General features: G+C 57.6%; 49 protein-coding genes and 2 rRNA genes (1 of these 51 running past the window's edge). 15 read left to right on the top strand and 36 right to left on the bottom strand.

The genetic code is table 11. The features are described 5' to 3' along the window. Positions 1-99: 99 nt before the first annotated feature. Positions 100-1,407 carry a guanine deaminase gene (guaD, locus tag QCD60_RS16235; protein ID WP_279787076.1) on the bottom strand — a complete coding sequence of 436 codons (1,308 nt, stop codon included), beginning with the start codon at positions 1,405-1,407 and terminating at the stop codon, positions 100-102. Positions 1,408-1,745: 338 nt separating this feature from the next. Between guaD and QCD60_RS16230 the strand changes: the two genes are divergently transcribed. Then, entirely contained in the window at positions 1,746-2,729 is a 984-nt protein-coding gene (locus QCD60_RS16230) for a CHAD domain-containing protein (protein WP_279787074.1), read from the top strand. On the opposite strand, the gene QCD60_RS16225 is transcribed toward QCD60_RS16230, so the two are convergent. Then, positions 2,726-3,910, bottom strand: coding sequence for an N-acetylmuramoyl-L-alanine amidase (locus QCD60_RS16225; protein ID WP_279787071.1), 1,185 nt, complete (start codon positions 3,908-3,910; stop codon positions 2,726-2,728). The two genes, QCD60_RS16230 and QCD60_RS16225, sit on opposite strands and share 4 nt — an antisense overlap. Before the next feature lie 266 nt (positions 3,911-4,176). On the opposite strand from QCD60_RS16225, the gene QCD60_RS16220 reads away from it, so the two are divergent. Together QCD60_RS16220 and QCD60_RS16215 are read left to right on the top strand one after the other, a co-directional pair. Next, the gene (locus QCD60_RS16220; RefSeq protein ID WP_279787069.1) at positions 4,177-5,451 is read left to right on the top strand and encodes an ATP-binding protein; all 1,275 of its coding nucleotides are present in this window, start codon (positions 4,177-4,179) and stop codon (positions 5,449-5,451) included. Continuing rightward, the gene (locus QCD60_RS16215) at positions 5,448-5,975 is read left to right on the top strand and encodes a response regulator (RefSeq protein WP_279787067.1); all 528 of its coding nucleotides are present in this window, start codon (positions 5,448-5,450) and stop codon (positions 5,973-5,975) included. The genes QCD60_RS16220 and QCD60_RS16215 overlap by 4 nt, the downstream gene beginning before the upstream one ends. Positions 5,976-6,026: 51 nt before the next feature. Here the strand turns inward: QCD60_RS16215 and QCD60_RS16210 are convergent, their stop codons facing one another. From QCD60_RS16210 to QCD60_RS16190, 5 genes are all read right to left on the bottom strand, one after another. Continuing rightward, positions 6,027-6,371 carry a multidrug efflux SMR transporter gene (locus tag QCD60_RS16210; protein ID WP_279787065.1) on the bottom strand — a complete coding sequence of 115 codons (345 nt, stop codon included), beginning with the start codon at positions 6,369-6,371 and terminating at the stop codon, positions 6,027-6,029. 119 nt (positions 6,372-6,490) lie between these two features. Further along, complete coding sequence (locus QCD60_RS16205) at positions 6,491-7,621, bottom strand: aminomethyltransferase family protein (RefSeq protein ID WP_279787063.1); 1,131 nt, start codon at positions 7,619-7,621, stop codon at positions 6,491-6,493. Between the two features lie 77 nt (positions 7,622-7,698). Then, positions 7,699-8,787, bottom strand: a complete 1,089-nt coding sequence (locus QCD60_RS16200; RefSeq protein WP_279787061.1) for a DUF3445 domain-containing protein — start codon at positions 8,785-8,787, stop codon at positions 7,699-7,701. Between the two features lie 55 nt (positions 8,788-8,842). Next, positions 8,843-9,784, bottom strand: a complete 942-nt coding sequence (locus tag QCD60_RS16195) for a PDR/VanB family oxidoreductase (RefSeq protein ID WP_279787059.1) — start codon at positions 9,782-9,784, stop codon at positions 8,843-8,845. Next, positions 9,781-10,326, bottom strand: coding sequence for a dimethylamine monooxygenase subunit DmmA family protein (locus QCD60_RS16190; RefSeq protein ID WP_279787057.1), 546 nt, complete (start codon positions 10,324-10,326; stop codon positions 9,781-9,783). The genes QCD60_RS16195 and QCD60_RS16190 overlap by 4 nt, the downstream gene beginning before the upstream one ends. Before the next feature lie 438 nt (positions 10,327-10,764). On the opposite strand from QCD60_RS16190, the gene QCD60_RS16185 reads away from it, so the two are divergent. Genes QCD60_RS16185 through QCD60_RS16175 form a run of 3 tightly spaced genes read left to right on the top strand, consistent with a single transcriptional unit; the run spans position 10,765 to position 14,431 of the window. Continuing rightward, positions 10,765-11,220, top strand: a complete 456-nt coding sequence (locus QCD60_RS16185) for a pyridoxamine 5'-phosphate oxidase family protein (RefSeq protein ID WP_279787054.1) — start codon at positions 10,765-10,767, stop codon at positions 11,218-11,220. A 23-nt stretch (positions 11,221-11,243) separates the two neighbouring features. After that, complete coding sequence (locus QCD60_RS16180) at positions 11,244-11,861, top strand: LysE family translocator (protein WP_279787052.1); 618 nt, start codon at positions 11,244-11,246, stop codon at positions 11,859-11,861. A 50-nt stretch (positions 11,862-11,911) separates the two neighbouring features. Then, positions 11,912-14,431 carry an NB-ARC domain-containing protein gene (locus tag QCD60_RS16175; protein WP_279787050.1) on the top strand — a complete coding sequence of 840 codons (2,520 nt, stop codon included), beginning with the start codon at positions 11,912-11,914 and terminating at the stop codon, positions 14,429-14,431. 64 nt (positions 14,432-14,495) lie between these two features. Here the strand turns inward: QCD60_RS16175 and QCD60_RS16170 are convergent, their stop codons facing one another. The 4 genes from QCD60_RS16170 to glnT all read right to left on the bottom strand — a co-directional run bounded on the left by QCD60_RS16170 (position 14,496) and on the right by glnT (position 18,869). Further along, positions 14,496-15,818, bottom strand: a complete 1,323-nt coding sequence (locus tag QCD60_RS16170; RefSeq protein ID WP_279787048.1) for an FMN-binding glutamate synthase family protein — start codon at positions 15,816-15,818, stop codon at positions 14,496-14,498. Positions 15,819-15,834: 16 nt separating this feature from the next. After that, complete coding sequence (locus QCD60_RS16165) at positions 15,835-16,518, bottom strand: protein glxC (protein WP_279787046.1); 684 nt, start codon at positions 16,516-16,518, stop codon at positions 15,835-15,837. 12 nt (positions 16,519-16,530) lie between these two features. Beyond that, complete coding sequence (locus QCD60_RS16160) at positions 16,531-17,436, bottom strand: glutamine amidotransferase family protein (RefSeq protein ID WP_279787044.1); 906 nt, start codon at positions 17,434-17,436, stop codon at positions 16,531-16,533. Between the two features lie 98 nt (positions 17,437-17,534). Continuing rightward, positions 17,535-18,869, bottom strand: a complete 1,335-nt coding sequence (gene glnT, locus QCD60_RS16155; RefSeq protein ID WP_279787042.1) for a type III glutamate--ammonia ligase — start codon at positions 18,867-18,869, stop codon at positions 17,535-17,537. Positions 18,870-19,171: 302 nt separating this feature from the next. Here glnT and QCD60_RS16150 point away from each other — a divergent pair, with 302 nt between their 5' ends. Beyond that, positions 19,172-19,771 (top strand): XRE family transcriptional regulator, encoded by a 600-nt coding sequence (locus QCD60_RS16150; RefSeq protein WP_279787039.1) that lies wholly within the window; start codon positions 19,172-19,174, stop codon positions 19,769-19,771. Between the two features lie 130 nt (positions 19,772-19,901). Here the strand turns inward: QCD60_RS16150 and catA are convergent, their stop codons facing one another. The 3 genes from catA to QCD60_RS16135 all read right to left on the bottom strand — a co-directional run bounded on the left by catA (position 19,902) and on the right by QCD60_RS16135 (position 22,416). Further along, on the bottom strand, positions 19,902-20,834 hold the full coding sequence (gene catA / locus QCD60_RS16145) for a catechol 1,2-dioxygenase (RefSeq protein ID WP_279787037.1): 933 nt from the start codon (positions 20,832-20,834) through the stop codon (positions 19,902-19,904). 94 nt (positions 20,835-20,928) lie between these two features. Further along, positions 20,929-21,219 (bottom strand): muconolactone Delta-isomerase, encoded by a 291-nt coding sequence (catC, locus tag QCD60_RS16140; protein ID WP_104151838.1) that lies wholly within the window; start codon positions 21,217-21,219, stop codon positions 20,929-20,931. A gap of 69 nt (positions 21,220-21,288) precedes the next feature. Next, entirely contained in the window at positions 21,289-22,416 is a 1,128-nt protein-coding gene (locus tag QCD60_RS16135) for a muconate cycloisomerase family protein (protein ID WP_279787034.1), read from the bottom strand. Positions 22,417-22,517: 101 nt separating this feature from the next. On the opposite strand from QCD60_RS16135, the gene QCD60_RS16130 reads away from it, so the two are divergent. Beyond that, positions 22,518-23,408, top strand: coding sequence for a LysR family transcriptional regulator (locus QCD60_RS16130; RefSeq protein ID WP_279787033.1), 891 nt, complete (start codon positions 22,518-22,520; stop codon positions 23,406-23,408). A gap of 24 nt (positions 23,409-23,432) precedes the next feature. Here the strand turns inward: QCD60_RS16130 and dsbG are convergent, their stop codons facing one another. From dsbG to QCD60_RS16110, 4 genes are all read right to left on the bottom strand, one after another. After that, a complete protein-coding gene (gene dsbG, locus QCD60_RS16125; protein ID WP_279787031.1) occupies positions 23,433-24,218 on the bottom strand; it encodes a thiol:disulfide interchange protein DsbG in 786 nt (261 codons plus the stop codon). Between the two features lie 145 nt (positions 24,219-24,363). Continuing rightward, a complete protein-coding gene (arsJ, locus tag QCD60_RS16120) occupies positions 24,364-25,602 on the bottom strand; it encodes an organoarsenical effux MFS transporter ArsJ (protein ID WP_279787029.1) in 1,239 nt (412 codons plus the stop codon). Between the two features lies 1 nt (position 25,603). Continuing rightward, positions 25,604-26,626 (bottom strand): ArsJ-associated glyceraldehyde-3-phosphate dehydrogenase, encoded by a 1,023-nt coding sequence (locus QCD60_RS16115; RefSeq protein ID WP_279787026.1) that lies wholly within the window; start codon positions 26,624-26,626, stop codon positions 25,604-25,606. Between the two features lie 60 nt (positions 26,627-26,686). Continuing rightward, the gene (locus QCD60_RS16110) at positions 26,687-27,034 is read right to left on the bottom strand and encodes a metalloregulator ArsR/SmtB family transcription factor (RefSeq protein WP_279787024.1); all 348 of its coding nucleotides are present in this window, start codon (positions 27,032-27,034) and stop codon (positions 26,687-26,689) included. A gap of 332 nt (positions 27,035-27,366) precedes the next feature. Here QCD60_RS16110 and QCD60_RS16105 point away from each other — a divergent pair, with 332 nt between their 5' ends. Next, positions 27,367-27,990 (top strand): TetR/AcrR family transcriptional regulator, encoded by a 624-nt coding sequence (locus tag QCD60_RS16105; protein WP_279787022.1) that lies wholly within the window; start codon positions 27,367-27,369, stop codon positions 27,988-27,990. Beyond that, positions 27,983-29,200: a YbfB/YjiJ family MFS transporter gene (locus QCD60_RS16100; RefSeq protein WP_279787020.1), complete on the top strand. Its 1,218-nt coding sequence runs from the start codon at positions 27,983-27,985 to the stop codon at positions 29,198-29,200. Before QCD60_RS16105 ends, QCD60_RS16100 begins: the two co-directional genes overlap by 8 nt. Positions 29,201-29,302: 102 nt before the next feature. Here the strand turns inward: QCD60_RS16100 and QCD60_RS16095 are convergent, their stop codons facing one another. The 14 genes from QCD60_RS16095 to QCD60_RS16030 form a co-directional block, all read right to left on the bottom strand. Continuing rightward, entirely contained in the window at positions 29,303-30,250 is a 948-nt protein-coding gene (locus QCD60_RS16095) for a 2-hydroxyacid dehydrogenase (RefSeq protein ID WP_279787018.1), read from the bottom strand. 278 nt (positions 30,251-30,528) lie between these two features. Continuing rightward, the gene (locus QCD60_RS16090; protein WP_279787016.1) at positions 30,529-32,058 is read right to left on the bottom strand and encodes an EAL domain-containing protein; all 1,530 of its coding nucleotides are present in this window, start codon (positions 32,056-32,058) and stop codon (positions 30,529-30,531) included. A gap of 213 nt (positions 32,059-32,271) precedes the next feature. Then, a complete protein-coding gene (locus QCD60_RS16085; RefSeq protein ID WP_279787014.1) occupies positions 32,272-33,630 on the bottom strand; it encodes a glycosyl hydrolase family 28 protein in 1,359 nt (452 codons plus the stop codon). Between the two features lie 281 nt (positions 33,631-33,911). After that, a complete protein-coding gene (locus QCD60_RS16080) occupies positions 33,912-35,348 on the bottom strand; it encodes a catalase (protein WP_279787012.1) in 1,437 nt (478 codons plus the stop codon). A gap of 78 nt (positions 35,349-35,426) precedes the next feature. Then, the gene (gene ycaC / locus QCD60_RS16075) at positions 35,427-36,050 is read right to left on the bottom strand and encodes an isochorismate family cysteine hydrolase YcaC (RefSeq protein WP_279787010.1); all 624 of its coding nucleotides are present in this window, start codon (positions 36,048-36,050) and stop codon (positions 35,427-35,429) included. Between the two features lie 88 nt (positions 36,051-36,138). Beyond that, on the bottom strand, positions 36,139-37,749 hold the full coding sequence (locus QCD60_RS16070) for an MFS transporter (RefSeq protein ID WP_279787008.1): 1,611 nt from the start codon (positions 37,747-37,749) through the stop codon (positions 36,139-36,141). A 2-nt stretch (positions 37,750-37,751) separates the two neighbouring features. Then, positions 37,752-39,074: an OprD family outer membrane porin gene (locus QCD60_RS16065; protein ID WP_279787006.1), complete on the bottom strand. Its 1,323-nt coding sequence runs from the start codon at positions 39,072-39,074 to the stop codon at positions 37,752-37,754. A 122-nt stretch (positions 39,075-39,196) separates the two neighbouring features. Beyond that, a complete protein-coding gene (locus QCD60_RS16060; protein WP_279787004.1) occupies positions 39,197-41,035 on the bottom strand; it encodes an amidohydrolase in 1,839 nt (612 codons plus the stop codon). Positions 41,036-41,109: 74 nt separating this feature from the next. Beyond that, positions 41,110-41,655: an antibiotic biosynthesis monooxygenase gene (locus tag QCD60_RS16055; RefSeq protein WP_279787002.1), complete on the bottom strand. Its 546-nt coding sequence runs from the start codon at positions 41,653-41,655 to the stop codon at positions 41,110-41,112. A gap of 22 nt (positions 41,656-41,677) precedes the next feature. Continuing rightward, positions 41,678-42,091 (bottom strand): DoxX family protein, encoded by a 414-nt coding sequence (locus QCD60_RS16050; RefSeq protein ID WP_279787000.1) that lies wholly within the window; start codon positions 42,089-42,091, stop codon positions 41,678-41,680. A gap of 82 nt (positions 42,092-42,173) precedes the next feature. Next, positions 42,174-42,827, bottom strand: a complete 654-nt coding sequence (locus QCD60_RS16045) for a hydrolase (protein WP_279786998.1) — start codon at positions 42,825-42,827, stop codon at positions 42,174-42,176. Between the two features lie 138 nt (positions 42,828-42,965). Beyond that, positions 42,966-43,790, bottom strand: coding sequence for an alpha/beta hydrolase (locus QCD60_RS16040; protein ID WP_279786996.1), 825 nt, complete (start codon positions 43,788-43,790; stop codon positions 42,966-42,968). Positions 43,791-43,836: 46 nt separating this feature from the next. After that, positions 43,837-44,874, bottom strand: a complete 1,038-nt coding sequence (locus QCD60_RS16035; RefSeq protein ID WP_279786994.1) for an alpha/beta hydrolase — start codon at positions 44,872-44,874, stop codon at positions 43,837-43,839. A gap of 21 nt (positions 44,875-44,895) precedes the next feature. Next, positions 44,896-45,492, bottom strand: a complete 597-nt coding sequence (locus tag QCD60_RS16030) for a flavodoxin family protein (protein ID WP_279786992.1) — start codon at positions 45,490-45,492, stop codon at positions 44,896-44,898. Positions 45,493-45,826: 334 nt separating this feature from the next. Between QCD60_RS16030 and QCD60_RS16025 the strand changes: the two genes are divergently transcribed. Further along, a complete protein-coding gene (locus QCD60_RS16025; protein ID WP_279786990.1) occupies positions 45,827-48,673 on the top strand; it encodes a winged helix-turn-helix domain-containing protein in 2,847 nt (948 codons plus the stop codon). A gap of 57 nt (positions 48,674-48,730) precedes the next feature. On the opposite strand, the gene QCD60_RS16020 is transcribed toward QCD60_RS16025, so the two are convergent. Beyond that, positions 48,731-50,254: a winged helix-turn-helix domain-containing protein gene (locus QCD60_RS16020; RefSeq protein WP_279786987.1), complete on the bottom strand. Its 1,524-nt coding sequence runs from the start codon at positions 50,252-50,254 to the stop codon at positions 48,731-48,733. A gap of 284 nt (positions 50,255-50,538) precedes the next feature. After that, the gene (locus tag QCD60_RS16015; RefSeq protein WP_279786985.1) at positions 50,539-51,498 is read right to left on the bottom strand and encodes a GlxA family transcriptional regulator; all 960 of its coding nucleotides are present in this window, start codon (positions 51,496-51,498) and stop codon (positions 50,539-50,541) included. Between the two features lie 450 nt (positions 51,499-51,948). Between QCD60_RS16015 and QCD60_RS16010 the strand changes: the two genes are divergently transcribed. The 4 genes from QCD60_RS16010 (at position 51,949) to QCD60_RS15995 (ending at position 56,268) form a co-directional block, all read left to right on the top strand. Continuing rightward, a complete protein-coding gene (locus tag QCD60_RS16010; RefSeq protein ID WP_279786983.1) occupies positions 51,949-52,875 on the top strand; it encodes a TIM barrel protein in 927 nt (308 codons plus the stop codon). A 111-nt stretch (positions 52,876-52,986) separates the two neighbouring features. Beyond that, positions 52,987-54,159 carry a Gfo/Idh/MocA family oxidoreductase gene (locus QCD60_RS16005; protein ID WP_279786981.1) on the top strand — a complete coding sequence of 391 codons (1,173 nt, stop codon included), beginning with the start codon at positions 52,987-52,989 and terminating at the stop codon, positions 54,157-54,159. A 112-nt stretch (positions 54,160-54,271) separates the two neighbouring features. Further along, positions 54,272-55,297, top strand: coding sequence for a LacI family DNA-binding transcriptional regulator (locus tag QCD60_RS16000; RefSeq protein ID WP_279786979.1), 1,026 nt, complete (start codon positions 54,272-54,274; stop codon positions 55,295-55,297). A gap of 74 nt (positions 55,298-55,371) precedes the next feature. After that, the gene (locus QCD60_RS15995; protein WP_279786977.1) at positions 55,372-56,268 is read left to right on the top strand and encodes a sugar phosphate isomerase/epimerase; all 897 of its coding nucleotides are present in this window, start codon (positions 55,372-55,374) and stop codon (positions 56,266-56,268) included. Positions 56,269-56,419: 151 nt separating this feature from the next. Here QCD60_RS15995 and rrf read toward each other — a convergent pair. Next, positions 56,420-56,535: ribosomal RNA gene (gene rrf / locus QCD60_RS15990) — 5S ribosomal RNA — on the bottom strand. A gap of 178 nt (positions 56,536-56,713) precedes the next feature. After that, positions 56,714-57,671: ribosomal RNA gene (locus QCD60_RS15985) — 23S ribosomal RNA — on the bottom strand (it continues 1,920 nt past the right edge of the window).

Genomic DNA, 57,671 nt, shown 5'->3' with positions numbered 1-57,671 from the left:
GGACGATCTGGCAGAAAAATTGACCATCCGGAAGAGAAACAGGCTCGCAGCCACGGGAGGCGTAGCTGCGATCACTCAGAGCACATCGCAGAAGGGTGGTCAGGCATCGCGCTGATGAACGCACTGCCCTGCGGCATAGGTGGCACGGATGGCACGGTCATCACCCAGGATGGTCAGTACAAACAGCTGTTCTTCAATACTGCGGGTCTGCGCCATGCGGTATTTCATCAACGGGGTGGCATGCAGATCCAGCACGACAAAATCGGCTTCGTTACCCACTTTGAAGCTGCCAATGCGGTCATCCAGCTGCAGCGCCCGGGCACCGCCGAGCGTGGCCAGATACAGCGACTTGTAAGGGTGAACCTTGTGGCCACGCAGCTGCTGCACCTTGTAGCCCTCGTTGAGAGTCTGCAGCATGGAGAAACTGGTGCCGCCACCAACATCAGTACCCATGCCTACCCGCACGCCGTGGCGCTCGGCTTCTGTCAGATTGAACAGGCCGCTGCCGAGGAAAAGATTGGACGTCGGGCAGAACGAAATCGCCGAATCCGTTTCCGCCAGCCGTTTGAACTCCGCTTCCTGTAAATGAATGCCATGGGCAAAAACCGCCCTTGGGCGCAGCAGGCCAAAGTGATCATAGACATCCAGATAGCCCGAACACTGTGGAAACAACTCCTGCACCCAGGCGCATTCGGCATGATTTTCTGACAGATGGGTATGCAGGTAGACATCAGGGTATTCGCGCAGCAAACGGCCAGCTTCGCTCAACTGTTCATCGCTGCTGGTAGGCGCAAAACGTGGGGTGACGGCATAGAGCAGGCGGCCTCGCTGATGCCAGCGTTCGATCAGCTCCTTGCTGTCGGCATAGCTGGACTCCGGGGTGTCCGTCAGGAAGTCAGGGGCATGGCGATCCATCATCACCTTACCGGCAATCATGCGCAGGTTATATTTCTCAGCCTGCTCGAAGAAAGCCTCCACCGACACCTTGTGCACTGTGCCAAACACCAGCGCCGTGGTGGTGCCGTTACGCAGCAGTTCCTGCAGAAACAGTTCAGCCATGTCGCTGGCATGCTGCTTGTCGTGGAAATGGCCTTCAGCGGGGAAGGTGTAATTGTTCAGCCAGTCCAGCAGCTGTTCGCCGTAGGAGGCAATCACCCCGACTTGCGGGAAATGAATATGGGTATCGATAAAGCCCGGCGTCAGCAGGCTATTGGGCAGCTCCTGCACCTCGACACCGTCGGCCAGATCGGCCAGCAATGCACTGGCTTCGCCACAGGCAACCACATGGCCGTCTTCCACCACCAGCAGACCATCGGCGAAATACTCCACCGCTGCGTCAACGCCCACTTCCGCCGGGTCGGCTATGCAGTGAAGAATGGCACTTCGATACGCCTGAATATGTGACATGGTAGCCCCGTTGTCTGCCTGCTGATGCGATAAGCAAAAATGCTGGCAGCCTGCTGAGTCAACGTAGCGAGGAAGAACCCGACAGACTGCCAACCACAAAAAAGGCGGTGACTATACCGCCTGTAACGTCATTGCGCATTTGCCCTGCAGGCAAACAACCGGCTATTAAAAAGCCATGTCTGCCTGAGGTCAACAAAAACAAACCCAATGGTTTATTTCGTCTATTTTTTAACCCAAGACATCCCAGCAATTAGCTGGTCAAACCCTGGCAGCAGGTAACGATTTGCCTGCTGCGTCAGCCAGTGCCATGGTTATGCATCCGTTTGGGGAAAAGCACGATGACTGAGCCGCAACACCCTGACATCGCACTCTGGTGCCAGCCGTTCTGCCAGCAGCAATGGCAGCGTGCATGCCAGTTTGAGCCTGACATCCTGCAAGGCAGTGACAGTGAAGCCCTGCATCAGTATCGGGTCAGTCTACGCAAAACCCGCGCCATTCTTGGTCTTTACCGTGCGCATTTACCCGCCAGCCTGAACCAGCTGCGCCGTCCACTCAGCCAGATCATGGCGAAAACCAATCGGCTGCGTGATCTGGATGTGTTCCTCGCCAGCCACAGCCAGTGCATGGCGACGCTGGATACCACCCATCATGCCGGAATAAATGCCTTCTTTACGCTGCTGGGTGCGGACCGCGACCACGCTCATCAGCAGCTGGTTCACTGGCTGACCGGTAAACGTTACGCCCGACAACGACAGCAACTGCAATACACGCTGAGCAGTACCGCCGCACCAGCACCGTTCAGCGCCACGCTGCTTAACGTCGGCAAGGCGCTTATCTGGCAGCATTATCAGCAGGTTTGTATCCAGACTTTGCAGGTCAGTGAGCACAGTGCTGATCATGCGATTCATCAGTTGCGTATCGACTGCAAGAAGCTGCGCTACGCTCTGGATATGCTGCCAGTACAGACAGACGCCCGTGCTGAACAGCACAGCACAACACCACCCGGCACAAATCGCGAGCGCAAACGTAAAAGCAGGCTGCTTGCAGGTCTCAAGGGATTGCAGGAGGATCTGGGTCAGTTCAATGATCTCAGCGTACAGCAGCTGTTTATTAACGAGCGCGTGCAGCACTATCAGCAACAGGGAGAGATAAGCAGTGAAATACAGGAGGCCGTTGATGGGTTACTGGCAGCGCTGGCCAGTCAGCTGCGGCAAAAACGCCAGCTTATCCTGACGCAGCTGGCGGGCATTGGCAGCGCGACGACGTACACTGCCTTTGCCGTTTTCTGTCAGCAACGTCCATCAAGCCACGCAGTGGATTAGCCGATAAAACGTTTGATACCACCGCTGATGGCGACCGCCAGTTTGTTCTGGAAGGCATCACTGGTCAGCAGTCGCTCTTCATCGAGGTTGGTAATAAAAGAGGTTTCCACCAGTACCGAAGGAACGTCCGGCGACTTCAGCACGGCAAAACCGGCCTCTTCCACATGACGGCTGTGCATACGGTGCACCTTGCGCAGCGCCTGCTGCATGATCGAGCCCAGCTGATCACTTTCCTTGCGGGTATTGGTGTGCACCAGATCCAGCAGAGTGCGGGCCAGCGCATCGTTATCCTTGGAGTACTTGATCCCGGCGATCTCGTCCACGGCGTTTTCCTTATCCGCCAGAAACTGCGCCATGGTACTGGTGGCGCCACGTTCGGAGAGAGTGAAGACGGACGCACCGTTGGCACTGGGGTCGGTAAAACCATCAGCGTGCAGCGACATGAACATGTAGGCATTGCGGTCGCGGGCAAAATCGCGGCGGTCAAACAGCGGGATGAAAATATCGCGATCACGGGTGAAAACCACCTCCAGATCATTGCGTCCGCCCAGCTGCTCCCGGACCCGCTGGGCGATTTCCAGCACCACGTGTTTTTCTTTGGTGCCATTACGGCCAATGGCACCGGGGTCGACACCACCGTGGCCCGGATCAATCACGATCACCTTCCGCTGCTGGCGGCGGACTTCACTGCTGGACTTGACTGGCTCCACGGGCTGACTGGCGGGTGCGGAAGCCGCCGCTGTCGCCACGACGGCGGCACCAGCGGGCGCCTGCACACTGACCAGCTGCTGATTACCTTCGGTCTGGGTGATCTTGTATTTCGGCGTACCGGTCAGCTCCAGCACAATGCGGAACTTGTCCTGATGGCTGGGGTTAAAGCGCGTGGTCCTGACCCAGCTCAGCGCTTTCATGCGCCGCAACTGCAGTTCCATGGCGCTGGCCGACATGCCTGCCGTGGGGCCATCAATCACCAGCCGCGGCGGATTGGCCAGCGTAAAGACCGAAAAATCTGACTTGTTGCCATTCAGACGCAGCGACAACTGGTCGCCATTAACCTCGACAGCGACGGGGTCGGCAAGCACGACACCACTGCTGACAGCCAGCGCTGTCGCAGCACTACCGAGCAAAAACTGACGACGACTGAGGGGAGCAAGAGAACGAAATGACTGCGGCTTTGACATGGCGGTACTTACTTGTAAATTCCTGCTTATGCGTAGGGATTCCAGCCTATGCGGACCCAGGAAGCAGCTCGGTGCCTATGATAAGCTGCGCGCGGCAACTGACCAGAGCTGATCGAAAATAAAACAGTAAAAAACGATACAACATAACAAAGAACAACAACAAGGCTGCTCACAACTCGAAACAACTATTATCCTAACCCGCACCAAATCCCCCGCTGGTTTGCCAATTGGGGGTCAATGTGCAACGCATCCCAGCGGCTACGATAATGAATGACCTGTTACCCGCCACCTCGGTCACACCACTGTTACTGCGCGACCTGTCGCGCATGCGGCTGGCCTTCTTCTGCGGCCAGACTCTGGTGTTGCTGTTTGCCGAGTTTTACCTCTATCTGCAGCTGCCCTGGCCCAGTCTGCTACTGACCCTGATCCTGCTTGCCACCCTGCACCTGCATACGGTCAAACGCCTGCGTGACCAAGCCAGTATCAGCGATCAGGAAATCTTCCTGCAGCTGCTGGCCGATGGCCTGCTCGCCAGCATGGTGTTCTACCAGAGTGGCGGAGCCAGTAATCCCTTCGTGTCCTACCTGCTGCTGCCCATCTGCTTTTCTGCACTGCTGCTGGACTGGCGCCAGACTGCCGTGCTGGTAGCCAGCTCAGCCCTGCTCTACACCTTTATCCTGTTGTTTCCCATGGAGTTGCCGCCCGACAGCCATACCCCGATCAATCTGATCAACGTCCACATCTGGGGGATGTGGCTGAACTTTCTGCTGATCAGCCTGTTCCTGCTGCTGTTTATCAGTCGTCTGGCAGGCACCTTGCGACAGCAGCAGGCGCTGCTGCACGGCGCACGGGAACAGGGGCTGCGCGATGCCCGCCTGCTCGCGCTGGCCAGTGAGGCGGCCGGGCTGGCCCATGAACTGGGTACGCCGCTGGGTAGCCTGCAGCTGCTGGTGGATGAACTGGCCGCCCGCCATGAGGATGACGATACCCGGGCCGACCTGCAGCTGATGACCCGCCAGCTGCAATTGTGTCGCCATAACCTGCAGGCCATGGTGCAACGCAGCCAGCAGGACAGCAGCGTGGCGCTGCCCTGTGATCAGTGGCTGCAGCAGACGCTCAGCCGCTGGCAGCTGATGCGCCCCGATGCACGTTTCGCCCTGCACAATGACTCGGCGCCCGGCATCCCCCTGCCGGTCCTGTCGCCGCCCAATACGCTGGCGCTGGCGCTGCTGAACGTGCTCAATAACGCTGCGGATGCGGCGCCCGGTCAGGCCGTGCAGGTCCACTGGCAGGTTGATCATGAGCAGCTGCGACTGCGCATCTGTGATCGGGGAATAACGACGGCCCGCCGTCTGCCACACCCGGCTGCAGCGGTCGGGCACAGCGACAAACCTCATGGCCTCGGTATCGGCCTGTTTCTGACCCTGACCATCATTGAACAGCTGGGGGGTGAATTGCTGCTGGAGGCACTGCCAGAGGGCGGCACCTGTTGTATGCTGCGCTGCCCGATAGCCTCCCTGCACAAGGAGATACCTGCATGAGCCGCTGGCTGGTGGTGGAAGATGATGAGGTGTTTGGCGCACTGCTGGTACGCGGCCTGGAGCGCAAAGGCTATGACGCCCGGCTGGCGGCCACGCCTTCGGAGGCATTGCAGCAGCTGGCGGAGCAGGAATTCGACTTCGCCACCCTTGATCTGCATCTGGACAACGAATCCGGTCTGGCGCTGTTACCGCAATTACTGGCGCAACAGCCCGAGCTGCAGGTACTGGTGCTGACCGGCTACGCCAGCATTGCCACCTGTGTTGATGCCATCAAGCTCGGTGCGGTGCAGTATCTGCCCAAACCCGCGCGGGTGGACGATATCATCGCCGCTCTGGATACGGTCGAGCCCGACCCGGAGCAGCCCCTGACCCAGCAACCCTTATCACCATCGCGGCTGGAATGGGAGCATATCCAGCAGGTGCTCAAGCAGCACGAAGGCAATGTGTCGGCAACTGCCCGGGCGCTGAATATGCATCGCCGCACCCTGCAGCGCAAACTGCAGAAAAAGCCGGTAGCCAAGTAAGAGCTGTTTGCGATCAGCTACGCGTCGGCTACTCAGCGCGGAGAGCCATACTCAGGCCAGTTCGGTTGAGAAAAACTTCAGCCCGACCACACCGGAAATAATCAGCATCAGGCACAGTACCCGTGCCACATTGACCGCCTCGCCGAGAAAGGCGATGCCGTAGATGGCCGTCCCCACCGCACCAATGCCCACCCATACGGCATAGGCGGTGCCTACCGGCAGGGTTTTCACCGCCAGCGACAGCAGATAGAGACTGAGCAGAATAAAGAAGCCGCAATACAGCGTCGGCCACAACCGGCTGAAACCATCGGTGCGAGGAATCACCGCGGCGTAGCAAATCTCACAGATACCCGCCAGCAGCAGATAGCCCCAGCCGGCTCCCAATGAACTGAACATCCTGAACTCCTTGTCTTCCCGGTCAGAGGTTGTGGATAAACCAACCGCCATAGCAAAACCGGGAGACATCCACCGATGTCTCCCGGTCTGTGGATAACACTCAACAGCCTGCCAAGCCGCTAACCTTTTGCAGTCCGCTTGCTCTTCTCCGGGTCATCGAACGGCATGGTATGGGCAATGGCCTTGACGTTGAGGCTGCCCTTCACTTCCAGCGGGCAACCCTGCTCGGCATAGGGTACGTCCATACGGGCAATGGCCATGGAGCGGTCGGTCAGGCGCGAATACATGGCACAGGTGATCATCCCCACCTGTTTGCCATCGGCCCACAGGGTGTCGCCAGCCTGTGCCGCCTGCTGGCCTTCCAGCAGCACGCCGAAGATTTTGAAGCGCTCCTTGCCCTGCAGGCGGCGATGCTCTGTCGCCCCGCGGAATTCGGTCTTGCCGGGTGATACGGTGAAATCCAGCCCCAGCTCCCACAGGGTGTCCCCCGCTGGCTGATCGGCGAAGGGATACATCTCGGAGTTGTCATAGGGGAAGAACAGCAGATAGCTTTCCACCCGCAGCCAGTCCAGGGCGGTAAAGGCGCAGGGGATAATGCCCATATCCTTGCCCTGCTGCAGAATGGTGTCCCAGATCAGCGGGGCATCGGCGGCCTTACAGAAGATTTCATAGCCCCGCTCGCCGGTATAACCGGTCCGGGAAATCATCACCGGACGGCCAAACAGTTTGGTCTGCAGATGATGGAAATACGGCAGATCGCGGATACCGGGCACATGCTCAGCGAGGAAGTCCACCGCCAGTGGCCCCTGCAGAGAGAGGTCATGCAAATCGTCGTCAAACAGCACCGCGACCTGACGACCGGTGGCCAGCCGCACCAGCATCTCGTGGCCACTGCCGGAACCGTGCACCACCATAAAAGCATTGGGGCCGGTGCGATAAACAATACAGTCATCCACAAACTTACCAGCTTCGTTGAGCAATGCCGCATAGACCGACTTGCCGGGATACAGCTTGGATATATCGCGCGTGGTGGCATAGTCCAGCAGGCTTTCAGCATGAGGGCCGACATAGTGCACCTTCTTCAGGCCGGAGACGTCCATCAGCCCTGCGCGGGTGCGGATCGCCTCATGCTCATCGGCCAGATCAGAGTCATAGGTCCAGGCGGTGCCCATACCACTCCAGTCTTCCAGTTTTGATCCCAGGGCACGGTGACGGTCGGCCAGGGCAGATATACGCCAGGAATTTGCCATGCGGTTTCTCCTTTTATCGTTCTCGCGGTAATGCAGCATCGTTCTCTGCCCTGTCATGACGGGCAGAGCGGCTGGCCTCAGGCTTCGGGATCAAACTGGCTCAGCCATTCAACAATGGTGCTGTGGTAGCGGCTCAACCCCTTGTATTCGATCAGCTGCGGTGGCAGATCACGCAGCACCCGATGCAGACGACAGGCCCAGCGCGGCTGGCTCACCAGCTCATCAAAACTGATCAGATAGGTGCGGATGCCAAACAGCAGCGCATTGCTGCGTGGCAGGCGTGGCATGAACTGCAGTTCCACCCGCAGATGGACCAGCTGACCGACGTTGTCAGCAGTCACCTGCCCCCGCTCATGGCCCCATTCGTGGAAGGTTTCCGGCGAGGTATCCATGCGAGGGTTAATGGTCAGGGTCCAGTTCAGACGGCGCACAGGTTTTCCCACCTGAATGTTCATCAGGTATTTCAGTGCCCGGTCAAACACCCCCATCTGGTGAGCCATGGGCACCGGCGCATGCCATTGCTTGAAGCTCATACCGGCATCAAAGGCCAGCGACCAGTCGGCCGGACAGGTCACAATGCCGGCATCCATGTACAGATCACCATCACGCTGGTCGAGCACGGCAAAGTCCCCCTGCGCCTGCCGGGTGATGTACTCCAGCGGCTCGCACGGCAGGGTGCTGGCATCACCGAAGGTAAAGTGCTGATCCAGCTCCAGTACCCGGTTCTGCCAGTGCCAGTGGTTGCCTTCACGGTGCAGGCTGAACAGTGCGGGGTAATCCGTGGCCAGATGCTCCATCAGCATTTCCAGGGTATCCCAGGCCGCCTCCTGCATATGCGGCATCACCATGCAGCGGCGCGGATCTCTGGCCAGTACCAGTGCCCGCTCGGCCATCTCCGAACGATAATGTTCATCAACATCAAACCAGTGCTCGAATATGGACCCGGCAGGCCCTACCGTCGCCGGTTCGATATTGACCGAGTACATGTAATTGTCCTCGGGGAAAGGAAAGGGAAAACGGGCGATGGCCCCGGCACTGTTGCGGTAGGTGAAGTCATCCCGATAGGTCTCGATGGGCTTGATGCTGTCGAGGCTCAGGGTACGGGGCTTGATCGCAGCCAGCGGCGGCAGATCGGCAGGCAGGGCCTGGGCAAGCATAGAACTCATGGTGCGCTGCTCCATGTTCTGAACAGGTTGATGGAGGTGTCAGAAAGAGGGCCGTTTACAGTGCCAGTTTGACCGTGCAGCCACCCTTGCCACGGGAAACACAGGGCATCAGATGGTCAGCACGCTCGCTGTCGCTGAGATACAGATCACGGTGATCGACCTCACCGGCGGAATACGGCGTCATGCACTGTCCGCAGACACCGCCGCGGCAGAGGTTGGGCACCGGCACTCCGGCCTGTTCCAGCGCCTCCAGCAGGGAATAGTCACCCGGCACCGCCAGCGTCCGCCCGTCAGCCAGCTCGGCCACAAAGGGTTCGCCCGGCTCCGGTGCGGCAAAGGCCTCCCAGTGAATACGTTCAGCGGGCCAGCCCAGCGCATCGGCGGTCTGGCACACGTCACTGATCAGGCTGTCGGGGCCACAAATGTAGACATGGGTGCCGAGGGGCTGGTCGCTCAGCACCTGATGGATATCCAGGCGCTGCCCGGCACGTCCGTCATAGGGATGCAGGGCAGCGCCGAGGCGTGCCGCCAGCTCTTCCAGATAGGTATCGGTCAGACCGCTGCGGTAGGCGTAATGCAGCTCCATGCTGCCGCCGCGCTGCTCCAGTGCGGCGATATAGGCCATAAAGGGCGTGATACCGATCCCCCCTGCAATCATCAGGTGATGACCGGCGCGGGAATGGGGAGCAAACAGATTGGCAGGCGGCGACAGCCTGAGCACATCGCCCTCCTTCACCTGCTCGTGCATGAAGCGCGAGCCACCACGACTTTGCTCCTGCAGGCGCACTGCGATGCGGTAATGCTGACGCTGCTGCGGATCGCTGAGCAGCGAGTAGGCATTGCACAGTGGCCGGCCAGTACCCGGCATATGTACCTGCACATGGCTGCCCGCCGAGAACCCCGGCAAGTCGCCACTGACGGCTTCAAAGGTGAATTCCCGCACCAGCGGGGTCAGCTGCCGTACGCTGGCCACCCGAACATCCAGCAGTTCACTCATGATGCCTGTTCCTCCAGCGATGCCGATGCTGTGGTGGTCGGGCCATAGGGCGCGAAGGGATCATTACACACCCCCATATAAGCGCCCAGCCGCTGGGAGAAATGCTCGCGGACCATCAGTTGCAGACCGCACTGGCGGCAATGCACCAGCGGCGCAGGCTCAATGGTCTGCAGGGTCGAGCAGTGCACGCAGTACAGTTCACGGCTGTCGGCAGTGCGAATCAGCTCGATCTCACCGTTGAGCAGCCCGCACTGGCGCGCCTGCTGATGCACCTTCCACAGAAAACTTTCATCGCCACAGATATACAAACGTGTCCCCACCCGGGCCTGACTCAGATGCTGCTGCAGGCTGCCGCACAGCTGCTCCATATCAGCATTCAGGCTGATCAGACTGACCGGCACCCCCTCTTCACCCAGTTGCTGTTGCCAGTACGCGGTCTCCGGCAAGGCCAGATGCTGAACCACCAGCAGGCGATGCTGTGCAGGGAGCGGAGGAAGCACCGGTCGGTAGACCGGCGTACTGAGCATGGCGGCGGTGGTCATTGTGCTGTCCTTACCTGAGCAGAACTGAAAGTGAAAAGAAGCTGATCCGGATGCTGCTGAAGACCTTAAAAAAAATTACTAAAGGGAACATTTTCTTCTTTTCAGGAAAGCATGAAATATGCCACCAAAAGCTAACTATCTGATTTCAAATAAGTTCGTTTTTGAGCACAGGAAAATGCAGGACGTGCAGGCAGCACTCCCCTAATACCCTGCACAAACACAGGTCATCCTGAATGGCAAACGGGCAAATTGAAGGCAATCGGGCGTAACTACCCAGGATGCAGAGGGGAAATTATTGACGGGTAAAAAGAGCCATTGACCGATCAGCAGATTCCGCTGAAACCGGCATGATCACAGTGGTTGTGGAACAACTTTATGCCTCAATTTCGATCAGTAGCATGCTAGGGTGTGAGACTCGCACCCTCTGGAGCCCTCACCATGGATCAACAGGTCAAACTCGCCATCGAGAAATCCGTCCTCTGCTGGCTCGCTACCGTCGATAGCGACGGCATGCCCAATGTCTCACCGAAGGAAATTTTTACCTATGCCGCTGACGACACCCTGCTGATTGCCCATATCGCCTCACCACAGAGCGTGGCCAACATTCGCCACCATGCTCAGGTCTGCGTCAGCTTCGTCGACGTGTTTGAGCAGCGCGGCTACAAGCTCAAGGGTACCGCCCAGCTGGTGCAGCAGGACGACAGCCGCTACGCCGGTTATTTGCAGCGGCTGCGCCAGCTGGCGGATGAGCGTTTTCCGATTCAGGCCATCATCGTCATCAGCGTGACCTCCGTGCAGCCTGTCGTCGCCCCCAGCTACTGGCTGTTTGCCGACACCACGGTCGAGCAACAGGTGGACAACGCCCTGCGAACCTATAAGGTAAGCAGACCCTAGCCCCCTGCCGGACGCATAGAATCATGGACTACGCGCTGTTTCTGACCATCTGCCTGCTCACCACCTTCACACCGGGGCCTGCCATTTTGCTGGTCATCAGAAACGCCACCCGCTACGGCATTGGCAAGGCACTGATCGGCGTACTGGGCAATCTGTCAGCCATGATCAGTATGGCCACACTCTCTGCCATCGGCATGGGAGCGGTCATCCTGTCTTCGCTGTACCTGTTTACTGCCATGAAGCTGGCGGGAGGGGCTTATCTGATCTGGCTCGGTATCAAAACCTGGCGCAGTAAAAATCTGTTCAGTCAGCACAGCAGCGATGCCACCGCCATGCCTCCCCGGCCGGCGCGCTCACTGTATGCCGAAGCCTTTATGATCGGCTTCAGCAACCCCAAGGCCATCGCCTTCTATACCGCGCTGTTCCCGCAGTTTATTGATCCGCACAGTGCCATTACACCGCAGCTGCTGGTACTCGGTGCGACCTTTGCCTGCTGCTCCTTTACCGCCCTGAGCAGCTATGCGCTGCTGGCACACAGCCTCAAAGGTCATCTGGCTAAGGCGCATGTTAGCCGCTACTTCAGCCGTATTACCGGCGGGATATTTATGGGATTCGGGCTATCATTAATATATTCAAAATAAAAACCAAAAGAGAAACAAATAAGTTTTTAAACTAAAAATGGGAAATAAGAATGACTACCGACATTGAAATAACATCAGTAAGTAGCAACATCCATGATCTTCTAAAAAAGGCCAGCGTCGGCCCAGAGGTAATAAAAACACTTCTTATTAGCAGCACTAATTTTTTTCCAAAGGAAGGATGGCTTTGGGACTACAAAGCCCAACTAAATAGTGACAACATTTCCATATCAAAAACCATTTTACAAGTAGTTAGCTTTCACAATACATGTGGCGGATACTTAATTTATGGTGTTACTGAAAAAGTAAAAGACAAAGAATTTATACACTGCGACATTGATTTTGGGGAATTCAATCCAGCGCAGCTTAGAGATAAAATAAAAAGCTACACAGGATCATACATTGACGTAACATTCAAAGAGGTAACATTCGAAATCGAAAATCAGCAGAAAAAATTTGGTCTACTTCACATTCCCAAGCGACAGTATTCAAGCACACCATTAGCCTTTATCAAGAATGGTCCAGAAAAAAGCAATGGGAAAATTTTATTCAACAAAGATGATACATACTTTAGATATTTGGATGAATGTCACAAAGCATCAACGCCTCAAGAATGGCAAACACTTTTTTCACCCAGAGAGTTCAATCCAAATTTTGGATTAGATACTTCATCTCCATCAAAAAACGAACAGTACATCAATCACAATCTACCTGACAAAAATCTAATTTGTTCAAACTTCATAGGCCGTGACAAAATGTTATCCGAACTCTGGAAATGGTTGTCCGATGAGTTCGAGTATACAAAAATACTTTCAGGCGATGGTGGAAAAGGTAAAACATCAATTGCCTATGAGTTCTGCAGATCATTCATAAAATCTCCACCACAAAGTTATGAACGAATAATTTGGCTATCAATAAAGCAAAGACAATTTTCAGGATTTTCTAATCAATACTACAATTTGCAAGATTCAGATTTTACTGACTCTCTATCATTTTTAATTTGTTTAGCTGATAATTTTGCATTACTTGTAGAAAACTACAACGACATATCAGATCGAAAAATAAAAAGAGATTTACGCGAAGCCTTACCATTGTTCCCTTCACTAATAGTCGTAGATGATATTGACTCTTTAGAAGAGGAAGAACAGCGAAAAGTGGTTGACTCTTGCAGACAGCTCGGCAGCATGAATGTTCGTTTTCTAATAACAACCCGTAAAAAGCTCGCTTATTCTGCAGACCTCTGCCTTGATGTACCAGGACTGACAATCAGTGAGTTCAATGAATATATATCATCCCTTATTCATAAATATAATTTACCTAAACTTCGAACAAAAGAAATAGAAAAACTTCATGAAGCATCGGACGGATCTCCATTATTATCTGCTTCTATATTGCGAATATATAAACAGGGTGTAGAACTCAGTATCGCAATAAAAGATTGGAGAGGTCAGGCTGGTGAGGATGCTAGGGCAGCCGCACTCAAAAGAGAAATTCAAAGTCTATCTACAGAGGCAAAGAGAGTTCTCTTAGCCATATACTACCTAAGGAACTGTTCTTTTACTGAGATAAAACAAGCGGCAGGAGTAGAGAAAACAAAACTTTTTGATCATATAGAAGAGCTACAATCTTTATTCCTAGTAAATGAACCTAAAATAATTGATGAGGAAGAGCGTTTCTCTCTTTCAAATACAACCTCATTGATAATTGGATCAATGACTAGCGATCTCGCCTTCGATCACAAGAAGCTACTTACTACGGCGAAGTCAATGAGAGAGAAACCTGTAGAAAAGAAATCAGGAAACCGGAGAAAAATTGGAATAGCGATAAACCAAGCAATGGCGTTAATAAAAGAAGGTCTTTATCAAAAAGCATTAGAAACAGTTGATGCAGAGCTTAAGCACTTAAAGGATAACCCTGACTTATTATTGATGAAAGCTAGGTGCTTACTTTCCTTTGAAAAGCCAAATAAAGGAGAGGCAGAAGAACTACTTAGACGCGCTATATCTCAAGGACAAGAGAAGGAAATAGCCTATGAACTTTGGTTCAAAGCGGAAGAAGACTCAAATTCAGCCAATGGCATTATTGAAGTATCAGAAAAAGCACTTGCACTTACAGACTCAAACAAGAACCGTTGGAATGAGAGAATTGCCAAAGGCTATATTTTACGCTCTAAATTACGAGACACACATTCAGCAATAAGAGACCTAAATGATGCAAATAATCACCTGACTAAAACTCTAGAAAATCTATCAGGTGTAGATAAAGAAATAAGAATTGCAGAACTCAACAGTCTGCATGATTTGATATGGAAAACCCTAGAGCAAGACAGCGACATTAGTTGGCTAACTGCATTTGACTACATTTACAACTTAATAAAACAGGGTGATTTGAGAACCGTGATGTACAAAGCAGCAAAACGTTGCCTAGATGAAGAAAAATCAGAAAAACGGAGAGGCGAAAAAAGAGCAGAAGTTTATAGAATATGTCTAGATAAATTCTCAAACCTCTTAAATGAAAGATCCAGCAAAGACAAAACTGATCGACCATTTACCGATCTATTGACAGAACTATAGTGCGGTGCTCATTTTAGTTGTAGCCACCCCTAATTTGAGGTGGCCTATTATAAGATAGCTTTCTTCAGAATCCCTGACCCGGTACCCAGTTGGTCCCCGCCAGCGGCACTCGGGCCATGGCAGCAGCTTCCACGGTCAGCGCCACCAGATCCTCAGGATCGAGGTTATGCAGGTGAGACTTGCCACAGGCACGGGCCATGGTTTGCGCTTCCAGCACCAGCACCCGCAGGTAGTTGGCCAGACGGCGACCGGCTTCTACCGGATCAAGGCGCCTGGACAGCTCAGGGTTCTGGGTGGTGATCCCCGCCGGGTCCTGACCGTTCTGCCAGTCATCGTAGTACCCCGCAGCAGAACCAATCTTCTTCAGCTCTTCATCCAGCCGTGGGTGGTTGTCACCCAGAGCAATCAGGGCGGCGGTGCCAATGGCTACCGCATCCGCACCCATCGCCATGGCCTTGGCCACATCGGCACCGGTACGAATCCCCCCGGACACGATCAGCTGCACCTTGCGGTGCATGTCCATTTCCTGCAGTGCCTGCACCGCAGGCGGAATGGCCGCGAGAATGGGGATACCCACATGTTCGATAAACACTTCCTGAGTGGCGGCAGTACCGCCCTGCATCCCGTCCAGCACGATGACATCGGCACCGGCCTTGATCGCCAGCTTGACGTCGTAATACGGGCGACTGGCACCGATCTTGACGTAAATAGGCTTTTCCCAGTCAGTAATTTCGCGAATCTCGGCAATCTTGATAGCCAGATCGTCCGGGCCGGTCCAGTCAGGATGGCGGCAGGCGCTGCGCTGATCCACCCCAATCGGCAGGGTGCGCATACCCGCAACACGCTCGGTGACTTTCATACCCAGCAGCATACCGCCACCACCGGGTTTGGCGCCCTGCCCCAGTACGATCTCAATCGCATCGGCCTTGCGCAGGTCATCGGGGTTCATGCCGTAGCGTGAAGGCAGATACTGGTACACCAGATGCTGCGACTGGCCGCGCTCTTCCGGGGTCATACCGCCGTCACCTGTCGTGGTACTGGTCCCGGCAATGGAGGCGCCGCGCCCCAGTGCTTCCTTGGCCTGAGCGGACAGCGCACCAAAGCTCATACCGGCGATGGTCACGGGGATCTTCAGATGAATCGGTTTCCTGGCAAAGCGGGTGCCGAGCACCACATCGGTACCGCATTTTTCACGGTAACCTTCCAGCGGGTAGCGTGACATGGACGCGCCCAACAGCAACAGATCATCAAAATGCGGCAGCTTACGCTTGGTGCCACCGCCACGAATATCGTAGATACCGGTCTCTGCCGCGCGCTGAATTTCCTGAATGGTCAGGCGATCAAAGGTGGCGGACTCGCGCAGCACGGGAGTTGGCTTATCAGACATGATGGGCTCCTACACCTTAGTACGCCGAAGCGTTATCGACTTTGAAGTTGTACAGCTGACGGGATGAACCGTAGCGCTTGAAGCTGGCCGGATCTTCATTGAAACCGGCACGATGGAGCAGCTCTTTCAGCTCATCCAGATGTTCGGCACGCATCTCTTTCTCGATGCAGTCCGAGCCCAGTGACTTGACTGTGCCTTTGACGTAGATGCGGGTTTCATACAGCGAGTCGCCCAGCGCATCACCGGCATCACCGCACACCACCAGCCGCCCGGCCTGCGCCATAAAGCAGCTCATGTGGCCGATGCTGCCACCGACGACGATGTCCACGCCCTTCATGGAAATACCGCAGCGTGCACCGGCATCGCCTTCGATCACCAGCAGGCCGCCGTGAGCGGTGGCACCGGCGGCCTGCGAGGCGCTGCCTTTCACCCGTACCACACCGGACATCATGTTTTCTGCCACGCCGACACCGACATTACCATGCACGGTGACGGTGGCTTTCTGGTTCATACCGGCACAGTAGTACCCGGCATGGCCGTCAATATCGATACTCAGGGCTTCATTCACGCCGACCGCCAGATTGTGCTTGCCGCCGGGGTTGCTGACATGCCATTCGCGCTCGGTCAGCTCTTTGGCCTGATCGTGCAGCGCCTGATTAAGCTCACGCACGCTGTCGGTGGCCAGATCAAACTTGTTCATGCTGTGGTCTCCTCAGGCTGCTGTGCGTTCCCAGATATACATCGTTGCCGGCTCCGGCTCCCATACCCTGGCCTTGTCGATGCCGGGCAGGCTGGCCAGCGCCTGATACTCGGAGGCCATCGCCACGTAGTCATCCGTTTCCGCCAGAATGGCCGGTTTACAGGCGATGGGATCTCGAATCACGGCAAAGCCGTTGCGGGTGCCGATGGCGAAGGTGAAGAAGCCGTCCAGATCTTCCAGCGAATGATCCAGTGCCGCCTTCAGTGAATCACCCTCGCGCAGGCGCCAGGTCAGATACCCTGCGGCCACTTCGGTGTCGTTCTCGGTTTCAAAGGTGATGCCCTGACGCTTAAGCAGCTGACGCAGGCGGCTGTGGTTGGAGAGGGAGCCGTTGTGAACCAGACACAGATCGGCACCGGTAGAGAACGGATGGCTGCCTTCCATGGTGACCGCGCTTTCGGTCGCCATGCGGGTGTGGCCGATGATGTGACTGCCTTGCATTTTGGCCAGCGAGAAGCGCTCGGCGATGTCGGCAGGCAAGCCCATGCCCTTGAGAATTTCGATGCTCTGCCCGGCACTCATGATGCGCACATCGGCAGCCAGCTCAGCCAGCGCTTCACGCACTTTGGCTTCTTCCGTCTGCACCTTGAGCACAGCGGCACTGGCATTACGGAACCAGTCCAGCGAGCAGCCCAGACGGCCTTCCAGCGCGCCCATCAGTTGTTTCCAGTCGTATTCTTCCGCACTGCTTTGCAGGGTCAGCTTGACCCAGCCGTCCTGCACTTCATCACCATAAATGGCGAAGCCAGCGCTGTCGGGGCCACGGTCAGTCATGGCCAGCAGCATGGGTTCGAACAGTTTGCCCAGTTGGGGCTCAAGGGCCTGATTCTTCAGGTACAGGCCAACAATTCCGCACATGGTGTGTCCTCACGGCAATCAGAAGCAGCAGGCACAGGGCTGCTTACTTTGGCTATCGGGTAGTCCGCTCGGCAGACAGGCAAAGGCTGTCTGCGTTCTCAGAAAAACTCGGCGTAACGATTAATTTCCCAGTCAGAAACATGGCGGCTGTATTCCACCCACTCCATGCGCTTGAGCTTGACGAACTCATCGACAATCTCCTTGCCCAGGGTGTCGCGGAACAGCGGATCAGCTTCCAGCGCGTCCACCGCCTCCTTCAGTGACTGCGGCAGGGTTTCAATGCCTCGGGCGGCGATTTCATCCAGCCCCAGGGCATACAGGTTTTCGTTGCAGGGCTTGCCCGGATCCAGCTCACGCTCGATACCGTCGAGGCCAGCGGCAATGATGGCTGCCGATACCAGATAGGGGTTGCAGCCGGCATCAGGCAGACGGAACTCGATGCGGCCATAGGGAATGCGCACCATCGCTGAACGGTTGTTGTCGCCATAGGTGACAAAGGCTGGCGCCCAGGTGGCACCCGACAGGGAGCGCCCGACCACCAGACGCTTGTAGGAGTTCACCGTCGGCGCAGCAAAGGCGCACAGCGCCGGGCCGTGGGCCAGCAGACCGCCGAGGAAGTGATAAGCCAGTTTGGACAGCCCCATACCGCTCGGATCATTGTCATCCTGGAACAGGTTCTTGTTGCTGGCACTGCCGATGGACAGATGGAAGTGCATACCGTTGCCCGCCCGCCTGGGGTCCGGCTTGGGCATGAAGGAGCAGATCATGCCCATATCGTTGGCGATCTCACCGGCCGCCATACGGAAGAAGGTGAAGCGGTCTGCCGAGGTCATGGCATCGCTGTAGGTGTAATTGATCTCGAACTGGCCGTTGGCGTCTTCGTGATCAATCTGATAAACGTCGAAATCCACCTGCTGCAGGGATTCGACCAGACGCTCAAGGAAAGTACGGGAGCGTGACAGCCCTTTATAGTCGTAACAGGGCTTATCGAGGGTATCGCTGGCATCAACCGGGCCCAGCTTGCCACTGTCGTCACGTTTGAACAGGCTGAACTCAGGCTCAAGGCCGGTATTCAGGGTCCAGCCCTTCTGCTTCAGGCGTTCCACCTGCAGCTTCAATACATAGCGCGGGTCATAGGGCCAGGGCTTGCCATTGACGTGACCGATACACAGCACACGACCATAGCCGGGCTGCCAGGGCACTGGGGTCAGCGAAGACAGATCGCCACGTGCCATATAGTCAGGGCCATGGGGTTCCATACCCAGCCCCCACACCGCAAAGCCGGCGAAACCCGCACCGGTTTCGGCCACCGCCTCCAGACCGTTGATCGGTACGGATTTGGTCTTGGCTGCACCATGGATATCAACAAACTGCGCCAGCACATACTTGATGCCGTGTTTGTCGATAATCTGTTGCGTTTCCTCTGGCAGCATGACAATTCACTCCTCGAACGTTGAAATATTCAAATCAGGAATTTTATTTTCTCCAAAGGAAATGCAATCAGCTTGCCAACCTGCGGAACGCTCGGAGCGACACGGCGAATACCCGGTGACAATGACGCAAAGTGGCAAAACAAAAGGAAAAAGACTGGATAAACAGGGCTTTCCTTCTATCTTCATAGGAAAGATGTTTTCATAGTGGGAATGCCAGCAGAGGGCCGACGCACCCGCCCGGCAGCAACACGAACATTCTTGGTGCGAATTATTTATTCCGTGAACTAAAAGCGTGCAGACGAATGAAAGACGACGTTGAAAAAGAACCCCGGCTAAAACTCGAACAATACATCGGGATGCAGATTCGACGGCAACGCCAGGCTCAGGACCTGAAAATCACCGATGTGGCACGTATCGCCAAAATCAGTCAGGGCATGTTGAGCAAGATTGAAAATGCCCAGGTCTCCACCAGTCTGGAAACCCTGAGCAGGCTCTGCGATGTGCTGGGCATGCCGATGTCCAAACTGTTCAGCCAGTATGATCAGCAGGGTGGTGGCGCATTGCTGGTGAAAGCCGACGAAGGCATGGAAGTGGTCCGCCGCGGCACCGAGAAAGGCCATACCTATCACCTGCTCAACCACACCCGCGGGCCGAAGAAAAACTTTGAGGCCTATATGGTGTCGATGGACGACGCCAGCGAAGAATTTCCCACCTTCTCTCACCCTGGCACCGAGTTTATTCATCTGCTGCAGGGCGAACTGATCTACCGTCACGGCAATCAGCTTTACCCCATGCAGGCCGGCGACAGCCTGACCTTCGACGGCGAAGTCCCCCACGGCCCGGAAAAGCTGGTGCAGGTCCCTATCCGGCTGCTGTCGATCATGAACTACGGGCAGGATTAAACTGCCCTCCTCCACTACCTCTCTCGCCGCAGTAAAAAGCCACAAACAAAAAAGGCCGCTTTGCAGAGCGGCCAATTCACAGGTGTGAAAGTTATCGAAGTGGAACTAGTTCACGGTGTTGCTTTCCGCCTCACACGCTTTCCAGCGCACGCAGACGGGCACCACGTGCTTCTTTGTCTTTCGCTTCGGTAGCACGCAGCGTGAAGTCAAAGTCGATCTCGGCAAAAGGTGCATCCACACCACGATCACGGGCCGCAGCATGATCACTGTTGTGAGTGATCTGGGCGATCAGCTCATCACGGGTAGCGTAGGCAAAGTCATCGTGCAGGTACTTGTCGCCATCCAGATTGATCTGGGTGGTCAGGTGCTGATAACCATCGGCAGAGATAAAGAAGTGGATATGCGCCGGACGCTGACCATGACGGCCAAGCAGATTCAGCAGTGCCTGAGTGGAACCCTGTGGTGGGCAGCCGTAACCGACAGGGATGGTGCTGCGGAAACGGTAAACACCATTCTCATCGGTGCGGATACGGCGACGCAGGTTGAAGTCTGATTGTGACTTATCGAAGTAGGAGTAGTTGCCCAGCCCATTGGCGTGCCAGACGTCAACGATGGCACCGGCGATGGGCTGGCCGTCCATATCCTTGACCTGTCCCTGCATAAACAGCACTTCACCTTCTTCGCTGCCATCATCCAGACGGGCTTCGCCATCGCTCAGCGGCGCACCGGCCACATACAGCGGGCCTTCGATGGTACGGGGAGTGCCACCGGTTTCACCGGCCAGCTCGTCTTCCTTGTCCAGACGCAGGTCAAGGTAGTGCTCCAGACCCAGACCGGCCGCCAGCAAGGCGGTTTCCTTGTTGGTGCCCAGTTCGTTGATATAGTTGACGGCCATCCAGAACTCTTCCGGACGGATGTCCAGATCATCGATGGCGCAGCACAGGTCGGTCAGCAGGCGGTTGATCACCTGCTTGGCACGGGGATTTCCCTGGTCATTGTCAAAGCCACTGACTTGTTCCAGAAAGGCGGTGACAAAGGATTCTTTGGCGATACTGACGGTCATGGGTATTTCCTCATCTGCTTAATTGTTTTTGTCAGTGGGAATCATTGGCTCGGCCATGTGCTTGCTAGCAGCCTGCCGCAGATCGGTAGGCGCGTTATCTGTCATCCTCATGGATGGAAGACGGGTGTCTGCACAACGCCTGCACCTTGATGTCCATATACGGGAACAGCGGCAGACTGCTGAGAATCTCATGCAGCTGGGCGCCATCACGGACATCGAAAACGCTCACGTTGGCATATTGCCCAACCACACGCCACAGGTGACGCCAGATGCCGTCGCGCTGCAGCTGCTGAGCCATTTCCTTTTCCTTCAACTTGATGGCTGCCGCTTTGTCCGGATCCATATCCGGCGGCAGATTGACGGTCATTTCCACATGAAAAAGCATGGTTGACTCCTGCTTCGTTGAATTCAGATGCCCGTCAGGGCGAATACTCAAAGGGCTGACCCGATGCCTTCAGCGCAGGTCACGGGCAAAATAGGCCAGACGCTCTTCATCCAGGGTGATGCCAAGGCCCGGCGCCGTTGGCAGCTGCAGCTGGAAGTCGGCATAGCGCAGCGGCTGCTGGAAGATTTCCTCGGTCAGCAGCAGCGGGCCGAACAGTTCAGTTCCCCAGGTCAGCTGCGACAGAGTGGCAAAGGCGTGGGCGGCGGCCAGTGTGCCCACGGCGCCTTCGAGCATGGTGCCGCCATACAGCGCAATCCCGGCGGCTTCCGCAATCGCAGCAGTTTTCAGCACGCGGCTGACGCCACCGTTCTTTGACAGTTTCAGGGCGAACACCTGTGCAGCACCGGCCTGCGCCAGCTGGAAAGCATCGGCCACGCACTCAATGGACTCATCGGCCATGATCGGCAGCGGGCTGCGCATCGCCAGACGTACCTGACCGGCAAAGTTGTGACGGGAAATGGGCTGTTCGACCAGATCGACACCAGCATCGGCCAGCGCCGGAATGGCGCGCATGGCGGTGGATTCATCCCAGGCCTGATTGACATCCACCCGCACGCTGGCCCGGTCACCCATGGCACGCTTGATCGCAGCCACATGGGCAATGTCCGCTGCAACGCTGTTGGCGCCAATTTTCAGTTTGAAGATATTGTGGCGACGCTCGGCCAGCATGCGCTCGCCTTCGTCGATATCACGGCCAGTATCGCCACTGGCCAGCGTCCAGGCCACGGGTACCGCATCACGCAGACGACCACCGAGCAGCTCGCTGAGGGGCAGGCCCAGTCGTTTGCCCTGAGCATCCAGCAGGGCGATTTCGATGGCGGATTTGGCAAAGGTATTGTTCTTCACGGCCTTGTCGAGGCGGGCCATGGCGGCATTGATGTTGCGCGCATCCTGACCGACCAGCAGCGGCGCCAGATAGGTATCGATGTTGGCCTTGATACTTTCGGGGCTTTCCGCGCCGTAGCTCAGACCACCGATGGTAGTGGCTTCACCCAAGCCTTCGTGGCCATCGGCACAGCGCAGACGTACCAGCACCAGCGTCTGTCCCTGCATGGTGGTCATCGACAGGCGGTGGGGGCGGATCGTGGGCAGATCAACCAGTAAGGTTTCTACCGCGGTGATGGCGAACTCGTGCATGGCATATCCACAAGGTTGTTTGTTGTTATGTGCCGATGTTGCCTCCCCTTTCGTATGGCGTCTAATATCGTTTTGGTTGCCTACAATACCCTGGAGGTATCATGGAGCTTCGACACCTGCGGTACTTTCATGCCGTAGCCGAAACCCTCAATTTCACCCGCGCCGCCGAGCGTCTGCATATTGCTCAGCCGCCGCTCAGCCGTCAGATTCAGCAGCTGGAGGAAGAGCTGGGCGTCAGCCTGATCGAACGGGACTCCCGCCCGCTGAAGCTGACCAAGGCCGGGCGCTATTTCTACCAGCACACCACCCAGTTGCTGTCGCAGCTCGGTGAGATCAGCGAAAGCACCCGTCGTATTGGCCTTGGCCAGCGGCGCTGGTTCGGTATTGGTTTTGCCCCCTCGACCCTGTACGGCGCCCTGCCGGAGCTGATCCGGGCGTTGCGTCGTGATGCCGAGCTGGATGTAGGGCTGACAGAATCCACCACGCTGCAGCAGGTGGAGGCACTGAAGAATGGCCGTATCGATATCGGTTTTGGCCGCATCATCATCGATGACCCCAGCGTGATTCAGGAGGTGCTGACCGAAGACCCGCTGGTGGCCGCGCTGCCGGTGGGCCATCGTCTGATCGGCGAACAGGTCAGCCTGCGGGAGCTGGCCCGCGAACCGTTTGTGCTCTACCCCGGGCGTCCGCGACCGAGCTATGCCGACCATGTGATCGAAGCCTTCCGCAGCCATGGTCACCAGATTCAGGTGGCGCAGTTTGCCAACGAATTGCAGACCGCCATCGGTCTGGTCACTGCAGGGATGGGGATTACGCTGGTGCCATCGGTGGTGCAGCGGATGCACCGCGATGATCTGGTGTACGTGCCGATTGCCGAATCAGGGCTGGTGTCGCCCATCATCATGAGCCGTCGGCGTGATGATCAGTCCGCCTTGCTGCAGAGCTTTGTGACGCTGGTACGCCAGCATTTTGCCCCGCCGCTCGCGGTGTGAGCGGCGGCACTGGTCGCAGTGCGCTTATTGCGGCCCCATGACACTGTCAATGGTCAGCTCACCGGGCACACCGCGCTGCGCCTGCAGAATCTGGTTGTCATCGAGATAAAGAATGGAGGGCGTGGCATTCAGCCCCAGCGATGACATCAGGGCCAGGTTGGCATCCAGCTGCTTACCGATGGCCGCAGGCACTTCCGCATCACTTTTAGCCCGCTGACTGGACGGCGAGTCCTCATAGTCCTTCAGTGCTGTGACCGGGTCTTGGGCAGACAGCAGGGTGGCTGCCTTGTTCTTACTGTCAGCGCGGATAATACCCACCAGAATATGGCGAATCTGTACCTTGCCGCTGGCGACCCACGGCCGTGACATTTCCCAGAACTGGTGGCAGTACGGGCAGTTGGCATCGGTGAACATATACAGCACGCGCGGTGCATCGGTGCGGCCATCCTGAATCCAGCGGGTGTTCTGCAGATCCTGCCAGGTCTGTGCCGACATGGGTTTGTACACCAGCTGCTCCAGCGGCGCGCGGGTCATGTCCTTACCGCTGGCATCCAGCAGCTGCCCGGTCAGCACATGCTGACCATCGGCGGTGAGATACAGTGCCAGCCCCTGCTTCTGGTATTCCGCAGCGTACCCCTTGAGCCCGGCAGGCGCATCGAAGCTGCCCATGATACGCAGCCCCCTGGCTTCCATCGCCTTGATCGGTGCGGGCAGCTCTTCTGCCTGTGCGGCCATGCTCAGGCCTAGCAGCATGGGGGTCAGCAGCGAACCCCGCATAACGGACTGCCAGAGGGCCGGGGTGGTTTTCATCAAAAACTCCTTGGTTGGGAATGGCACGCCAGTGCGACAGGCTGACTGACGTTGCCAGAAAACAAAATGGTGGACAGGGGCCGGGAAAGTGCCAGCCGCATCGGCCCGCTACCGGGCCGTCTGCGTTCAGACTACCCGCCCGCCGTTATGTTCCTGCCCCGCCCACTTTTGTTTTGTGCCGTGGCAGTCCCACCGACAGTATCGCCGCCAGCAACACGAACAGCGCGGATACCCACAGGCAGCAGGCCAGTCCCTGACTTTGGTACAGCCAGCCCGACAGCAGGGTGCCAAGCAGCCGGCCCATGGCATTGGACATGTAATAGAAGCCCACGTCCAGCGAGACGCCGTCTTCCTTGGCATAGGAGACGATCAGATAACTGTGCAGCGAGGAGTTGATGGCAAACAGCACACCGAACACCAGTAGCCCGCCGATCAGCACCCAGTGCGCGTCCTGCCCGCTACCAAGGCCCAGTGCAATCAGTGCCGGAATGGCGGTCAGCAGCAGAGCCCAGAGGCAGGCCGCACGGCCATCCGGCACCCGCCCCTGCTTCTTGCCCGTCAGCCAGGGCGCCACTGACTGCACCACGCCATAGCCCATCACCCACAGCGCCATAAAGCCGCCGACCGACCAGAAATCCCAGCCAAAGACCTGACTGAGATACACCGGCAAGGCCACCACGAACCACACATCACGCGCCCCGAACAGAAACAGCCGGGCCGCTGACAGCACGTTGATGGCACGGCTTTTAGACCACATATCGCTGAATTTGGGTTTGGCTTTGGCCTTGCCCAGATCACTGCGCAGCATCACCAGACTGGCCAGCCAGATCACGCCCAGCACGGCGGCCATCGCGAGCACCGCGCCCTTGAAGCCAAGCAGCACCAGCAAGGCACCACCAAGGAAGAAGCCGACACCCTTGAGGGCATTCTTGGAGCCGGTCAGCAACGCTACCCACTGATACAGCCGGCCCTGCTGGCCCGCCGGGATCAGCGTCTTGATGGCACTTTTGGCGCTCATCTTGTTGAGATCCTTGGCAATCCCCGACAGCGCCTGCGCCGCCATCACCCAGGGCACAGTGAGGCTGGCGGCGGGCACCGCCAGCATCAGCAGGGCCACCACCTGCAGCAGCAGGCCCAGGTTCATGGTGCGGTTCAGCCCCAGCCGGGCGCCGAGATAGCCCCCCACCAGATTGGTGATCACCCCGAACAGCTCGTAGAACAGAAACAGCAGCGCGATCTGCAGTGGGCGGTAACCCAGGCTGTCAAAGTGCAGCACCACCAGCATGCGCAGGGCGCCGTCGGTCAGAGTAAAGGCCCAGTAATTACCGGTGATCAGCAGGTACTGACGTACCTCAGGAGCCAGTCGGGACAGCGCCGCAGCCATATCAACCGCCTGCCTGATCAGCGCGTCCGACCTTTGCCGCCAGCTCGACGGTACGGTTGGCATAGCCCCACTCGTTGTCGTACCAGGCGTAGATCTTCACCTGAGTCTGGTTGATCACCATGGTCGACAGCGCATCAATGATTGAGGAACGGGGGTCGGTGCGGTAATCCATCGACACCAGCGGCCGGGTTTCAAACCCCAGAATGCCCTGCAGCTCGTTGGCGGCGGCGTTCTGCAGCAGGCTGTTAACCTCTTCTGCCGAGGTGGCGCGCTCGACTTCAAACACACAGTCGGTCAGCGAGGCGTTGGCCAGTGGCACCCGCACCGCGTGACCGTTCAGCCGCCCACGCAGCTCCGGGAAGATTTCGGCAATTGCCGTCGCTGAGCCGGTGGTGGTGGGGATCAGGCTCATACCTGAGGCACGGGCACGGCGCAGATCCTTGTGCGGCTGATCCAGAATGCTCTGGGTATTGGTCAGATCATGAATGGTGGTGATGGAGCCATGACGGATACCCAGCTGTTCGTGGATCACCTTGACCACCGGCGCCAGACAGTTGGTGGTGCAGGACGCCGCGGTGACAATGCGGTGTAGAGCCGGATTATAGAGGTGATCATTGACGCCCATGACGATATTCAGTGCACCGGCTTCCTTCACTGGTGCGCTGACGACTACCCGTTTGACGCCCTGCTGCAGATAGGCCTGCAGCACCTCCACCGTCTTCATCTTACCGCTGGCTTCAATCACCACATCGCAGCCAGACCAGTCGGTATCGGCGATGGCCTTGTTGCTGCTGACCTGAATGCGCTTGCCTTCGATGATCATCACCTCGCCTTCGCTGCTGGCCTCCCGTGACCAGCGCCCGTGTACCGAGTCGAAGTTCAGCAGGTGGGCGAAAGTAGCCGCATCGGCAGCCGGATCGTTGATCTGCACCACCTCGAACAGCTCACGGTCCCAGGCTGCACGCAGCGCCAGCCGGCCGATGCGGCCAAAACCGTTGATACCTACTTTGATTGGCTTGCTCATAATTTGCTCCATAGCCGGTTCAGCCCGGCCAGACAGTCAGAAAAGGGGTGCTCTGCGCACTCAGCAGCAACGTGCGGGCCGGTCATTCATCACCTGCAGGCGCTGCACTTCCGGGCTCAGCCAGAAGCGGTTGGCGGCCAGCGTCGACTGCAACATCTCATGCACCCAGTCGGGCAGGGCCGGGTGCAGCCGGTAGTAAACCCACTGGCCCTGACGGCGATCCGCCAGCAGCCCGGCACTGCGTAACTGCGCCAGATGGCGGGAAATTTTCGGCTGGCTTTCTTCCAGCGCGCACATCAGCTCACACACGCAGAGTTCCGTTTCCCGTGTGATCAGCAGCATCAGCCGCACCCGGGTGTCATCCGCCAGCGCCTTGAATACCAGAGTGGGAGTGAGTAGTTCAGTCATGCCTCAGGTCAGTTCCGTTCTGCCGTTACGTATAAATATGAATTTCCAGATATTCAGCCCGGCACTGGCACGCCATTGCTGTTATTTGAACCTATCTCTGGCCAGTGATTCGGACTGATTTTATATATGAATTTTCATATATAGCAGTGCAGCCTGACGCAGAATGATGACAAAGTGATGACGGGAGGCAACGGGAAAGCATTTTTGCTAGCGGCATGCCGACGCGAATGACGACATTCCCGACAGTGGGCCTTGTTTTTTATATCGATCGACATAATAAATTGTTTCATATCGACTGATATAAAACCTATCTGCCATCTGGGAGCCACAGCATGCCAAGACCACGCGCGTTCAATGAGGATCAGATTCTGCAGCTGGTGAGTGATGCGTTCTGGAGCAAAGGCTATGAAGCCACGTCAACCCGTGATCTGGTGCGTGTTACCGGCCTGACTCAACCAAGCCTCTACAATGCCTTTGGCGATAAGCGCGCGCTGTTTCGCCGGGCGCTGGAACATTATCTGGATCGCTCGTTACGCGAGCGCATCCAGCGTATGGAACAGCAACAGCCTGCAGAACAGGCCATCACCGCCTTCTTTGCCGAAACCATCCAGCGTTCGCTGGCCGACCCGCTGCACCGCGGTTGCCTGCTGGTGAACTCAGCGCTGGAAGCCAGCAGCGATGACCCGGATCTGCGTCAGGCTATCAACGCCGAGCTGGCACAGATGCAGGCGTTCTTTGAACGCACCATCGAACGTATCCGCGATGGTATCCCTGCCCTGCACAGGCTCACTGCACATCAGGCAGCCACCACATTGCTCGCCGTTGTACTCGGTATCCGGGTACTGGCACGGGTGAACCCCAGCCGGGAGCTTCTGCTGGACAGTATCCAGCCGGTACTTTCCCTGCTCGGGCTGCCCGCCCTGACCCTGCCATCAGGAGAAACCGAACATGTCTAGCTCCCCTCCCGTGACCACCATACTCGACCGTCAGGCCCTGTTTGCCACACTGGCAGGCATCTGTGCCAGCCTGGTCGGCATTGGTCTGGCCCGCTTTGCCTATACCCCACTGATCCCTGCGCTGATTGAACAGCACTGGTTTCCTGCCACCAGTGTCGTCACCCTGGCGGCGGCCAACTTTGCCGGCTATCTGGTGGGTGCCGTAAGTGGCCGGCCTCTGGCCACGCGGCTCGGTAATCATCATGCCTTGCGCTGGCTGATGGTGGCAGCGAGCATCGCCTTCATTGCCTGTGCCTGGCCGCTGTCGGTGGGCTGGTTCTTCGTCTGGCGTTTTATTTCCGGTGTCGCTGGCGGTGCCATCATGATTCTGGTCGCGACTACCATCCTGCCGCACATTCCTGCCGTACGGCGCGGTTTCGTCAGCGGGATGATCTTTCTCGGCCTAGGCGCCGGTATCGCGGCCTCCGGCACGCTGGTTCCCGAACTGCTGCACCTGGGTCTGCAGCAGACCTGGCTCGGGCTGGGTGGCGTATCCTTGCTGCTGACCGCCATCAGCTGGTTCGGCTGGCCCACAACCTCAGCCCCCGCTTCCAGCGCAGGCCCGTCAGCGGTCCACCGGCAACATTCTGCGCTGTCGCTGAAGCTGCTCTATGCCCAGTACGCTGCTAATGCGCTTGGCATCGTACCGGCCATGATGCTGCTGGTGGACTTTATTGCCCGCGGCCTGCACCAGGGCGCGATGACCGGCGCCCGCTACTGGGTACTCTATGGTCTGGCCGCAATTGTCGGCCCGGTCATCTGCGGACAAACAGCGGATCATATCGGCTTCAGGACGGCCTATCGCCTTGCCCTGTTGCTGCAATTGATGGCGGCAGCCCTGCTGGCCTTCAGCCAGAGCAACCTCAGCCTGATCGTTGCGACGGTTATTCTCGGCGCCTTTACACCGGGGATAGTGCCGCTGGTGCTCGGCCGTATTCATGAACTCATTCCCCATGATCACGGCCAGCAACGTGCGGCCTGGAGTCGCGCGACTACCGCCTTTGCACTGTTTCAGGCTATCGGCGGCTACGGCTATTCCTTTCTGTTCAGCCATTTTCAGCAGAATTATCAGCTGATTTTCGCGGTTGGCGGTGCCGCTCTGCTGCTGGCACTGACGGCAGACTTCATCCGCCTCAGCGACCGGGCCGAGCCCTGTGCCGCCGCAGGCTGACAGCCTGCACAACGCAGAACGCAGAACGCAGAACGCAGAACGCAGAACGCTCGCGTCATACCCCGGCGTTGCCCGTCCAGCGTGCTGCCCGTCAGGCAGCCGTTACACCGGTGTCAGTAGCGGCTTGCCAGCAAAATGGGCGGCCAGATTATCCACCACCAGCTGGGCCATGGCCGCCCGGGTTTCCACCGTACCGCTGGCACAATGGGGCTGCAGCACGACATTGCTCATGCTCAGCAGTGCCGCCGGAACATGCGGCTCATTGACGAAGACATCCAGCCCGGCTCCCGCCAGCCTGCCCTGCTGCAGCAGTTCCACCAGCGCAGACTCATCCACCGCCGAACCCCGGGCGATATTGATGAAGTAACCCTGCGGACCTATGGCTTCCAGCACGTCACGGCTGATCAGCCCTTCGGTTTCCGGACCACCGGGAACGGCCGGTGCAAGAATATCGACAGCCTCCGCCAGCGCACACAGATCATCGAAGTAACGGTAAGGCACATCAGCCTGCGGCTTGCGGCCGTAATAGCAGACCTCCATGCCAAAGGCTTCTGCCCGCCGGGCGATGGCCTTGCCGATCCGGCCAAGACCGACAATCCCCAGCTTTTTACCGCGAATGGCGGTATTCAGCGGCATCATGCCCTTGCTCTGCCAGTCACCGGAGCTTATCCAGTTCACACCGGGCAGCAACCGCCGCACGGTGGCAAGCAACAGCATCATGGCCATATCGGCCACGTCATCGGTCAGCACGTCCGGGGTATTGGTCACCGGAATACCGCGCGCCTTACAGCCATCGACGCAGAGGGTGTCCAGACCCACGCTGGCGGAGGTCACAATTTCCAGATTGGGCAGACGATCCAGCAGTGACTGTTCAAAGCCACCGCCGTGGGTGGTAACCACGGCACGGATGCGCGCCCCGATTTCACGCACCATCACGTCCTTTTCCGCAGCACTGGCCTGGTCGTAGCGATGCAACCGATAGGTGTGCTCCAGTATCTTCATCTGCTCAGGACGATTGGGCCACACCACCATCACGTCAATCTTGTCCATTCTCTGTGCTCCATCTCAGCCGGTTAGGGTCAATGCGAAAAACAACTTGTATGACATAGTATGTTTTGCGCATTAGATGAACAAGCCCGGTATAAGGCGGCTCATGCAACACTGCTCAGCCACTATGGCAACAGCACGGCACGACAGCAGGGAACGCAGAAAGGTGATTGAAGACAGTAGAAGCGAGGCGAGGTGAAGAGAACAAAAGCAAAACCCGGCACTGCCGGGCTCAGCGGTAACGCCTGCAGCGCGGCAGGCGTTCTCGGGCCCCACGGCGGTCAGTGGTTCTGCACGTAGTTCATCAGTACCTCAGCCGACACCGGCCGGCTAAAGAAGTAACCCTGCCCCAGCTCGACCCCGACGCTCATGACGTGATCTGCCTGCTCCTGCGTCTCGATGCCCTCGGCGATCTTTTTCAGGCCTGCGGTATCAGCGATTTCTACCATGATCGGCAGAATCTTGGCGCGCACCGATTCAGGATCTTCCGAGCCATCAACAAAGGAGCGGTCAATCTTGAGCAGATCGGCCTCGAAGTTGATCAGCATATTGAGGTTGGAATGGCCGGTGCCGAAGTCATCAATGGCGATCCGCACGCCCATCTTGCGCAGAAATTCGAGACTCTCATGCATGCCCGAACCGTAGTCGATAGAGGTTTCGAGAATTTCGATCACCACATCAAAGGAGGAATTCAGTGCCGCCGCCAGCGGTTTGGAGGTGCTGATAATTTCTGCCCGGTCTTTGCTCAGATCCTCAGGGAAGACGTTGAAGGATGCATAGAAGGCCCTCCCCTGAAAATCGCAACGGTTCAGTTCCTCCACCGCACGGGCCATGATCAGCTCGGTAAATTTCCAGGTCTGGCGCATCTGCTGCACCACCGGGATAAAGTCGATGGGCGACAGCCCGCCGATATCATCCTGAAAGCGCGCCAGCACCTCGCAGCCCATGGTCTTGCCGCTGCTCAGCTCAACAATCGGCTGGAACACGCAATAGAAGTTCTGCGGCTCTTTCTCCAGTGCCCGCTTGACCCTGCCCTGCAGCGAATAGCGCTTGGCCAGCATCTGATCCGCCAGTGATTTACCGAGCAGGGCCAGCAGGAAGCTGAGCACCAGCCCCAGTGTCAGCAGCGGCAATGCGGCCGTCAGCATCTCGGCATCATGCATCTCCACCGCGACGCAGTAGGTGCGCGGGTCATCACTGCAAGCCACTCCGCCCCCCAGCACAAAGGGGCGCTGCAGTATGCGGGTGATGTCTTTATTGCCGTAGGCGAAGTAGTAGCTGCTGTCAGGGAAGACCGCGACCACAGCGGAATCATAGGCACTGGACGCGATCGTGCTCTGGAAGTGGCCGGGGTATTCGACGATGACGTAGTTGCCCAGCTGCTGCGCAGTCACGCTGACCCGCACGCCAGCCTGCATCAGCTGCAGGTTAAACCAGAACTTGCGCTCCATAGCACCTTGCAGATCTTCCTTGTCGAGCAGCCCGCCGGATTTTAGGAAGCCCGATCCTGCCGAGCACAGCACCTTGTTGCCATCGACATAGGCGATATCGCGTACGCTGTCACTCTTGAACACCTCCACCCGCAGCCGCTCAATAAAGCTGTCACTACAGGGCGCATCAGCGATGGTATTGAGCTTCTGTAACACCATCATGGTCGACTGCAGGTATTCCCCGGTCTGATGCATCATCTGCTCCGCGGTGTTCTCCGCGTCACGCTGCACATCGAACACCGCGATAAGAATGAAAACGACGAAGAAAACAGCAAACAACAGCGGTGCAATGACCCAGGTGGTGAGGATGTTGGGTTTCACACAGACTCTCCGGCAACATGACAACGACGCACCACCGCGCAACGGCAGTGCAGCATGGGGATCTCAAGATAGGAGAAGAATAGATCAGAATGGTGACACTGCGCTCATCCGCCACAGAATTTCTCTGTCACCGGCATCACAGTGCCGCCGTCCAGGTTCCCGGCGGCCCTGTGCCACAACCACCCGCATGCATCTGCGGGCAGCAACCGCGACCTAGTTGGCCATCGTCAGGCTAGCCTCGGGGCCGCTGACCACCCCTTCCCCGGCCTGATTACTGATTTTGCTGCTGCGAATCGCCGCCTCGACATAGCGAGTCAGCAGCCCCTGCTCGCTGGCATCAATACTGACCTGATGCAGGGTGATCTGTTTCAGCGGTGCTTCGGGCAAGCCACTGAGGAAACCGGCATTTTTTGCGCCGGTGGCCGTCAGGTATTCCACGGTCACATCATGAATATAGGGCGTGGTGGCAGTGACCGGCGCGCTGTCGAGGGCGCTGATCTTACCGTCACCTATGCCTGACTGGCCGCTGTAGCTTTCGGTGATCAGGATCGGTGTAATAACGTTTTCCATCTGCAGATGGCTGGCGGTGATAGGGCCGATATCGGCGCCACGGTCACGGGCAGACTTCACCCTGACGCCATTCTCCGTGCCATAAAAACGCACATGAGACACGGTGATATTACGGATGCCATTGGCGGTTTCACTGCCGATGGAAATACCGTGGCCACGGCGCATGATGGAACGGGTTACAACAATATCCTGACTGGGTTGCGTCGTGGTTTTCAAACCGGGCAACCCTGACTTGATCGCCACATTGTCATCACCGGTATCAATATCCAGATGCGTCAGGGTGACATGACGTGACGAAACGATGTCGACGCCATCGCTGTTGGGCGAGTCTTCGGGGTTGATCACCCGGGTGCCGTTCAGCTCAATCTGCTCACTGTTGCGGATGACGATATTCCACATCGGTGAATTGGTCGCCAGTATCCCGCCGATCCGGGCGTTATGGGTGTCGTTGAACTCAACCAGCCAGGGTCTGGGCATCCCGTTGGCCAGAGGCACACCGGGGAAGCGCTGCTTGAAGTAGTCAGTGTCTCCACCCCGCACGCGCTTGCGCACCATCATGGCTTCCGGCCACCAGTCCTGAGCGCCTTTGCCATCCACCGTCCCTGAACCTGTAATGGCCACATTGCTGACGCCATTAGCCAGAATAAACGCCTCTCCGGCCTGCGCCGGAGCGCCGATAAAGGCCGCGACAAAGTCTTTGTTGACGTTGGTCGCCTGCAGCACACTGCCATCGGCCAGATGCAGGGTGACATCATTTTTGAGCTGCAGCGGGCCACTCAGCCACACCCCCTCGCCCAGCTCAACGGTCCCACCACCCTGCTGGCTGCACTGATCAATGGCCTGTTGCAGTGCTTGTGTATTGACGGTCTGGCCATCGCCGCGGGCACCGAACTGGGTGGGGTCACAGCCTGTGGTGGCCGCCCAGGCAGAAAAGGGAGCCAGCAATACACAGCAGAGGCTGAGGCGGCTTAACGGATAAGCGAATTTACGAACTGAAGTCATGGTTGCGCCTTTATTAAGTTTATTGGTGATACAACGCGGCATGTTCGAGTTGTGCAGCAACACCATGGAAGCGAGTCGCTTATGCGACCAGCATCACTCTAATGAAAGGCCGAGGCAGGGGAAAGCGTTTTATAAAACAGCATTTCTATTTTTTAAAACTAACAAACCAGAAAATAATTCAGCACAAAAAAAAAAGCCAGACCCCGGGTATCGGAGGTCTGGCCAGAAAAGTCGACACCCGACAACGCCGCAGGTGGTCGACGGGGATCATGTTGTCAGTGTCAGCTGGACAGGCGCTCAAGCGCAGTAGCAACACCGGCGCCGTATGCAGGGTCGGCCTTGCTGCAGTTGTCGATATGCCGCTGTTTGATGGCCAGTGGCGCATCGCCCATGGCCCGCGCAGTGTTATCAAACAGCACCTGCTGCTGGGCAGGTGTCATCAGGCGGAACAGCTGGCCCGGCTGCTCATAGTGGTCGTCATCCACCCGGTGATCCCAGGCCCGCGCATCACCGTGCAGCGCTAACGGCGGCTCGGCATGTTGCGGATTATCCTGCCACTCACCAAAGCTGTTGGGGTAATAGGCCAGGGTCGAGCCGCTGTTGCCGTCGGTACGCATGGCACCGTCACGGTGATAACTGTGGAACGGACATTTGGGCGCGTTGACCGGAATGCTGTTGAAGTTGACTCCCAGCCGGTAACGCTGCGCATCCCCATAGGAAAACAGCCGCGCCTGCAGCATCTTGTCAGGTGAGAAGCCAATCCCCGGCACCACATTGGCGGGGGAAAACGCCGCCTGCTCCACTTCAGCGAAGTGGTTATCCGGGTTGCGGTTCAGCTCCAGTACACCAACCTCCATCAGCGGATAGTCGGCATGTGGCCAGACCTTGGTCAGATCAAAAGGATTGTGCGGATGACTGGCAGCCTGCTCCTCACTCATCACCTGAATGCACAGGGTCCAGCGCGGGAAGTCCTTGCGCTCAATGCTGTCGTACAGGTCTCGCAGATGGCTTTCACGGTCCTTACCGATGACGGCTTCGGCTGCGGCATCACTAAGACCGGCAATGCCCTGCTGGCAGACAAAATGAAACTTCACCCACACCCGTTCATTGGCAGCGTTGATCATGCTGAAAGTGTGGCTGCCAAAACCATGCATATGGCGATAACTGCTGGGGATACCACGGTCACTCATGACGATGGTGATCTGGTGCAGGGCTTCCGGCAGCAGCGTCCAGAAATCCCAGTTCGATGTAGCACTGCGCAGGCCGGTACGGGGGTCACGTTTGACCGCGTGATTAAGATCAGGGAAGCGCATCGGGTCACGGAAGAAGAACACCGGCGTGTTATTGCCCACCACGTCCCAGTTGCCTTCTTCACTATAGAACTTGACGGCAAAGCCGCGAATATCGCGCTCGGCATCGGCCGCGCCTCGCTCACCAGCCACCGTGGAGAAACGCACAAACACCGGCGTCTCCTTACCCACTCCGGCAAACACAGCGGCTTTGCTGTAACGGCTGATATCGGCGGTGACGGTAAAGCGGCCATAGGCACCAGCCCCCTTGGCGTGCATGCGCCGCTCAGGGATGACTTCACGGTCGAAGTGCGCCAGCTTTTCCAGCAGCCAGATGTCCTGCAACAGCGCAGGGCCACGCGGGCCCGCCGTCTGAATATTGAGGTTATCGGTGACCGGCGCACCATTAGCATGGGTCATCTTGCTCATCGGCAGTGTCTCCGTCTGGGGATTGATAATACGGTGAAGCCATCAGCCCCACCGGGCTGACGGCGACAGGCGGGCCCGTTAGCGGGCGGTCAGCGCTGCGTAGCTGTTCATCAGATTGCGGTAATTAGGAATCCGCTCAGACAGCAGATGCCCGAGCCCCTCAATGTCATTGCGCCAGTCACGGTGCAGCTCACAGGCCACGGCAAACCAGTTCATCATCTGCGCACCGGCGGCACTCATGCGTGCCCAGGCCGCCTGCTGCACGGTTTTGTCGAAGGTGCCGGAGGCATCGGTCACCACAAACACATCAAAGCCTTCTGCCAGCGCCGACAGGGTAGGGAACGCCACACAGACATCGGTGACCACACCGGCGATGATCAGCTGCTTGCGACCGGTGGCCTTCACCGCGGCGACAAAATCCGCGTTATCCCAGGCATTGATCTGGCCGGGGCGGGCGATGTAGGGCGCACTGGGGAACATTTCCTTCAGCTCAGGCACCAGCGGCCCGTTGGGGCCCTGCTCGAAACTGGTGGTAAGAATGGTCGGCAGCTGGAAGAACCTGGCCAGATCAGCCAGCGCCAGCACGTTGTTCTTGAACTCGTTGGGGGTGAAGTCCTGCACCAGTGAAATCAGACCGGTCTGGTGGTCTACCAGCAGGACGACGGCATCGTCTTTATTGAGGCGGTTGTAAGGTTGCATCACATTGACTCCTGATCATGAAATGGCTGACGCAAATCCACGCGTCAGTACCGCACCGTCTGTGGCACACCTGCCACGATCGGTCATCCCCTCATCCGGCTGACGAGGGCGAACTTTTAAGGACGGCGGGCGCCAGCAGATGACGGATTCGCACCGGCGTGCCAGCCATCTGTAGCCGCCGGGCATGGGCCTCAATCCGTTGTTCGGCCCGCGTCACGCGGCCGTGGTGACGCAGATGCTCAAGCCACGACTCATCGAAGAAAAACTCCTGCCAGCACTGCGCATCCTCGCTGTCCTGCACCAGCCCCCAGGAAAAGGCACCGTTGCGCTGACGCATCCGCCGCACTTCTGCCATTGCTTGCTGAAAGACGGCCCAGTCGGCCTCGGCAATGCGGTACTCGACGCTGATCATCACCGGGCCACGGTCATGGTCGGCACTGTCCAGCGCGACCGGGGCCGGCCAGTGCAGTGACGGGGCCAGATCATCCGCGTCCTTACCCGGCAGCGAGAACAGTGGCGTCAGGCACAGGCCAAGCAGCAAAGCCGTGGCGGCGATGCACAGGGCATACGTGATGGAACTGTGGCTGGCGATACTGCCCCAAAGCATGCTGCCGCCGGCCAGACTGCCGAAGAACACCAGAATGTAGACCGCCAGTGCCCGCGCCTTAACCCAGCTGGGTACCGAGGTTTGTGCCGCCACCTGCAGGCTCGACAGTACGGCAATCCAGGCCGCACCGCTGACCAGCATGACCGGGATCAGCAACAGCAACTCGCGGACAAAGGCCAGGGCAAAGATCACCAGTGCGTACAGCACCGAGGCCAGCACCACCAGCCGGTCGTTATGCAGGTGACGACGAATGGCAGGCAGCAGCATGGCGCCAGCCACCGCACCCACACCGACACTGCCAAGCAGGATGCCGAAGTCAGCGGCAGTACCGTGCAGCTCCTGCCTGACGATCAGCGGCAGCATCGACATCGCCCCGCTGGCGCCAAAGAAGAACGCCAGCGCCCGTACCAGTACGGCCTGTAACGGACGTGACGAACAGCTGTAGCGCCAGCCCGCACGAATCGCCCCGAGCAACCGCTCAGCCGGTAATACCAGCGCCGCCCGCTGACGCCGCCATGACCACAGCACACTGATGACCGCCAGAAACGACGCGCCATTCAGGGCGAAGGTCAGCCACGGGCCACTCAGGCTGACCAGCACACCGGCCATGGCCGGCCCCACGGCTCGCGCCAGATTGACGCCGACACTGGACAGCGCGATGGCGGCCGGCAGATCGGCCTTATCCACCAGCTCCGGAGTCAGTGCCGACCAGGCCGGCATCATCAGTGCGGTGCCGACGCCCATACCGAGGGTCAGCAGCAGTAGCAGCGGTACATTGACCAGCCCCAGCAGCGTCAGCGCCGCCAGCGCCATCGCCACCAGCGCCATCCAGCACTGCACCGCTAACAGGTAGCGCCGCTTATCGACGATATCGGCCAGCGCCCCCGCCGGCAGGGCCAGAAAGAACATGGGCAGCGAGCCGGCCACCTGCACCAGCGCCACATGCAGCGGGTTCGTCGACAGCGACGTCATCAGCCAGCCTGCGCCGACCTCATGCATCCAGGTGCCGATGTTGGAGGCGATACTGGCCAGCCACAGCCAGCGAAAGGGCGTGTGACGCAGCGGGCTCCAGGGGGAGTGAACAACCGTGGCCATGATCAGAGGCTTCCTTGTAACGGGTATTGCAGCAACAGATACAGACGTTCGATGTTGGCGCCACCCTGGGCGGCGTTGCCGCGATGGCCTACCTCCGCCAGTGACAGCGACAGATCCTTAAAGGGACCGGCAGGCACCTGATAGCGCACCTGCAGATCACGCTCCCAGTGTTTGCCGCCCTGCCCCTGCTGAGGCTGATAGTCGCCGCTGGTACTGTCGAACGGGTTATAGGCACCGCCTGCCTCGGCATGGGTGCCATCGATGCCCCAGCCTTTGACGTAGCGTGCCATCAGACTCAGGCCGGGGATGCCCAGCGCAGCGAAGTCGAAGTCATAACGGGCCTGTAGTGAACGTTCATGGGCGCCGTTGAAGTCGGCATATTTGATGGAGTTAGCCAGTGCGATGGAGTCACCACCGACAAAGTCGAACGGCGTATCGCCATTGATTTTCTGATAGGCCAGCATGATCCCGTGCGCTGCCCGCTGATAACGGGCCGCCACGCTGTAGGCCAGGGTATCGATGGCGCCAGCACGACGCCGCCCCTGATCACGACTGCGATAAAGGTTGCCATCGAGGCTGAGCCCCTGCTGCTGCCAGTTGAGATTGAGATAACTCTGGCGCCAGGTGTCATCCAGCTGCGACACAAACACTGCCGTGCGCAGGGTATCGCTGATCTTCCAGCGGGCGCCCGCCAGACTGATGGCACTGCCCGCGGTAGTCGCCCCATAACCGCTGAACTCGCCGTGCGCGGTCGAAGCATCCTGATTCTTGAAAGCCGTAAAATGCCCTGCCTGCAGACTAAGCCGCGGCAGATCATCGCTTTGCAGCCAGAAGCCGGTGGCATACTCAGGTTGCAGGCGCTTGTCGGCGGTCGCAAACACCGGCGTCGCGACGCTCATCTCGCCGTATTTCACCACCGTTTGCCGCATTCGCAGCTTCACCGCCCCGCCACTGCTGCCGTAACTATCCACACTGCCGCCGTCGCTGTCGGCCGCCAGCAGCCCGGTCCCCGCGTGGCCGCGCTGGCTGTCCAGCCTGTAACCGGCAAAGCCGTGCACATCCGCCCCCAGCCCCAGTACCCCGGGGGTATAGCCTGACTGCACATCCGCCAGCAGACCGTGTGCCCATTCCCGCCGATAAGGACGCCCCTGATCAGCGCCACGATACGCGCTGCTGATCAGGTAATTGCGATTGAGCACAGACCAGTTCAGCAGTGGCTGATCGGCTGTTGCCGCGACGGCCCCGGCAGAGGGCAACAGCGACAGCAGCAACGCAGCACAGAGCCCGTACCGGACAGCAGGCACGGAGGGAAAAACGGCAACCATAGGGGCAACTCCTGCACAGCCGGGGACGCTGTCGCGATGAGCATGATGCCGGGGATACCTGCACCACTGCCCATCAGCGACACGCAAAAGCACTGTGTGATTCAGTCAGGACTGAGCGGTCTTCAGAAGGCGAAACAGGAACAGCCAAAGGCGCCCCAGAAGCCCTGAAAATCACTGACCGGCACATTGGCCGTGCGTACCCGATCATGACTGTGGGCATGCACCGCACAGGGGCCTGAGCACTGGTGCACCTGCTTCAGCAGGGGCGAGGCCGGGCGCCAGTGGCCGGGCACCTTGTGTACCGGCGACCAGTCAGGCATGACCGGCACACTGGGCGGACACAGGTCATCGAACTCTTCGGCGGCATACACCACCTTGCCATCGACCACCGTCAGTACCGACTCCAGCCACTTGATGGCTTCCTCTTCCACCGTAAAAAAGTCGCCGGACAGGGCAATCAGGTCTGCCAGTTGACCCACTTTGATCTGACCTTTCTTGCCCTGCTCCGACGAAAACCAGGCACTGCCGTGAGTAAACAGCTGCAGTGCGGTATCCCGCGACAGCCCTTCCGGATACAACGCCGTGCCACCGACGGTGCGGCCACTGACCAGCCAGTACAGCGACGTCCAGGGGTTGTAGCTGGACACGCGGGTAGCATCGGTGCCCGCTCCGACCGGCACGCCTTCAGCCAGCATGCGTTTGATCGGCGGGGTCTGCTCCGCCGCCTGATGGCCATAACGATCAACGAAGTATTCGCCCTGAAAGGCCATGCGGTCCTGAATAGCGATGCCGCCTCCCAGTGCCCGTACCCGCTCAATATTCTGCGGGGTGATGGTTTCGGCGTGATCGAAGAACCACGGCAGGCCATTGAAGGGGATGTCGCGGTTGACCTTCTCGAACACGTCCAGCATGCGCGAGATCGACTCGTTGTAGGTGGCGTGCAGGCGGAAGGGCCAGCGCTGCTCAACCAGATGCCGTACCACCGGTTCCAGCTCTGCCTCCATACTGGCGGGCAGGTCAGGACGGGGCTCAAGAAAATCCTCGAAATCCGCGGCGGAGAACACCAGCATTTCCCCGGCACCGTTGTGACGGAGGAAGTCATCGCCCTGATGCAGTGACACCGAGCTGGTCCAGTTTCTGAAGTCGCTCAGTTCTTCTTTGGGCTTCTGGGTAAACAGGTTGTAGGCAATCCGCACGGTCAGCTGCTGATCTTTGGCCAGCTGCTGAATCACCGCATAGTCATCGGGATAATTCTGAAAGCCACCGCCGGCATCAATGCAGCTGGTCACACCCAGACGGTTCAGTTCACGCATGAACTGACGGGTGGAATTGACCTGATATTCCAGCGGCAGCTTGGGCCCTTTGGCCAGCGTCGCGTAGAGAATCATGGCGTTGGGCCGGGCAATCAGCATGCCGGTCGGCTCACCGTTGGCATCGCGCTGAATTTCACCACCGGGCGGGTTGGGCGTGTCACGGGTATAGCCGACCACCTTAAGGGCGGCACGGTTAAGCAGCGCACGATCATAAAGGTGCAGCACAAACACCGGGGTATCCGGTGCGGCCCTGTTCAGCTCTTCCAGCGTAGGCATGCGTTTTTCAGCAAACTGGAACTCATTCCAGCCACCGACTACCCGCACCCACTGGGGCGCTGGCGTCACATCAGCCTGCTCTTTGAGCATACGCAATGCGTCCGCCAGCGAAGGTACCCCTTCCCAGCGCAGCTCCAGGTTGTAGTTCAGCCCGCCACGAATCAGGTGCAGGTGAGAATCATTGAGACCCGGCACGACGGTGCGCCCCTGCAGATCAATCACTCTGGTGTGATCTCCGCGTACCGCCATGACCTCAGCGTCACTGCCGACCACGCTAAAGCGGCCATCCTTGATGGCAACGGCAGTGGCGGTAGGTTTATCGCGATCAACCGTGTGCAGTCGACCATTGTGCAGAATCAGATCGGCATTCATAACCTTGCCCTTCCTGTTCAGGTGGATACAGCAGCCACACGCCTTGACGAAGCGGCTGGAGAAATGAGGGGCGACTAAGCGCGCCCCTCCAGCCAGCGGGCAAACAGTGCAGTCACCCGGGGCATAAAGAAGTAGACCACCAGCAATACGATGCTGAGGGTGATCACCACGTTGCTGGGGACAAAACCGCCCAGCCATGGCCACTGTTGAAAAGCAGGGCGCCATAGCAGCGGCACCAGCATGCTCAGCGGCAGTATCACCAGAAAGGTGATGCAGGCCTGTTTCCAGCGCGGCGGAGGGGCAATCTGTCCGGGGGTGAACCAGAACTCGCGCGCGCCGTCGACCTCAAACTGGTCGCCTTCCACCAGCAGTGGCAGGACTTCATCGATCAGCTGTTTACGCTCAGCAGAGTCCAGCCAGTTCTGCAGCTCAGTGGTGCCACAGAAACGCAGCACACACACAAAGCGATCCAGATCACGGATTACATTGACACCAAGGTGGCCGGGGTAGCTGGCAGCCACCTGAGTGGTACGGCGCAGCCACTGCTCGTAGGCCAGGTCAACACCCGGTCTGATCCGGTGGCGCACAATCAGCGTCACCACGTCCTGCTCATTCATCATTTGGCCCTTTACAGTTCAGAACTCAGCTCACCCGGGCCAGCCGGGGATACCTGATGGCAACCCGCTGCCCCAGTGCCAGACGGCCCGGCCCCGTCATCAGCAGGGTGCCGAACAGAATCAGCAGCAGCCAGCCAAACTGGCCCTCGGCCAGGCTCCATTGCGGATGCACCAGCAGCAGGGCCACCAGCAGCAGAAACAGCAATGGCAGGCAGGCCAGCCGGGTAAACACTCCCAGCATGATCAGCAGCGGACACAGCACCTCGGCGGCGATTGCCAGACTCAGGGTCAGATGCGCTCCCAGACCAAAGGGGTCTTCGATCAGCGCCAGCTGCTGCTGGAAATGCAGCAATTTGGGCAGGCCATGAACCTGCAGCACTAACAGAGAACCGGCCAGCCGCTGAAACAGCAGGCCCCAGTCCGTCAGGGTGTTCGCCATCTTCCGTTTTCCTCTGTCAGTGGGCTGGTCAGCGCTGGCGGCCACAGAGCGCGGGCCGCCCGCTGTTGACTTTCAGGAGCGATCAGTGCCCTTCGGAGGCGTTGAACATGGTCTTGGCGTAGATCAGACCCAGACCATAGGCACCGCCATGGGCAATAGAGGTTTTCACGGTCTGGTCATAGGTTTCACCGCGGGCCCAGTCACGCTGCAGTTCCAGCAGGTACTGCAGTGAGGTCATCGGGCGGGCACCCAGCTGCACCATGCGGGTAATGGCCATTTCGTGCGCTTCGGTTGAGACGTCACCACAGGCATCGGTGATGACATACACTTCAAAGCCCTGATCCAGTGCCGACAGCGCCGGGCCAACGATGCAGACAGAGGTCCACAGGCCAGCCAGTACAATTTTGCTCTTGCCGTACTTGTTGACTTCCACTGCGATACGTTCGTCTTCCCAGGTGTTCATAGTGGTACGGTCAATGACGTTGTAGTCGGGGAATACTGACTTGATCTCATCGAAGATCGGGCCGGAGAAGCTCTTCTCGGCTACCGTTGTCAGGATGGTGGACACCCCGAACTCGTCAGCGGCCTTGGCGACCAGCGCCGCGTTGTTGCGCAGGGTCACCGCGTCAATGGACTTGGTGGCGAAGGACATCTGTGACTGGTGGTCGATCATGATCAGGGTGTGATCGTTGTGGTTGAGCAGGGTTTTGCCGGGTACGGCTTTGGCGATGGCCATGGTGTTTATCCTCTTGCTGTGGACGTGGTTAAAGAGCGCAGCTGATCTCAACTGCGACAGAACACGGTTGTCAGGGGTATTACGCGTTCGCAGTGACTGTCGCACCAGCACTCCCGGCCGGTTGCAACGGCTGCCTGCTCAGCCCTGAATAAAGGCCAGCAGGTCAGTATTGAGCTGATCCTTATGGGTATCGGTCAGGCCGTGCGGTGCACCGGGGTAAACCTTGAGTACGGCATCCCTGATCAGTCTGGCGGCAGCCTGCGCCGAGGTGCCAATAGGCACCACCTGATCGGCGTCGCCATGAATAATCAGGGTGGGGATATCGAATTTCTGCAGGTCTTCGGTGAAGTCCGTTTCCGAGAAGGCGGCAATGCAGTCGTAGGTATTCTTGTGCCCGGACATCATGCCCTGCATCCAGAAGGTATCGATCAGCCCCGCTGATGGCGTTGCACCGTCAAGGTTGAAACCGAAGAACGGGCCGCTGGCCAGATCCTTGTATAGCTGGGCACGGTTGGCCAGTGATGCGGCACGGATGCCGTCAAATACGGCCATCGGCAGCCCGTCAGGATTACTCGCTGTCTGCAGCATCTGCGGCGGCACCGAGGCAATCAGCCCGGCTTTGGCCACCCGTTTGCTGCCGTGACGTCCGATATAGCGAGCCACTTCACCACCTCCGGTAGAAAAGCCAAACAGCACCGCATTGTGCAGATCCAGCACTTCCATCAGCTCGGCCAGATCATCGGCATAGTGGTCCATATCGTTGCCCTGCCAGGGCTGAGAGGAACGTCCATGACCACGACGATCATGGGCAATAACCCGGTAACCGTGAGAGGCCAGGAACAGCATCTGCGCTTCCCAGCTGTCTGCATTGAGCGGCCAGCCGTGGCTGAACACGACGGGCTGACCGCTGCCCCAGTCCTTGTAATAGATGTCGACGCCATCGCGGGTGGTGAAGGTAGCCATGGAGGTTCTCCTGTCTGCGGTTGTGTGGATCAGCCAGAGCGCTGACTTATTGCAGGTGCTTCTTCAGCTCGGTGCCGGCCTGCAGCATGGCAGACTGGGTAGAAGGCAGTGCTGCCAGTGGGTTAAGCAGGCCAAAGTCATGAATCATGCCGTTGTAGCGGGTCGCGGTGACCGCCACGCCGGCCTGATCCAGCTTGTGCGCATAGGCTTCCCCTTCATCACGCAGCACGTCGTCAGCGGCGGTAATCACCAGTGCCGGCGGCAGGCCTTTGAGCTCAGCCAGACTGGCGCGCAGCGGCGAGGCGGTAATCTGCGCGCGCTGTTTTTTGTCGGTGGTGTAGTTGTCCCAGAACCACTTCATCATCGGTTTGGTCAGGAAGTAGCCCTGAGCAAACGCCTTGTAAGAGGGGGTATCCATCCCGGCATCGGTGACGGGCCATAACAGGGCCTGAAAGCGGATGGCCGGAGCCCCCTTGTCCTTCGCCATCAGGCTCACTACCGCAGCCATGTTGCCGCCGACACTGTTGCCGGCAACAGCCAGCCGCGAGCCATCCACCCCCAGCTCAGCACCGTGCGCCGCCACCCAGACGGTAGCCGCATAAGCCTGATTGATGGCCGTGGGATACTGTGCCTCAGGTGAGGGGGTGTAATTGACGTACACCGCCACAGCACCTGAATTGACCACCAGATCACGGATCAGACGGGCATGGGTGGGATAGTCACCCAGTACCCAGCCACCACCGTGGAAGAACATGAACACCGGCAGCGTCCCGGCCACGCCTTCAGGGCGTACGATGGTCAAACCGACAGACTTACCGTTGACCTCGATGGATTTTTCCTCAGTCGTAATGCCTGACATATCCACCGCCACAGACTTCTGCGCGCCGGTCAGTACCGCCCGTGCCTCGATAGGGGTCAGCTGTTCGATGGGCTTGCCACCGCCTTTGGCCAGGGCATTGAGAAAGGCCTGGGTCTGGTGTTCAACCGCTGGCTTGTCAGCAGCCAGCGCAGGGGGGATGGCTGTCAGCCCGGCAGACAGGGCCAGCGCAGCCCCCAGCAGACGCGGAGTCAGGTTCAGGTTCATGTTCGGTGCTCTCCTTTCAGGTCAGCCCGACTGGGATGACAGGTGGGTTTGAATAGGGCTCATCTGTGCAGCCAGCGTGGCCACCCGTTCACCGAGATGCATCGCTGTACGGCGGTCCGCTTCAGGCGGCGCGGTATCGCTGCCTTCATCCAGATTGGACTGCGCCATGGCCCCCAGTGACCCACCGAGACGATTGAGATCCTGTGCCGTCGCTACACGGGTGTTGTTACCGGGCAGCAGGTCCAGACCCACCCAGATCATCGAGTGCTGGGCAGCGAAGGTGACCATCTGCACCAGGGTGTTGAATTTGTCGCCACACTGATTACCGGAATTGGTAAAGCCAGCAGCCAGCTTGTTGCGCCAGGGCTTAGCCAGATAGAAGGCCGAGGTGGCCTCCATAAAGTGTTTGAACTGGGCCGACACACAGCCCATGTAGGTCGGAGAGCCAAAGATGATGGCATCGGCACCGTGCATCTGCTGCCAGTGCAGGGCTACCTGCTCCACCGAAAGCAGCAGCGCGGTACTGTCGGGCCGGGTTTCCACCCCGCGGGCTACCGCTTCTGCCAGTACCCGGGTATGGCCATAGCCACTGTGATACACCACCACTACCTTGCTCATGCCGGCTCTCCTGAACCCTGGCCTGTGTCGTGCATCTATCTTTGGCTGGCAGCGGTGGATGTGCGAGTTAATGGTTGTTAATCGTCGTTGGCGGTCTATTGTTAATCCTCGTTAACAACTGCTTAACACCTGAGGAATTACGGCCGGAAGGGACATGCTGTGTTGCATTGACGGGTGGGGCTGCGGAAGATAGTTGAACAATCCTTAACGGATAGCCGTGGATGCAGACAGATAGCAGAACGTATGACGCTGTACCGGCGCGACCTTCCGACATAGCGGTTTGTCTGAAGATGCCTTGCCAGGAGCCACTCCCCGGCCAATCGAGGAACCTGTGATGAACTCATGCCATTCCCCCCTTCCGCCGCCGACTGCCGTGACAGAGCCTTATCCACGGCAGGAACAGGCGGTGTGCTTTGGCGCCTACCGTATTTATCCACAGCAGCGTCTGGTCTTTGATGGCGAACGGCCACTCACTCTCGGCAAACGGGCGCTGGATATTCTGCTGGTGCTGCTGCAACACGCTGGTGAAGTCGTCAGTAAAAAGCAGCTGCTGGCAACGGTATGGCCCGACAGCAGCGTTGAGGAGATCAGCCTGCGTGTGCATATCGCCGCACTGCGTAAGGCACTGGGTGATGGCCAGCGGGGCCAGCGCTATATCGTCACCGTGCCGCAGCGTGGTTACTGTCTGGCGGTAAACATTATCAGTGAGACACCCTCTGGTACGGCGCTGCGGCGTGAGCAGGAACACAACCTGCCGCCCCGCCTGACCCGTATGCTGGGCCGCGATGATGTGCTGCACCGGCTGCTGACCCTGACACCGCAGCAGCGTCTGGTCAGTGTGGTCGGCATCGGCGGCATCGGTAAAACCACCGTGGCACTGCGCACAGCGGAGCTGCTGCTTGGCCAGTTTGCACAGGGTATTCGGCTGCTGGATCTGGCGCCGCTGCGCGACGAGTCGGCCATCAGCATGGTACTGAGCAAGGTACTGGAGCTGCCCGCTACACACGGCGACCCGTTGCCGCAGCTCTACCAACACCTGCAGAACCGCCACATGCTGCTGGTCGTCGATAACTGTGAGCACCTGATTGATGACATCGCCGCACTGGCCGACAGCCTGCTGCGCCATGCACCGCACCTGCACCTGCTCTGCACCAGCCGTGAACCACTGAATATCGAAGGGGAGCAAGTGATTCGCCTCAATGCGCTGGCTTACCCCACCACACAGATGGCCGAACCGCACACTGTCCTGAATTTTCCTGCTATTCAGCTGTTTGTGGAGCGTGCGCAGGGCTGTGCCGGCCACTTTGCGCCGGATGCTCAGGAACTGGCGCTGGTAGTTCAGATTTGTCAGCGGCTGGACGGCATTCCACTGGCCATCGAACTGGCTGCCGCTCACCTCAGCAGCATAGGCCTGCGTGATCTGCTGTTTCAGTTGCAGAACAGCTTCCGTTTGCTGACACAGGGCCGCCGTACTGCCCTACCCCGTCATCAGACGTTGCGGGCCACACTGGACTGGAGCTACGAGCTGTTGTGCGAGCAGGCGCAGCAGAGCCTGCGCCGGCTGAGCATTTTCGAGGGACGCTTTACCCTGGAGTCGGCCATCGCGGTGGCTCCCTGGGGTCCACTGTCAGCCAGTCAGTTGTTGCCGGCCATAGCCGAACTGGTGAACAAGTCATTGCTGAACGTCGACAACAGCCACCTGACACTTCGTTACTACCTGCTGGCTACCACACGCTGCTATGCACGCGGTCAGCTGCAGCAGGTGCAGGAGGATGATCTGGCGGCCCTGCACCACGCCAACTTTTGTCTGCTGCAGATGAAGCGTGCCAGAAAGCAATGGGAGCAGCAGTCCGACCCGGGCTGGCGGCAACAGTGTGAGGCGCAGCTGAACGAACTGCGTGCAGCGATGAACTGGGCCCTGGACAGGCCTCTGCATCATGCCCTGGCTATCAGCCTGATCCTCGAGTCTTCGCCGTTGTGGCAGGAGCTGTCTTTGCTGCAGGAATACAGCCGCTATCTGCAACAGGCGTTGAGTTGTGAAACCGCCGCACGCTCCGCCGAGCTCACCATGCAACTGCAACTGTTGCTCGGCAGTGCCTGGTTTCACTGCCGTGGAGATACCCTGGAAACCTGGGCGGCCTTCACCGCCGCCCACCATCTGGCTGAGCAGTGCCAGCATCGGATGGGACAACTGCAAGCCATTTCCGGACAGATGACGATCAATCTCAGCCGCAGCGATTATCGTGCCGGGCTGCAGCAAGGCCAGCAGTTCGAGAAACTGAACTGGCAACGCGAGCCCGTGGTGTGGATTACCAGCAGGCGCCTGCAGGCGCTGGCGCTGCACTATGCCGGACAGCAGCGGCAGGCCCGCCAGCTGCTGGACAGCATTGGCAGTCAGCTACCTGATCAGCATGCCCCCTGCTATGTCACCCACAATCTGGGGGTCCAGTACGATCTGCATGTTGCCACCCTGACGCTACAGGCACGTATTCTCTGGCTGCAGGGGTTAACCGAGCAGGCCTGTCAGGTCGCGACACTGGCGCTGGAGCGTGCCACCCGGATCGATCATGCCACGTCCATTTGCTACACCCTGTGCATGGCAGGTTTTGTGATCGCCTTTCACAACGGCAAGCATCCGCTGGCCATTCAGCGGCTTACCCTGCTGGCCCAGCTGACTCACCGGCACACCGTGGTGTTCTTCCAGAACTGGGTACCCTATTACCAGCGCCTGTATCTGCCGCTAGTGGACAGCCATGGTCCTTATCCGCAACCGCCTCAGCCACCGGCCACCATGATTGGCGAATTCATCGCCACGCTGCGAGCCAGCTTCGCCAGTCCGGCGCTACTGGAGCGCGCAGAGCGTGGTCTGACCGGCTGGGCCACAGCAGAGTTACTGAGAGTGAAGGCGGATCATCTGCTGTCGCAACCTGCGGCAGATGCCGACACAGCTGAACAGGTGCTGACGAGGGCATTACAGATTGCGCGCGAGCAAGGAGCACTGATCTGGGAACTGCGCAGCGCGACCAGCCTGGCAGAGCTCTGGCACAGCCAGGGACGTCAGGCTGACGCATACGAACTGCTGGCGCCGGTCTACGGCAAGTTCAGCGAAGGTTTTGCCACTCCGGATATGCTGCGCGTCGGGGCACTGTTGCAGCAATGGCAACCGCTTACCTCCCACTAAACGCCAGACGGGGAGACGGGAACAGTCGGACTGAGCGGGTCTGACGGCCGGTGAATATCAGATCAGCAGTGCACTCTGCCAGTGTGAGGGCTCCTTACTTACTGCTTCTTTTCTGAAGGACTGGCAACACACCTCTGCATAACGCCGCTGCATGGCAGCAAGTTCCCCCGTTTGCTGCAGCAGCTCAAGAGCAAATGCCCGGGTCGCATGCAGCAACCGATAACGGGCGATTCCCCCCAGCGCATCCACCTGCACCATCGATTTGGCCACCAGCCCGGTCAGGGCTTCGACAATACAGGCATCACTGAGCTGCCTGCTGCCCAGTACCTTCAGGGCCACATTGAGGGTAAACACCGTGCGCAACACGCCCAGACGCTTGAAGCATACACGCTCCAGCTCCGTCAGGTTGTCATAGCCAGAGCGTACCACGGCCTGCAGTGACTGATGACGGCCGCTGGCGGCACGACGCTCCAGCCGCAAAAACGCAAAATGCTCATCCAACAGCTGACACAGCCCCTGTACTCCATAGGCTTCACTGTGAAATGCCGCCAGCTCCAGAGCCAGAGGCATCCCATCCAGCCGGCGACAGATGTCACACAGCAGCGGCGCGTTGGCCGCGCTAAGGGTAAAGTCCTGCTGCCGTGCCTGGATGCGCTTGAGCAACAGACGCACAGAGGGAAATGACAGCAGGCGCTCAGGCTGCTGATCCTTTGCCAGTGACGGATAAGGCAGTGGCTGTAAAACCTGCACATACTCACCTTCAATACGCAGGGCTTCGCAGCTGGTCACCAGAATAGAAAGCTGAGACACACTTTTCAGCAGAGACTCAGCCATATCTGCACAGGTATTCAGCTGGCTATCACAGTTATCAAAAATCAGTAACCGTGGCTGCTGGCGTTCGGCGTGAGGATGACCACTGATCTCCAGCCCCAGCTGACGGCTGAGCAAGGTCGCCACGGCGACCGGATCCTGACCTGCAGAAAAATCGATCATGCAGATCTGCTGCTGATAGACCCCCCGTACCCGCTCCGCCACCTGTAATGCTGTGCAGCTTTTACCAACGCCACCGGGCCCTGTCAGAGTCACCAGACGATGCGAAAGCAACCGCTGCACCAGCTCTTCCACCAGCTCATCACGGCCCTCGATAGCCGCGGCACTGACTGGGAGAGAATAGCTGTGTGTGGCTGTCGGCGCGGCAATAAGCGTCTGCTCAGGATCCGTACCAGACGGGTGTCCGGCAGCTTCAGCCTGCCGGACACCGGCGGCAACAAAACTATAACCACGCTGAGGAACAGTGATGATGTAACGACGCCCATCCTCGCCATCGTGCAGTGCACGGCGCAGTGCCGCGATATGTACCCGCAGGTTGATATCTTCCACGATGGAGTGGGGCCACACGTAGGCGATCAGCTGTTCTTTGCTGACCACTTTGCCAGCGTTTTCCAGCAGCAACTGCAGAATATCCAGCGCACGGCTCCCCAGTCGCACTGGCTGCCCCTGCTCTGTCACCAGACGGCGCTGAATATGGAAGGTAAAAGCATCAAAGCAAAACGTCTGTTCACTCTGATCGGCTCGCGGCATAGTCATCTGCATTATTCACACTGAAGCCAGACGAATTCATCGGTCCTGATGAATCAGCCGGAAGCAGCGACTGCTACGCTGTGCGGTAGAGGCGATATCCTCTCTCACAGGGCTACGCAGCAATGCATCAGTCCGGATGGCTCAGCACTCTCCCTGGCAATGAGTAGTCCTTTATCATCGCTGTCTGAGTTTTTCCTGCAATGCAGATAATGGGACAGAAACAGCCAAATCGAGGATGGATTCAGCCACCCCCCGGCATTGCCTGATAACAGCGCAGTGCAAGGCTAGATGTCGAAGCCAAACCGCTCACGATACTGCGATGGCGTTAATCCCAGACGCTCCGTAAACAACAGCCGCATATGCCGGTCACTACCAAAACCACTGTGATAGGCCACGGTCTTCATTGGCAGCTCGGTTGTTTCCAGCATTTTCCGGGCGTGATCAATACGCGCCCCCAGCACAAACTCCATGGGCGTACAGCGGCTTTCTTTAACAAACTGCCGGGCAAAGCTACGGGCACTCATTGCTGCCAGAGACGCCATCCGCTCGACCGTAAACGACTCGTCGATATGCGCCAGTACATAGGACTGAACACGCGATACTGGCGTATCCTCCCTCGCCACCGTAGACAGCATCGGCCCAAACTGGCCCTGCCCTCCCTGCCGTTTCATCGCCACCAGAATAACCTTAGCAACCGTCAGTGCCAGCTGACGGCCATGATCAGCTTCAACAACCGACAGGGCCAGATCAATACCTGCGGTCACCCCTCCGGACGTCAGCAGGTAACGATCCTGAAGGTAGATATGATTGGTTTCGACCTGTGCTGCAGGAAACAGCCGGGACAGGCGTTCGGTGTAATTCCAGTGCGTAGTAACACGGTGACCATCCAGCAGACCTGCATGCCCCAGCAGAAAGGCCCCCGTACAAATGGAACCATAATGCTGCGACTGACTGGCACTGTCCTGCAGCCACGGTAACAGACAGGTGGGGATGTCGTTGTAGGCACCAGGTCCACCGGGCACCAGCAGGAGATCGTAAGCCTGGGGAGCACTATCAATACTCTCATCGGCAAGCACACGCAGACCGTTGGAGGCCCGCACGGCGGTACTCTCAGCACCGACGGTAGTAATGCGGTAGGCATGCTCCGGTGCCAGATAGCGGTTGGCAATAGCAAAGACATCCATCGGGCCAGCCACATCCAGCAGCAGAACATCAGGGAAGACAACAATGGCGACAGATTTCATCTACAGCAATCCTACCCGGTGATAAGGGGATCAAGGTACTTCCGGCGTCCTGTGCAAATGTCAGCACAATGTCAATAACCTTAGCGTGACGGGCCTTTTTGCAAAGCGCGCCCCCGACGGCAGCCTGGCGGTCCATTATAACGTTCACAGATATAAGGCCTCCGGGAGGAACAACTCGACAACACATGATAGTTCTATCACGCAATGCTCCAGCCACGAAGATAATACATGATATGAAATGATAGCTGACAATTGTACGCACTGCAGAAACTCGTACACTCAGCAAACACAATACAAATAACAATCTCAATAGAATTCTTCTTAAAAAGTATGACTCTTTTTTAAATAACGGTCATATCTGAACAACTGCAATTAATTAAAACATCACTGAAAAATACAACGAATCGCTATTAGCTCACGCTCAGCTGATAAAACAGGGTGTAAATTATCATGAGTATCAAAATTGCCAGCGCACCTTGCTGCTGGGGTGTCGACGATCCTAAAAACCCTTTTCTACCTCACTGGAAGAAGGTGCTTCATGAAGCATCCACTGCCGGCTATAAAGGTATTGAACTCGGCCCCTATGGTTATATTCCACTGGATATAGACACTGTTTCCCGTGAGCTGCAGAGTCTGAATCTGAATATTATTGCGGGAACGATCTTCGACGATCTGGTTGAACCTTCCAACCTGACAAACTTGCTGCAACAGGCTGAGAACATCTGCCAGTTCATTACCCGGCTGCCGATGCCTGCAGCAGAAAAGAGCCAAAAGTTTCCTCTTCCTTATCTGGTGATCATCGATTGGGGACATCCTGAGCGTGATATCAAGGCAGGGCATAGCGATACGGCACCACGTCTGTCCGAACAACACTGGCAGCAGATGATGACACATATCCGCGCTATTGCCTCCGTAGCAAATAAATACGGTGTCAGGTCCGTCATTCATCCTCATGCGGGTGGGTATATAGAATTTGCTGATGAAATAGAAAAGCTGGTTACTGATATTAGCTACGATATTGCCGGTCTTTGCCTGGATACTGGTCATCTTTATTACTCAGGGATGGACCCGGAAACCTGGCTGCGCAAATACTCCGATAATATTGACTATATCCATTTCAAGGATATCGACTCCTCTCTCTACCAGCAGATAATGCAGGAAGAAATAAAATTCTTCGATGCCTGTGCACGGGGGGTAATGTGCCCTATCGGTAAAGGTGCCATTGACTACACAGCTCTCAAAGCCTGTCTGGAAGACATCGACTATCACGGTTTTATCACCATTGAGCAGGAAAGAGATCCGTGCAACAGCGATACCAGCCTGCGTGACGTGACTGAAAGCCGCCTCTATTTAGCTCAGGTGGGATTCAACCACTAAGTCTCCTCTCTTGCTCTTGCCCGTCCCGAAGGCAGAACAGATCGTGAAACATGATGCGCATGACTTATCAACGCGCGACTGCACAGCCAGATGCTGGCCAAGGATAACAACATGATCAACGGTGAAAAACGCACTGCACATCCGATCCGCTGGGCCATGGTAGGAGGGGGCCAGGGCAGTCAGATTGGCTATATTCACCGCTCCGCCGCCATGCGTGATAACACCTTCCAGCTGGTTGCAGGAGCATTTGATATTAACCCGGCACGCGGCAGAGAGTTTGGTACCAGTCTGGGGCTTGATCCACAACGCTGCTATGACAGCTATCAGGAGATGTTTGCCGCGGAAGCACCGCGCCCTGATGGTATACAAGCAGTATCCGTCGCCACTCCCAATGGCACTCACTTCGCTATTTGCAAAGCCGCACTGATAGCAGGGCTGCATGTCGTTTGCGAAAAGCCTCTTTGTTTTAGCGTTGCCGAAGCAGAAGAACTCAGAGAACTGGCCTTGAGCCGAAACAGGATTGTAGGTGTCACCTATGGCTATGCCGGCCATCAGCTTATTGAGCAGGCACGAGCCATGATTGCCGCTGGTGAGCTGGGAGATATTCGCATCGTTAATATGCAGTTTGCTCACGGATTCCACAGTGAGGCCGTAGAAGAGGCCAATCCCGCTACCAGATGGCGGGTTGACCCGAAGTTTGCAGGCCCGAGCTACGTACTGGGCGATGTGGGTACCCACCCTCTTTATCTTTCCGAAGTGATGCTGCCGGAACTGAAAATAGAGAGCCTGATGTGCACCCGGCAGAGCTTTGTCAAAAGCCGTGCTCCTCTGGAAGATAACGCGTACACCCTGATGCGTTACAGCAGCGGCGCCATGGGGTTTGTCTGGTCATCCGCTGTCAATGCAGGGTCCATGCACGGGCAAAAAATCCGTGTCATAGGCTCCAAAGCCAGTATTGAGTGGTGGGATGAACACCCTAATCAGCTGTCGTTTGAAATACAGGGGAAACCGGCACAGATTCTGGAACGTGGCATGTCCTATCTGCATCCCGATGCGCTACTGGATGATCGTATCGGCGGTGGCCATCCTGAAGGCCTCTTTGAAGCCTGGTCCAATCTTTACTACCGCTTCGCTCTGGCCATGGATGCCTCAGACAGAAAGGATCAGGAATACCTGTCGACACTACGCTACCCCGATATCCATGCAGGTGTAGAAGGGGTTCGCTGGGTAGCAAACTGCGTCCGTTCTGCCGATGCCGGAGGCGTGTGGGTCGATTATCAGTAAGTCGTCTGCCCGGGGGAGGCTGGCTGGTTTTTCTGTGATAAAACCATCAGACGTTATCTTTCATCGCACATGACAGGAAGAATAACTCCTCCCCATTACCGGAGTATGGACAATGCACAAATCACCCACTACGACCGATCTGGCTAAAGCTGCAGGCGTGGGCATTGCAACCGTAGATCGCGTTATCAACAAGCGGGCTCCTGTCAATGAGGAAACGGTTCAGCGAGTTCTGGAGGCGGCTGAACGTATTGGCTTTCCCCGTACAGGGCTAATTCGCAAACGAGCCAAGGACTCCGCAGCGGGATGCCGCCTGGCGGTCATTTTGCAGAAACGCAGTACACGCTTCTATGTAGACTGCGCATCTGCTCTCAATGAAGCAATGAAAAGCAATGGTCATGAATATGACAGCCTGGAGATTATCTTTCTCGAAGAGCTGGTGCCGCAGATGATCATTGATCAGATGCGCCGTCTTGCTGAGCGCTGTGATGTACTGGCCGTAGTGGCTGCCGACCATCCACTGATTAATCAGGCGATCGATCAGCTCGCCCTCCATGGAACCCCCGTCATTGCATTGATATCAGACCTGTCTGCGGCCAATCGGGCAGGATACATCGGACTGGATAATCGCAAAGTAGGACGAACGGCGGCCTGGATGATGTCACGACTCAGTCGTCAGTCCGGCAAGATTGGCCTGATGATTGGCAGCCATCGCTATCAGAATCAGGAAGAGAATGAGATCAGCTTCCGTGCCTACATGCGTGAGTCAGCACCAGAGTTTCAGGTTCTCGAAACGATGATCAGCCTGGAGGATATCCCTCTGGCGTGCGCAACCACAGAAGAGCTGCTGGCTCAGCATCCCGATTTGGTAGGCCTGTATCTGGCGGGTGGCGGGATAGAGGGAGTGTTGCAGGCTCTGCGTGACCATCCGTCACGAAAGCTGGTGACAATATGCCACGATCTTACCGATCTGACCCGGGAAGCCTTGGCCCGGGGTGAAGTGGATGTAGTGCTGGCTCATCCATTAGAACAAATGGCCATACGGCTGCTTACTACTATGAAGGATACCGTTGTGCATAAGCGCCGCGGTCTTCTGCAATATACCCTGCCATTCCTCACCTACACGGCGACTAACGCCTGAAATATTCGCGCCCGGAAACATTCACGATGGCCGATGGTGCAGGTGCCTTTTCCTTCAACCAGAATGAGACGACAATGAAAATAGCCCTTGATCCATACATGCATCGCCATTTGTCATTACCGGAAATTTGCAGACTGACAAAAGAACTGGGATACGACTATATCGAGCTGTCACCACGTGCAGATTTTCTGCAGTGGTGGACACGTCCACGGGTGTATCCCGAACGTATCCAGACGTTCAAGCAGGCACTGAAGCAGCATAATGTGGGGCTGGCTTCACTTCAGCCCATGTATCGCTGGTCAAGCCCGTATCGTGACGAATGGGAGGTGGCCATCGATAACTGGAAACGCACCATCGAGATTGCCGTCGATATGGATGCACCACTGCTGGTTTCCGAATTTGGTCGTGGAGGTTCTCCAGAACGATCAGCAGCAGATCGCACGGGCAGCCATACTGCTGAAGCCTGTGAAAATGCATTCTGGCGTAGTATGGATGTCCTGGTCCCCCTGCTGGAGCGCGAAGGACTTACTCTCAGTATTGAACCTCATCCAGAAGACTGGCTGGAGCGTATCGACCCGGCGGTTGAGATCATCAAGACCATCAACTCCCCCGCGGTAAAGTGCTCCTATATCGCGCCCCATAGTTTTTATTATGCTGATGATCTCGCCGAGAGTATCCGTGCGACCCAGGGACTACTTGCGCACGCCCGTATTGCCGATACCTTTAACCACAAGGCCTCCTCTCAGCTACGCTATATTGTCAATCCTCCGGGCTCTACCGCACGGGTGCATCAGCACCTCAATATCGGGGAGGGCGAAATTGACTGGGACGTGTTTTTCAGAACACTGCATGAGTGCGGCTTTGACGGGGTGCTGTCCAGCTGTGTCTTTGCCTGGGAGGAGCAGGCAGAAGCCTCCAGCCGTTTCATGCGGCAAGCAATTCAGGGCTATGTGGATCGTTACTGGGGATAACGCAGCTGTCTGGGGGAGAGGAAGCGGCCGATACGATGCGCCTTTCCCCCACTCCCTCACCCATTTCGGGAAGCCGAGCAAGGCCAGCGCTTTTTTCGCCGCAAAAGCAAAACCCCTGACCGTTGCCGATCAGGGGTTGCTGTGTTTCAATGCCTGGCGATGACCTACTCTCACATGGGGAAACCCCACACTACCATCGGCGCTGACGCGTTTCACTTCTGAGTTCGGGATGGAATCAGGTGGTTCCACGTCGCTATGGTCGCCAGGCAATTCTGGCTGAGTCTCTCGGACTTACTTCCTCTGCTCGCTCACTCTTCGCTCGCTCACAGCCGCCGGTTTACTCAAATAAGGGTGGCTCTAATTTGATTATTCGCATCTTCATGCGCTTGCGACGATCACAAAATCTCTTCGTCTATCCAGTGCTTAACCAAGTCTCTTAGCTTATATGGCCAAGCCGCACGGGCAATTAGTATGGGTTAGCTCAATGCCTCACAGCACTTACACACCCCACCTATCAACCTTGTGGTCTTCAAGGGCCCTTCAGAGGATTCAAGATCCAGGGAGATCTCATCTTGAGGGGGGCTTCCCGCTTAGATGCTTTCAGCGGTTATCCCGTCCGAACATAGCTACCGGGCAATGCGATTGGCATCACAACCCGAACACCAGCGGTTCGTCCATTCCGGTCCTCTCGTACTAGGAACAGCTCCTCTCAAATCTCCAACGTCCACGGCAGATAGGGACCGAACTGTCTCACGACGTTCTAAACCCAGCTCGCGTACCACTTTAAATGGCGAACAGCCATACCCTTGGGACCGGCTTCAGCCCCAGGATGTGATGAGCCGACATCGAGGTGCCAAACACCGCCGTCGATGTGAACTCTTGGGCGGTATCAGCCTGTTATCCCCGGAGTACCTTTTATCCGTTGAGCGATGGCCCTTCCATTCAGAACCACCGGATCACTAGCACCTACTTTCGTACCTGCTCGACCTGTCCGTCTCGCAGTTAAGCACCCTTCTACGCTTGCACTCATTGGCTGATTTCCGACCAGCCTGAGGGTACCTTCGCGCTCCTCCGTTACTCTTTGGGAGGAGACCGCCCCAGTCAAACTGCCCACCACACACTGTCCTCGACCCGGATCACGGGCCTGAGTTAGAACCTCAATGGTGTCAGGGTGGTATTTCAAGGTTGGCTCCACAGAAACTGGCGTCTCTGCTTCTAAGCCTCCCACCTATCCTACACAAACAACATCAAAGTCCAGTGTGAAGCTACAGTAAAGGTTCACGGGGTCTTTCCGTCTAGCCGCGGATACGCTGCATCTTCACAGCGAGTTCAATTTCACTGAGTCTCGGGTGGAGACAGTGCCGCCATCATTACGCCATTCGTGCAGGTCGGAACTTACCCGA

It is taken from the genome of Pokkaliibacter sp. MBI-7, from assembly GCF_029846635.1.
GTDB lineage: Bacteria > Pseudomonadota > Gammaproteobacteria > Pseudomonadales > Balneatricaceae > Pokkaliibacter.
This window is presented reverse-complemented; position numbering and strand designations above follow the sequence as displayed.

Excerpts from the sequence above, each read along its gene's own strand:
- guaD (WP_279787076.1), bottom strand. The coding sequence starts at position 1,407 with ATGTCACATATTCAGGCGTATCGAAGTGCCATTCTTCACTGCATAGCC.
- QCD60_RS16230 (WP_279787074.1), top strand. The coding sequence starts at position 1,746 with ATGACTGAGCCGCAACACCCTGACATCGCACTCTGGTGCCAGCCGTTC.
- QCD60_RS16225 (WP_279787071.1), bottom strand. The coding sequence starts at position 3,910 with ATGTCAAAGCCGCAGTCATTTCGTTCTCTTGCTCCCCTCAGTCGTCGT.
- QCD60_RS16220 (WP_279787069.1), top strand. The coding sequence starts at position 4,177 with ATGAATGACCTGTTACCCGCCACCTCGGTCACACCACTGTTACTGCGC.
- QCD60_RS16215 (WP_279787067.1), top strand. The coding sequence starts at position 5,448 with ATGAGCCGCTGGCTGGTGGTGGAAGATGATGAGGTGTTTGGCGCACTG.
- QCD60_RS16210 (WP_279787065.1), bottom strand. The coding sequence starts at position 6,371 with ATGTTCAGTTCATTGGGAGCCGGCTGGGGCTATCTGCTGCTGGCGGGT.
- QCD60_RS16205 (WP_279787063.1), bottom strand. The coding sequence starts at position 7,621 with ATGGCAAATTCCTGGCGTATATCTGCCCTGGCCGACCGTCACCGTGCC.
- QCD60_RS16200 (WP_279787061.1), bottom strand. The coding sequence starts at position 8,787 with ATGAGTTCTATGCTTGCCCAGGCCCTGCCTGCCGATCTGCCGCCGCTG.
- QCD60_RS16195 (WP_279787059.1), bottom strand. The coding sequence starts at position 9,784 with ATGAGTGAACTGCTGGATGTTCGGGTGGCCAGCGTACGGCAGCTGACC.
- QCD60_RS16190 (WP_279787057.1), bottom strand. The coding sequence starts at position 10,326 with ATGACCACCGCCGCCATGCTCAGTACGCCGGTCTACCGACCGGTGCTT.
- QCD60_RS16185 (WP_279787054.1), top strand. The coding sequence starts at position 10,765 with ATGGATCAACAGGTCAAACTCGCCATCGAGAAATCCGTCCTCTGCTGG.
- QCD60_RS16180 (WP_279787052.1), top strand. The coding sequence starts at position 11,244 with ATGGACTACGCGCTGTTTCTGACCATCTGCCTGCTCACCACCTTCACA.
- QCD60_RS16175 (WP_279787050.1), top strand. The coding sequence starts at position 11,912 with ATGACTACCGACATTGAAATAACATCAGTAAGTAGCAACATCCATGAT.
- QCD60_RS16170 (WP_279787048.1), bottom strand. The coding sequence starts at position 15,818 with ATGTCTGATAAGCCAACTCCCGTGCTGCGCGAGTCCGCCACCTTTGAT.
- QCD60_RS16165 (WP_279787046.1), bottom strand. The coding sequence starts at position 16,518 with ATGAACAAGTTTGATCTGGCCACCGACAGCGTGCGTGAGCTTAATCAG.
- QCD60_RS16160 (WP_279787044.1), bottom strand. The coding sequence starts at position 17,436 with ATGTGCGGAATTGTTGGCCTGTACCTGAAGAATCAGGCCCTTGAGCCC.
- glnT (WP_279787042.1), bottom strand. The coding sequence starts at position 18,869 with ATGCTGCCAGAGGAAACGCAACAGATTATCGACAAACACGGCATCAAG.
- QCD60_RS16150 (WP_279787039.1), top strand. The coding sequence starts at position 19,172 with ATGAAAGACGACGTTGAAAAAGAACCCCGGCTAAAACTCGAACAATAC.
- catA (WP_279787037.1), bottom strand. The coding sequence starts at position 20,834 with ATGACCGTCAGTATCGCCAAAGAATCCTTTGTCACCGCCTTTCTGGAA.
- catC (WP_104151838.1), bottom strand. The coding sequence starts at position 21,219 with ATGCTTTTTCATGTGGAAATGACCGTCAATCTGCCGCCGGATATGGAT.
- QCD60_RS16135 (WP_279787034.1), bottom strand. The coding sequence starts at position 22,416 with ATGCACGAGTTCGCCATCACCGCGGTAGAAACCTTACTGGTTGATCTG.
- QCD60_RS16130 (WP_279787033.1), top strand. The coding sequence starts at position 22,518 with ATGGAGCTTCGACACCTGCGGTACTTTCATGCCGTAGCCGAAACCCTC.
- dsbG (WP_279787031.1), bottom strand. The coding sequence starts at position 24,218 with ATGAAAACCACCCCGGCCCTCTGGCAGTCCGTTATGCGGGGTTCGCTG.
- arsJ (WP_279787029.1), bottom strand. The coding sequence starts at position 25,602 with ATGGCTGCGGCGCTGTCCCGACTGGCTCCTGAGGTACGTCAGTACCTG.
- QCD60_RS16115 (WP_279787026.1), bottom strand. The coding sequence starts at position 26,626 with ATGAGCAAGCCAATCAAAGTAGGTATCAACGGTTTTGGCCGCATCGGC.
- QCD60_RS16110 (WP_279787024.1), bottom strand. The coding sequence starts at position 27,034 with ATGACTGAACTACTCACTCCCACTCTGGTATTCAAGGCGCTGGCGGAT.
- QCD60_RS16105 (WP_279787022.1), top strand. The coding sequence starts at position 27,367 with ATGCCAAGACCACGCGCGTTCAATGAGGATCAGATTCTGCAGCTGGTG.
- QCD60_RS16100 (WP_279787020.1), top strand. The coding sequence starts at position 27,983 with ATGTCTAGCTCCCCTCCCGTGACCACCATACTCGACCGTCAGGCCCTG.
- QCD60_RS16095 (WP_279787018.1), bottom strand. The coding sequence starts at position 30,250 with ATGGACAAGATTGACGTGATGGTGGTGTGGCCCAATCGTCCTGAGCAG.
- QCD60_RS16085 (WP_279787014.1), bottom strand. The coding sequence starts at position 33,630 with ATGACTTCAGTTCGTAAATTCGCTTATCCGTTAAGCCGCCTCAGCCTC.
- QCD60_RS16080 (WP_279787012.1), bottom strand. The coding sequence starts at position 35,348 with ATGAGCAAGATGACCCATGCTAATGGTGCGCCGGTCACCGATAACCTC.
- QCD60_RS16070 (WP_279787008.1), bottom strand. The coding sequence starts at position 37,749 with ATGGCCACGGTTGTTCACTCCCCCTGGAGCCCGCTGCGTCACACGCCC.
- QCD60_RS16065 (WP_279787006.1), bottom strand. The coding sequence starts at position 39,074 with ATGGTTGCCGTTTTTCCCTCCGTGCCTGCTGTCCGGTACGGGCTCTGT.
- QCD60_RS16060 (WP_279787004.1), bottom strand. The coding sequence starts at position 41,035 with ATGAATGCCGATCTGATTCTGCACAATGGTCGACTGCACACGGTTGAT.
- QCD60_RS16055 (WP_279787002.1), bottom strand. The coding sequence starts at position 41,655 with ATGATGAATGAGCAGGACGTGGTGACGCTGATTGTGCGCCACCGGATC.
- QCD60_RS16050 (WP_279787000.1), bottom strand. The coding sequence starts at position 42,091 with ATGGCGAACACCCTGACGGACTGGGGCCTGCTGTTTCAGCGGCTGGCC.
- QCD60_RS16045 (WP_279786998.1), bottom strand. The coding sequence starts at position 42,827 with ATGGCCATCGCCAAAGCCGTACCCGGCAAAACCCTGCTCAACCACAAC.
- QCD60_RS16040 (WP_279786996.1), bottom strand. The coding sequence starts at position 43,790 with ATGGCTACCTTCACCACCCGCGATGGCGTCGACATCTATTACAAGGAC.
- QCD60_RS16035 (WP_279786994.1), bottom strand. The coding sequence starts at position 44,874 with ATGAACCTGAACCTGACTCCGCGTCTGCTGGGGGCTGCGCTGGCCCTG.
- QCD60_RS16030 (WP_279786992.1), bottom strand. The coding sequence starts at position 45,492 with ATGAGCAAGGTAGTGGTGGTGTATCACAGTGGCTATGGCCATACCCGG.
- QCD60_RS16025 (WP_279786990.1), top strand. The coding sequence starts at position 45,827 with ATGAACTCATGCCATTCCCCCCTTCCGCCGCCGACTGCCGTGACAGAG.
- QCD60_RS16020 (WP_279786987.1), bottom strand. The coding sequence starts at position 50,254 with ATGCCGCGAGCCGATCAGAGTGAACAGACGTTTTGCTTTGATGCTTTT.
- QCD60_RS16015 (WP_279786985.1), bottom strand. The coding sequence starts at position 51,498 with ATGAAATCTGTCGCCATTGTTGTCTTCCCTGATGTTCTGCTGCTGGAT.
- QCD60_RS16010 (WP_279786983.1), top strand. The coding sequence starts at position 51,949 with ATGAGTATCAAAATTGCCAGCGCACCTTGCTGCTGGGGTGTCGACGAT.
- QCD60_RS16005 (WP_279786981.1), top strand. The coding sequence starts at position 52,987 with ATGATCAACGGTGAAAAACGCACTGCACATCCGATCCGCTGGGCCATG.
- QCD60_RS16000 (WP_279786979.1), top strand. The coding sequence starts at position 54,272 with ATGCACAAATCACCCACTACGACCGATCTGGCTAAAGCTGCAGGCGTG.
- QCD60_RS15995 (WP_279786977.1), top strand. The coding sequence starts at position 55,372 with ATGAAAATAGCCCTTGATCCATACATGCATCGCCATTTGTCATTACCG.